General features: G+C 65.7%; 57 protein-coding genes and 1 pseudogene (2 of these 58 running past the window's edge). 19 read left to right on the top strand and 39 right to left on the bottom strand.

Going from position 1 to position 55,230, the window contains the following annotated elements; genetic code table 11:
* On the bottom strand, window positions 1–689 hold the 5' portion of the coding sequence (locus M1E01_RS00530) for a hypothetical protein (RefSeq protein WP_457973185.1). Its footprint begins 277 nt before the window's first position; the window shows 689 of its 966 coding nt (coding positions 1–689); it begins with the start codon at window positions 687–689; the stop codon falls past the left edge of the window.
* 215 nt (window positions 690–904) lie between these two features.
* Here M1E01_RS00530 and M1E01_RS00525 point away from each other — a divergent pair.
* The 6 genes and pseudogenes from M1E01_RS00525 to M1E01_RS00500 form a co-directional block, all read left to right on the top strand.
* Window positions 905–1,726, top strand: a pseudogene (locus M1E01_RS00525) (amino acid-binding protein); the annotation flags it as partial.
* Between the two features lie 534 nt (window positions 1,727–2,260).
* Window positions 2,261–3,619: an MFS transporter gene (locus M1E01_RS00520; RefSeq protein WP_457973184.1), complete on the top strand. Its 1,359-nt coding sequence runs from the start codon at window positions 2,261–2,263 to the stop codon at window positions 3,617–3,619.
* 67 nt (window positions 3,620–3,686) lie between these two features.
* Window positions 3,687–4,370, top strand: a complete 684-nt coding sequence (locus M1E01_RS00515) for a GntR family transcriptional regulator (protein ID WP_457973183.1) — start codon at window positions 3,687–3,689, stop codon at window positions 4,368–4,370.
* Window positions 4,367–5,206 carry an aspartate/glutamate racemase family protein gene (locus M1E01_RS00510; protein WP_457973182.1) on the top strand — a complete coding sequence of 280 codons (840 nt, stop codon included), beginning with the start codon at window positions 4,367–4,369 and terminating at the stop codon, window positions 5,204–5,206. The genes M1E01_RS00515 and M1E01_RS00510 overlap by 4 nt, the downstream gene beginning before the upstream one ends.
* Before the next feature lie 58 nt (window positions 5,207–5,264).
* Window positions 5,265–6,707, top strand: coding sequence for an amidohydrolase family protein (locus tag M1E01_RS00505; RefSeq protein WP_457973181.1), 1,443 nt, complete (start codon window positions 5,265–5,267; stop codon window positions 6,705–6,707).
* A gap of 8 nt (window positions 6,708–6,715) precedes the next feature.
* The gene (locus M1E01_RS00500; protein ID WP_457973180.1) at window positions 6,716–7,444 is read left to right on the top strand and encodes a maleate cis-trans isomerase family protein; all 729 of its coding nucleotides are present in this window, start codon (window positions 6,716–6,718) and stop codon (window positions 7,442–7,444) included.
* A 61-nt stretch (window positions 7,445–7,505) separates the two neighbouring features.
* Here M1E01_RS00500 and M1E01_RS00495 read toward each other — a convergent pair whose 3' ends face one another.
* From M1E01_RS00495 to M1E01_RS00420, 16 genes are all read right to left on the bottom strand, one after another.
* On the bottom strand, window positions 7,506–8,423 hold the full coding sequence (locus M1E01_RS00495; protein ID WP_457973179.1) for a diacylglycerol/lipid kinase family protein: 918 nt from the start codon (window positions 8,421–8,423) through the stop codon (window positions 7,506–7,508).
* Between the two features lie 82 nt (window positions 8,424–8,505).
* Complete coding sequence (locus M1E01_RS00490; protein ID WP_457973178.1) at window positions 8,506–9,879, bottom strand: NAD(P)(+) transhydrogenase (Re/Si-specific) subunit beta; 1,374 nt, start codon at window positions 9,877–9,879, stop codon at window positions 8,506–8,508.
* Window positions 9,876–10,250, bottom strand: a complete 375-nt coding sequence (locus M1E01_RS00485; RefSeq protein WP_457973177.1) for an NAD(P) transhydrogenase subunit alpha — start codon at window positions 10,248–10,250, stop codon at window positions 9,876–9,878. The genes M1E01_RS00490 and M1E01_RS00485 overlap by 4 nt, the downstream gene beginning before the upstream one ends.
* On the bottom strand, window positions 10,250–11,491 hold the full coding sequence (locus M1E01_RS00480) for a Re/Si-specific NAD(P)(+) transhydrogenase subunit alpha (RefSeq protein WP_457973176.1): 1,242 nt from the start codon (window positions 11,489–11,491) through the stop codon (window positions 10,250–10,252). Before M1E01_RS00480 ends, M1E01_RS00485 begins: the two co-directional genes overlap by 1 nt.
* 214 nt (window positions 11,492–11,705) lie before the next feature.
* The gene (locus M1E01_RS00475; protein ID WP_457973175.1) at window positions 11,706–12,545 is read right to left on the bottom strand and encodes an IclR family transcriptional regulator domain-containing protein; all 840 of its coding nucleotides are present in this window, start codon (window positions 12,543–12,545) and stop codon (window positions 11,706–11,708) included.
* A gap of 136 nt (window positions 12,546–12,681) precedes the next feature.
* Window positions 12,682–13,365 (bottom strand): 3-oxoacid CoA-transferase subunit B, encoded by a 684-nt coding sequence (locus M1E01_RS00470; RefSeq protein WP_457973174.1) that lies wholly within the window; start codon window positions 13,363–13,365, stop codon window positions 12,682–12,684.
* A gap of 1 nt (window position 13,366) precedes the next feature.
* A complete protein-coding gene (locus M1E01_RS00465) occupies window positions 13,367–14,065 on the bottom strand; it encodes a 3-oxoacid CoA-transferase subunit A (RefSeq protein WP_457973173.1) in 699 nt (232 codons plus the stop codon).
* Between the two features lie 3 nt (window positions 14,066–14,068).
* Window positions 14,069–15,301, bottom strand: a complete 1,233-nt coding sequence (locus tag M1E01_RS00460; protein ID WP_457973172.1) for a thiolase family protein — start codon at window positions 15,299–15,301, stop codon at window positions 14,069–14,071.
* A 44-nt stretch (window positions 15,302–15,345) separates the two neighbouring features.
* Window positions 15,346–15,822 carry a 4-carboxymuconolactone decarboxylase gene (pcaC, locus tag M1E01_RS00455; protein ID WP_457973171.1) on the bottom strand — a complete coding sequence of 159 codons (477 nt, stop codon included), beginning with the start codon at window positions 15,820–15,822 and terminating at the stop codon, window positions 15,346–15,348.
* On the bottom strand, window positions 15,819–16,637 hold the full coding sequence (locus M1E01_RS00450; protein ID WP_457973170.1) for an alpha/beta fold hydrolase: 819 nt from the start codon (window positions 16,635–16,637) through the stop codon (window positions 15,819–15,821). Before M1E01_RS00450 ends, pcaC begins: the two co-directional genes overlap by 4 nt.
* Window positions 16,630–18,117, bottom strand: coding sequence for a lyase family protein (locus M1E01_RS00445; protein WP_457973169.1), 1,488 nt, complete (start codon window positions 18,115–18,117; stop codon window positions 16,630–16,632). The genes M1E01_RS00450 and M1E01_RS00445 overlap by 8 nt, the downstream gene beginning before the upstream one ends.
* Window positions 18,114–18,704 carry a protocatechuate 3,4-dioxygenase subunit alpha gene (pcaG, locus tag M1E01_RS00440; RefSeq protein ID WP_457973168.1) on the bottom strand — a complete coding sequence of 197 codons (591 nt, stop codon included), beginning with the start codon at window positions 18,702–18,704 and terminating at the stop codon, window positions 18,114–18,116. Before pcaG ends, M1E01_RS00445 begins: the two co-directional genes overlap by 4 nt.
* Window positions 18,697–19,536 carry a protocatechuate 3,4-dioxygenase subunit beta gene (gene pcaH / locus M1E01_RS00435; RefSeq protein ID WP_457975023.1) on the bottom strand — a complete coding sequence of 280 codons (840 nt, stop codon included), beginning with the start codon at window positions 19,534–19,536 and terminating at the stop codon, window positions 18,697–18,699. The genes pcaG and pcaH overlap by 8 nt, the downstream gene beginning before the upstream one ends.
* 101 nt (window positions 19,537–19,637) lie before the next feature.
* Entirely contained in the window at window positions 19,638–21,551 is a 1,914-nt protein-coding gene (locus M1E01_RS00430) for a TIM barrel protein (RefSeq protein WP_457973167.1), read from the bottom strand.
* Window positions 21,551–22,432, bottom strand: a complete 882-nt coding sequence (locus M1E01_RS00425) for a shikimate dehydrogenase (RefSeq protein ID WP_457973166.1) — start codon at window positions 22,430–22,432, stop codon at window positions 21,551–21,553. Before M1E01_RS00425 ends, M1E01_RS00430 begins: the two co-directional genes overlap by 1 nt.
* 149 nt (window positions 22,433–22,581) lie before the next feature.
* Window positions 22,582–23,376 (bottom strand): IclR family transcriptional regulator, encoded by a 795-nt coding sequence (locus M1E01_RS00420; protein ID WP_457973165.1) that lies wholly within the window; start codon window positions 23,374–23,376, stop codon window positions 22,582–22,584.
* Between the two features lie 232 nt (window positions 23,377–23,608).
* Between M1E01_RS00420 and M1E01_RS00415 the strand changes: the two genes are divergently transcribed.
* On the top strand, window positions 23,609–24,928 hold the full coding sequence (locus M1E01_RS00415; RefSeq protein WP_457973164.1) for an MFS transporter: 1,320 nt from the start codon (window positions 23,609–23,611) through the stop codon (window positions 24,926–24,928).
* A 186-nt stretch (window positions 24,929–25,114) separates the two neighbouring features.
* On the opposite strand, the gene M1E01_RS00410 is transcribed toward M1E01_RS00415, so the two are convergent.
* Window positions 25,115–26,182, bottom strand: coding sequence for an ATP-dependent DNA ligase (locus tag M1E01_RS00410; protein WP_457973163.1), 1,068 nt, complete (start codon window positions 26,180–26,182; stop codon window positions 25,115–25,117).
* Window positions 26,183–26,315: 133 nt separating this feature from the next.
* Here M1E01_RS00410 and M1E01_RS00405 point away from each other — a divergent pair, with 133 nt between their 5' ends.
* Both M1E01_RS00405 and M1E01_RS00400 read left to right on the top strand, forming a co-directional pair.
* Entirely contained in the window at window positions 26,316–27,287 is a 972-nt protein-coding gene (locus tag M1E01_RS00405) for a TIGR03885 family FMN-dependent LLM class oxidoreductase (protein ID WP_457973162.1), read from the top strand.
* Window positions 27,284–28,978 (top strand): alpha-amylase family protein, encoded by a 1,695-nt coding sequence (locus M1E01_RS00400; RefSeq protein WP_457973161.1) that lies wholly within the window; start codon window positions 27,284–27,286, stop codon window positions 28,976–28,978. The genes M1E01_RS00405 and M1E01_RS00400 overlap by 4 nt, the downstream gene beginning before the upstream one ends.
* Window positions 28,979–28,984: 6 nt before the next feature.
* Here the strand turns inward: M1E01_RS00400 and M1E01_RS00395 are convergent, their stop codons facing one another.
* A complete protein-coding gene (locus tag M1E01_RS00395; RefSeq protein WP_457973160.1) occupies window positions 28,985–30,730 on the bottom strand; it encodes a glycoside hydrolase family 13 protein in 1,746 nt (581 codons plus the stop codon).
* A 223-nt stretch (window positions 30,731–30,953) separates the two neighbouring features.
* Between M1E01_RS00395 and M1E01_RS00390 the strand changes: the two genes are divergently transcribed.
* Entirely contained in the window at window positions 30,954–31,190 is a 237-nt protein-coding gene (locus tag M1E01_RS00390) for a hypothetical protein (RefSeq protein WP_457973159.1), read from the top strand.
* Window positions 31,191–31,195: 5 nt separating this feature from the next.
* Here M1E01_RS00390 and M1E01_RS00385 read toward each other — a convergent pair whose 3' ends face one another.
* The 4 genes from M1E01_RS00385 to M1E01_RS00370 form a co-directional block, all read right to left on the bottom strand.
* Window positions 31,196–31,483, bottom strand: coding sequence for a MoaD/ThiS family protein (locus M1E01_RS00385; RefSeq protein WP_457973158.1), 288 nt, complete (start codon window positions 31,481–31,483; stop codon window positions 31,196–31,198).
* 9 nt (window positions 31,484–31,492) lie between these two features.
* A complete protein-coding gene (locus M1E01_RS00380; protein WP_457973157.1) occupies window positions 31,493–32,623 on the bottom strand; it encodes a WD40/YVTN/BNR-like repeat-containing protein in 1,131 nt (376 codons plus the stop codon).
* An 88-nt stretch (window positions 32,624–32,711) separates the two neighbouring features.
* Window positions 32,712–33,020 (bottom strand): hypothetical protein, encoded by a 309-nt coding sequence (locus M1E01_RS00375; RefSeq protein WP_457973156.1) that lies wholly within the window; start codon window positions 33,018–33,020, stop codon window positions 32,712–32,714.
* Between the two features lie 239 nt (window positions 33,021–33,259).
* On the bottom strand, window positions 33,260–33,460 hold the full coding sequence (locus M1E01_RS00370) for a hypothetical protein (protein ID WP_400478421.1): 201 nt from the start codon (window positions 33,458–33,460) through the stop codon (window positions 33,260–33,262).
* A 163-nt stretch (window positions 33,461–33,623) separates the two neighbouring features.
* On the opposite strand from M1E01_RS00370, the gene M1E01_RS00365 reads away from it, so the two are divergent.
* From M1E01_RS00365 to M1E01_RS00350, 4 genes are all read left to right on the top strand, one after another.
* Complete coding sequence (locus M1E01_RS00365; protein WP_457973155.1) at window positions 33,624–34,133, top strand: universal stress protein; 510 nt, start codon at window positions 33,624–33,626, stop codon at window positions 34,131–34,133.
* 257 nt (window positions 34,134–34,390) lie between these two features.
* The gene (locus M1E01_RS00360; RefSeq protein ID WP_457973154.1) at window positions 34,391–34,735 is read left to right on the top strand and encodes a metal-sensitive transcriptional regulator; all 345 of its coding nucleotides are present in this window, start codon (window positions 34,391–34,393) and stop codon (window positions 34,733–34,735) included.
* 52 nt (window positions 34,736–34,787) lie between these two features.
* On the top strand, window positions 34,788–35,018 hold the full coding sequence (locus M1E01_RS00355; protein ID WP_457973153.1) for a heavy-metal-associated domain-containing protein: 231 nt from the start codon (window positions 34,788–34,790) through the stop codon (window positions 35,016–35,018).
* A 24-nt stretch (window positions 35,019–35,042) separates the two neighbouring features.
* Complete coding sequence (locus tag M1E01_RS00350; protein ID WP_457973152.1) at window positions 35,043–37,340, top strand: heavy metal translocating P-type ATPase; 2,298 nt, start codon at window positions 35,043–35,045, stop codon at window positions 37,338–37,340.
* A gap of 25 nt (window positions 37,341–37,365) precedes the next feature.
* Here M1E01_RS00350 and M1E01_RS00345 read toward each other — a convergent pair whose 3' ends face one another.
* Together M1E01_RS00345 and M1E01_RS00340 are read right to left on the bottom strand one after the other, a co-directional pair.
* Entirely contained in the window at window positions 37,366–37,638 is a 273-nt protein-coding gene (locus M1E01_RS00345; protein WP_457973151.1) for a DUF2277 domain-containing protein, read from the bottom strand.
* A 131-nt stretch (window positions 37,639–37,769) separates the two neighbouring features.
* The gene (locus M1E01_RS00340) at window positions 37,770–38,807 is read right to left on the bottom strand and encodes an EamA family transporter (protein ID WP_457975022.1); all 1,038 of its coding nucleotides are present in this window, start codon (window positions 38,805–38,807) and stop codon (window positions 37,770–37,772) included.
* Window positions 38,808–38,905: 98 nt separating this feature from the next.
* Here M1E01_RS00340 and M1E01_RS00335 point away from each other — a divergent pair, with 98 nt between their 5' ends.
* On the top strand, window positions 38,906–39,460 hold the full coding sequence (locus M1E01_RS00335; protein WP_457973150.1) for a CGNR zinc finger domain-containing protein: 555 nt from the start codon (window positions 38,906–38,908) through the stop codon (window positions 39,458–39,460).
* A gap of 23 nt (window positions 39,461–39,483) precedes the next feature.
* On the opposite strand, the gene M1E01_RS00330 is transcribed toward M1E01_RS00335, so the two are convergent.
* From M1E01_RS00330 to M1E01_RS00320, 3 genes are all read right to left on the bottom strand, one after another.
* Window positions 39,484–39,852, bottom strand: coding sequence for a hypothetical protein (locus M1E01_RS00330; RefSeq protein ID WP_457973149.1), 369 nt, complete (start codon window positions 39,850–39,852; stop codon window positions 39,484–39,486).
* A gap of 83 nt (window positions 39,853–39,935) precedes the next feature.
* Entirely contained in the window at window positions 39,936–40,532 is a 597-nt protein-coding gene (locus M1E01_RS00325; RefSeq protein ID WP_457973148.1) for a hypothetical protein, read from the bottom strand.
* Between the two features lie 46 nt (window positions 40,533–40,578).
* Complete coding sequence (locus M1E01_RS00320; protein ID WP_457973147.1) at window positions 40,579–41,931, bottom strand: MATE family efflux transporter; 1,353 nt, start codon at window positions 41,929–41,931, stop codon at window positions 40,579–40,581.
* A 220-nt stretch (window positions 41,932–42,151) separates the two neighbouring features.
* Here M1E01_RS00320 and M1E01_RS00315 point away from each other — a divergent pair, with 220 nt between their 5' ends.
* Both M1E01_RS00315 and M1E01_RS00310 read left to right on the top strand, forming a co-directional pair.
* Window positions 42,152–42,586, top strand: coding sequence for a DoxX family protein (locus M1E01_RS00315; protein ID WP_457973146.1), 435 nt, complete (start codon window positions 42,152–42,154; stop codon window positions 42,584–42,586).
* Between the two features lie 173 nt (window positions 42,587–42,759).
* Window positions 42,760–43,731, top strand: a complete 972-nt coding sequence (locus M1E01_RS00310; RefSeq protein WP_457973145.1) for an acyl-CoA thioesterase — start codon at window positions 42,760–42,762, stop codon at window positions 43,729–43,731.
* 4 nt (window positions 43,732–43,735) lie between these two features.
* On the opposite strand, the gene dnaB is transcribed toward M1E01_RS00310, so the two are convergent.
* A complete protein-coding gene (dnaB, locus tag M1E01_RS00305) occupies window positions 43,736–45,118 on the bottom strand; it encodes a replicative DNA helicase (RefSeq protein WP_457973144.1) in 1,383 nt (460 codons plus the stop codon).
* Window positions 45,119–45,843: 725 nt separating this feature from the next.
* On the opposite strand from dnaB, the gene M1E01_RS00300 reads away from it, so the two are divergent.
* Window positions 45,844–46,413, top strand: a complete 570-nt coding sequence (locus M1E01_RS00300) for a hypothetical protein (RefSeq protein WP_457973143.1) — start codon at window positions 45,844–45,846, stop codon at window positions 46,411–46,413.
* An 86-nt stretch (window positions 46,414–46,499) separates the two neighbouring features.
* Here the strand turns inward: M1E01_RS00300 and M1E01_RS00295 are convergent, their stop codons facing one another.
* The 6 genes from M1E01_RS00295 to rpsF all read right to left on the bottom strand — a co-directional run bounded on the left by M1E01_RS00295 (window position 46,500) and on the right by rpsF (window position 49,782).
* Window positions 46,500–46,850: a TFIIB-type zinc ribbon-containing protein gene (locus tag M1E01_RS00295; RefSeq protein ID WP_457973142.1), complete on the bottom strand. Its 351-nt coding sequence runs from the start codon at window positions 46,848–46,850 to the stop codon at window positions 46,500–46,502.
* A gap of 97 nt (window positions 46,851–46,947) precedes the next feature.
* On the bottom strand, window positions 46,948–47,574 hold the full coding sequence (locus tag M1E01_RS00290; protein WP_457973141.1) for an FMN reductase: 627 nt from the start codon (window positions 47,572–47,574) through the stop codon (window positions 46,948–46,950).
* 425 nt (window positions 47,575–47,999) lie between these two features.
* The gene (gene rplI, locus M1E01_RS00285; protein WP_457973140.1) at window positions 48,000–48,452 is read right to left on the bottom strand and encodes a 50S ribosomal protein L9; all 453 of its coding nucleotides are present in this window, start codon (window positions 48,450–48,452) and stop codon (window positions 48,000–48,002) included.
* Window positions 48,453–48,469: 17 nt separating this feature from the next.
* Window positions 48,470–48,709, bottom strand: a complete 240-nt coding sequence (gene rpsR / locus M1E01_RS00280; RefSeq protein WP_003800144.1) for a 30S ribosomal protein S18 — start codon at window positions 48,707–48,709, stop codon at window positions 48,470–48,472.
* Window positions 48,710–48,832: 123 nt separating this feature from the next.
* Entirely contained in the window at window positions 48,833–49,423 is a 591-nt protein-coding gene (locus M1E01_RS00275; protein WP_457973139.1) for a single-stranded DNA-binding protein, read from the bottom strand.
* A gap of 53 nt (window positions 49,424–49,476) precedes the next feature.
* A complete protein-coding gene (gene rpsF, locus M1E01_RS00270; protein WP_400478403.1) occupies window positions 49,477–49,782 on the bottom strand; it encodes a 30S ribosomal protein S6 in 306 nt (101 codons plus the stop codon).
* Window positions 49,783–50,025: 243 nt separating this feature from the next.
* Here rpsF and M1E01_RS00265 point away from each other — a divergent pair, with 243 nt between their 5' ends.
* A complete protein-coding gene (locus tag M1E01_RS00265) occupies window positions 50,026–50,361 on the top strand; it encodes a YnfA family protein (RefSeq protein WP_457973138.1) in 336 nt (111 codons plus the stop codon).
* A 201-nt stretch (window positions 50,362–50,562) separates the two neighbouring features.
* Here M1E01_RS00265 and M1E01_RS00260 read toward each other — a convergent pair whose 3' ends face one another.
* The 4 genes from M1E01_RS00260 to M1E01_RS00245 form a co-directional block, all read right to left on the bottom strand.
* Window positions 50,563–51,984, bottom strand: coding sequence for an amino acid permease (locus tag M1E01_RS00260; protein ID WP_457973137.1), 1,422 nt, complete (start codon window positions 51,982–51,984; stop codon window positions 50,563–50,565).
* A gap of 243 nt (window positions 51,985–52,227) precedes the next feature.
* Entirely contained in the window at window positions 52,228–53,553 is a 1,326-nt protein-coding gene (locus M1E01_RS00255) for a M18 family aminopeptidase (RefSeq protein ID WP_457973136.1), read from the bottom strand.
* Window positions 53,554–53,574: 21 nt separating this feature from the next.
* Window positions 53,575–54,519, bottom strand: a complete 945-nt coding sequence (locus tag M1E01_RS00250) for a dioxygenase family protein (RefSeq protein ID WP_457973135.1) — start codon at window positions 54,517–54,519, stop codon at window positions 53,575–53,577.
* Window positions 54,520–54,615: 96 nt separating this feature from the next.
* On the bottom strand, window positions 54,616–55,230 hold the 3' portion of the coding sequence (locus M1E01_RS00245; protein WP_457973134.1) for an ABC transporter permease. The gene runs 267 nt beyond the window's last position; 615 of the gene's 882 nt are visible here — the last part of the coding sequence; its start codon lies off the right edge, out of view; the stop codon is at window positions 54,616–54,618.

Raw genomic sequence — 55,230 nt, 5'->3', positions numbered from 1 at the left:
GCACTGTCGCCGGTCCTGGGGTTGACGGTGTAGAGGGCCTGGTTGCCGGAATGCGCCACCACGAGGGTGCGGTGGTTCCGGGCGCTGGCGATCCCGTTCAGGTTGAACTGATCCCCTGCGTCAGCTGCGGGGCCCTTCAGCTGCAGGGTGCGGACCTTGCCTAGGTCACCGTCCTCGTCCACGGGTACGAAGTAGAGCTCAGCCTGCCGCGAATTGGTGAACCAGGCGCCGCGGTCGGTGAGGGCGACGTCGTTGATGAACGATGCCTTGGTGGTCAGTTGGATGGTTTTGATGGTCTTGCGGTCGTCGGTGTCGTAGACATAAGCCTTGCCTGCAGGACCCCCGGCCACGAAGAGGAGATCATTGCGGTTGTCGGCCTTCATGCCCACGGCCATCCTGCCGGCAGGCGCGTCGATGAACTTCTTGGCTGATCCCTTGCGGATGTCACCGCGGAAGATGTCCCCTGTTGCCAGGTCGCCCGCGAAGAAGGTGCTGCCTTCACCGGCGGCGATGCCTTCCGCGCCCTTGGCGCCCGGAAGGACAATGACCGCGTGCCTGTCCCTTGCGTGGTCCTCACCGGCTGACGCCGGCAGTGCCGGCAGTGCCGGGACAAGGAGCGCCGCGACGGCGACCAGTCCGGCGGCGGCACGACGGCGTGCGGAACCTGGATTTTTTGTACTGAGGCGCATGGTGCTCTCCGGAGTTAGCTGATTTTCCGTGCGAGCGTGCCGTGTACGGGAGCTCCGCACGATGGTCTTTTCAGTGTAGGTTCGGCCTATGCGGCCCGCCAGACACGCCTGGTAAACGGGGCGCCATCGCGCGACCGCAAGGACTTCCCGTGATCGGAACGCAGCCGGAACGCAGACGCAACCCATCCGTAACAGCACCCGGGCAGGATGTGACCATGAAGCCTAAAGCGCCCCTCCCTGCCGTGGCTGACTTGAGCTGCGAAGTCTGCGGCCAGATGCCCGAACCTCCCAAGAGCCGCCTCACCGCAGCCAACGTGGCCGTCATGCTTCCCATCGAACTGCTCGTGCACGCACTCGTGGTGCAGACGGATTTACCCTACGTGGCCAAGGTCCTGGTCCTGACACTGACCGCCACCGTACTGGTGATCTGGGTGGCAGAACCGTCAGCGGCGCGCATCCTGCGGCGCTGGATCCATGCGCCGGCACTCCGGCACCGGCGCCGGCTCGGCAACGCGCCCGCCCTCTGGAGGGCACGGACCATTCTGCGGGATCAGCCCGGCTCCCTGAAGAGAATCACCCGATCGCTGTCCTTGCTGGACACCAACATCCTCAGCATCCACGTCCATCCGATCCGCGGCGGCGTCCTGGATGAGTTCGTGCTGGCCGCACCGGGCGAACTCAGCGAGCGCCAGCTCCTGGAGGCGCTGAGGGACGGAGGCGGCAGGCAGCCGCAGGTATGGCCCACCACTGCCCTTGCGATGGCCGACGGCCAGACCAGGGCGCTTAGCCTCGCCGCCCGCATCGCCGCGGCTCCGGAGGAACTGCCGCTGGCTGTTGCTGAGCTGCTGTCCGCCCGGATCCTCGACCCGGCCTCCGAAACGGCCCGGATTCCCGGTGAGACGAACGACGCCGGGACGCTCCTTAAGATTCCCAGCGCATGGCACGGACCCATCACCTTCTACCGCCCCGGGGAGCCGTTCACGCCGGCAGAGTCCGCGAGAGCGCACAGGCTCGCGGAACTCGCGGAGATCACCGCCATCAGCATGGCTGCCGGCCGCGGGCTCCAGGACGGGCTCACGCCGCGGGCGGACGCGCAGGCTAATGGGCCGGAGGCTAATGGGCCGGAGGCTAATGGGCCGGAGGCTAATGGGCCGGAGGCTGATGCGTCGCGGGCTGCCTCGCAGCATCGGGCAAGGCCCGCACGCCGGTAGATGACTGACGAAGCCGGTGGGCGCAGATAGCCGCCCACCGGCCTTTTTTGTGTCCCCACCCTGCGCGTACCGGCCAAGCTCCTGCGCTCCCCGGCCCAGCTTCCGCACCTCCTGAACCCGCCCGGCTGCAGTCACAATCGGTCAGCAGGCGATATCGGCGCCCGAGTTCGAGGAAGACCTTGACAGTGCCCCACGTCACTTCTAGCTTTGTTTTTGGGATCCCAAATTGGGATCCCAAAGCCAAGGCGCTTCCGGAACTGCCGCTACCGGCTCCTCACAGAATTTTCGCCGCAAACCTGCGGCGCCCTGAATCATCAAGCCCACATCCCTGTCCGTAAACTTCCCCGTGAAGGAGAAGCTGTGTCCATCCCCAATACCAATGCAGTGACCGCAGAGGCTGAAGACGCTGAAGTCCCAGGCGGCAAAACCGGCAAGGACGGCGTGCAACGGCGCACCAACGTCCGGTGGAAGCTCTTTCTGCTGCTGCTCGTCCTGGTCGCCGTCAACTACATCGACCGCGGCTCCATATCTGTCGCACTGCCCATCATCCAAAAGGAGTTCAACCTGGCCCCCGAGCTCGTGGGCCTCCTGCTCTCCGCCTTCTTTTGGACCTACGCCCTCATGCAGATTCCCGTGGGCTGGCTGATCGACAGGTTCGGTCCGCGCAAGGTCATGACAGCTTCCTGCGTCGGCTGGGGCGCCGCCACTGCAGCCTCGGGCCTGGCCGGCGGATTCCTCAGCATGTTCATCGCCCGCCTGGGCATCGGGGTGACGGAAGCAGGCGTCATGCCCGCCGGCGGCAAGCTGAATGCCATCTGGATGCACAAGTCCGAACGCGGCCGCGGCGCCACCATTCTGGACGCCGGGGCTCCCCTTGGCGCCGGTCTTGGCGGCATCATCATCGCCGGCCTTATCGCCTCCACGGGCAGCTGGCGCTTGGCCTTCATCATCGCCGGTGCCGCCACCGTGCTCATGGGCCTGGCCGTCTGGTGGTACGTCCGCGACAACCCCCGCCAGCACCCCGGCGTCAATGCTGCGGAAGCCGAATACGTCGAAGCCTCCCATGCAGCCGAGGATGCCGAGGCCGAACTGGACGGCAGCAAGGGCAAGCGCGCGCTGCTTCCCTACCTGAAGTTCCGTTCCTTCTGGGCCATGTGCTTCGGCTGGCTGGGTTTCAACGGAGTCTTTTACGGACTGCTGACCTGGGGCCCGTTGTACCTCGCCCAGGACAAAGGCTTTGACCTGAAGACCATCGGCTGGTCCACCTTCGTGATCTTTGGCGCAGGCTTCGTCGGGGAAATCCTGGGCGGAACCATCGCCGACAAGTGGCGGGCTGCCGGAGCGTCAGCGAACCGCGTCATGCGCACGCTGCTGGGCATTTCCAGCGTCGTGGTGGTTGGCGGCCTCATAGGGGTGACCGTCATTGCCGACCCGATCACCGCCGTCGTACTTCTCTCCGTGGTGATGTTCTTCCTCCGGTGGGTAGGGCTCTTCTGGAGCATCCCCTCCATCCTTGGCGGCCGCACCAACGCGGGTGTCCTCGGCGGGGCCATGAACTTCAGCGGCAACATCTCCGGATTTGTCACGCCGATCGCCGTCGGCCTGATCGTCGGCGCCACGGGCTCCTACACCTGGGCCCTGCTCTACTTCGTGGGCTCCGCGATCATCATGGGCGCCTCCGTACTGACCTTGAACTACAACAAGCGGCTGCCTGTCTAAGCTAGCCACGCAGCACCTGCTCCCGGCCGGGAGCGCTATGCCATACAAGAATCCGAAATGGAGCACCATGCTTGCCGCAGAAGAGACCCAGGACAAGGAACGCCCCCTCCGCGAGGCGGTCCGGGACACGCTCCGAAGCCGGATTTTTGAAGGGCATTACGCTCCCGGCACCCGGCTGGTGGAACGCGATCTGGCAGCGGAGTTCAACGTTTCGCGGCTCCCGGTCCGTGAGGCGCTGCGCATGCTGCGGCAGGAAGGCCTGATCAGCGACCGCGGCGCGCGCGGGGCCGAAGTCAGCACGCTCAGCCCCAAGGACGTTGAGGACCTGTTCGACGTCCGGCAGTCGCTCGAGGTGCTGGCCTGCAGGCTGGCCGCCGTCCGGGCGACCCCGGAGGACCTCGCCCACCTCAAAGGCCTGCTCGATGAGGCGGAGCATTGCCTCGCCAAGGGCGCCGTGATGGAAGCACACCGCGCCAACAGCGAATTCCACGATGCCATCACCGGCATCGCCGACAACAACTTCCTCAAATCCGCCCTTGAACCCCTGCAGGGACGCATGCACTGGCTGTTCCGCCACGTCAGCGACCTGCCGGAACTGATCCAGGAACACCGCGACCTCTACGACGCGATCGCCAGCGGCGACCCCGACCGTGCCGCCGCCCAGTCGGCCTCGCACATCGGCAAGTACCGCGAACAGTTCCCCGAAGACTTCCAGAAAACCGAACCAACGCTGCATCGGAAGAAAAAATGAAACTGCTCGTCATCAACCCCAACATCAGCGGCGACGTCACCGCCCTCATCGAGTCCGAGGCGCGCCGCTCCGCCGCCGAAAACACAGAACTGATGATGCGCACCGCCGGCTCCGGCGTGGAGTACATCGAGACCCGCTTCGAGTCGCTGATTGCCGCCGGCGCCGTCGCCGAAATCATCGCCGAATACTCCGCGGGAGCGGGCGCTGCCGACGGTCCTGCTCCCGACGGTCCTGCCGCAGAGGACACCACTATCGACGGCATCGTGGTCGCTGCCTTCGGGGACCCCGGCATGCCGGCCCTGAAGGAACTCGCCGACCTGCCGGTCATCGGCATCACCGAAGCGGCCCTCTGCGCGGCGGCCCTGCAGGGGCACCGTTTTTCCATCGTCGCCATCTCGGACCGCATCCGGCCCTGGTACCTGGACTGCGTGGAGCGCTTCGGCCTCACCGGCCGGCTGGCGTCCATTCGTTCCATCAACGAAGCGCTCAGCGCGATCAGTTCCATCCAGCAGGACTTCAGAGAAACACTGTTGACCCTCAGCCGGCAGGCCGTAACAGAGGACGGGGCCGACGTCGTCATCCTGGCAGGCGCGCCCCTCGCCGGGCTTGCCCGGGAACTTCGCGGCCAGATCCCGGTCCCGGTGGTGGACGGCATCTCGGCGGGCATCCGTATGGCCGAGGCCGTGGTGGGGATGCAGCCAGGAGCACAACGTGCCGGCGCCTTCAGCGCGCCGCCCGTCAAAGCCCGCAAGGGGCTCTCCGAAAACCTCGACGCCGCCCTCACCGCCGCGCAAACGGCGGCGCTTGCCGCCGCTCCCGCGGCTCCCGCCGGCTAGCTCAGCTTTCCGGCAAGATCTTCCCCCGACAAATCTTCCCCCAACAAGGAGGACAACGATGTCCCACATCCCAGAACTCGTCATCGCCAACGGCACCGTGGTGAACAGCTTCGGCCGACGGCAAGCCCACATCGTCATTCGGGACGGCAGGATCAGCCGGCTGGTTGATGCCTCCGGGCAGGTTCCCGACGCCGGGCGGACAGTGGACGCGGCAGGTCACCTCGTGATCCCGGGTGGCGTGGACGGCCACTGCCATGTGGCCCAGGTGACCGGACGCTTCCGGACCCTCGATGACTACCGCACCACCTCCACAGCGGCGCTCTGGGGCGGCACCACCACCATCATCGACTTCGGCATCCCCCGCGACTCTTCGGAAACGCCGCTCGCTGCCGTCCTGAACAAAAAGGAGCTGGCCCGGGAGTCACGCTGCGATGTCGCACTGCACGGCTCGGTGATCCGCTGGGACGAGACGGTGCCGTGGCAGCTGGAACAGCTCGCCGCCGAGGGGGTGCGGTCGGTCAAGATGTACACCACCAACCGTGGGACCACCATGGCCGACGGCGACACCATGCTGAAGGTGATGCGCGAGATGGTGCGTCTCGACGGCCTGACCTATATCCACGCCGAGCACGACCCCATCATCGTGGACTGCACGGAACAGCACTCCGACGACGGCAGGATCGGCATTGAACACCTGCACCGGACGCGCCCGGAACTCGCTGAGGAGGTTTCAGTCAAGGAAACCCTGGCCATGGCCCAGTACACGGGTGCGCCGGTCTACTTCGTGCACCAGTCAACGCCCGGCGCCGTGGACCTCGTGACTGACGCCCGAGCCCGCGGCCACGAGGCGTACTCCGAGACCTGCCCGCACTACCTCACCCTTGATGATTCGGTCTACGGCTCGGGCTTCCCCGAGTGGTACGCCTGCTGCCCGCCGATGCGGAGCGCTGAAACGGTCGCCGCGCTGAAGGAACGCCTGAGCGACGGCGCCATACACACGGTCTCCTCGGACCACTCCTGCTACGACCTCTCGCAGAAGCGCGAGCGGACCGACGACATCCGGGCCATGCCGCACGGCCTGCCGGGCGTGGAAACGCGGATGCCGGTGACCTTCACAGCCATGGCTGCATCCGGCAGCCGCGTTGAGGACTTCGTGGAGGTCTTCGCCGCCGGTCCCGCCAGGATCAACGCCGTCCCGGGCAAGGGGACCATCGCAGAAGGCTTCGACGCGGACCTCGTGATTTTCGATCCCCTGGAAGAGCGCACGGTGGACGGCGCCGGCCTGCACATGGGGACGGACTTCTCACCGTTCGACGGCAGAAAGCTCACGGGCTGGCCCGCCGTCGTGGTTTCTGCCGGGCGCGTCGTGCTGGACGCAGGAGGCTTCCACGATCCCGGGCCTGCTGGGCGTTACATTGCACGCAACGGCTTCCGCGAACACGCCGCAGCAGCTGCCGCTCCCGCCGTCGCCCCACCCGCCCCCACCCCCGCTACGTTTTAGGAGCATCCATGGCTTCCGCAGCACGCAAGACCCGCATCGGCATGATCGTGCCGTCCTCCAACACCTGCCTGGAACCGCAGAGCTACCGCATCCTGGGTGACCGGGACGACGTCACCATCCACTTCACCCGGATCCCGGTGGTCCGGATCGCCCTCGATGATTCCTCGGACAAACAGTTCGACCCCGCCGTAATGCGCGAGGCGGCCCGGCTGCTCGCGACGGCGGACGTGGACGTCATCGCCTGGAACGGCACCTCGGGATCATGGCTCGGGGCCGGGCACGACCGCGAACTCGTACGCGAAATTGTAGACGCCACCGGCATTCCCGCCACCACGTCCACCCTGGCCTACCTGGAGGCGTTCCGGGCGTTCGGCATCGAGCGGATCGGACTGTTCACCCCGTACACGGAGGACGTCAACCGCGCCGTGATCGCAGCCTACGAGCGGGATGGCATCAAGACACTGGACCACCGCTTCCTGGGCTTGAGCGACAATGAATCCTTCGGCCGGGTGACCGACGACGAAATGCGCCCCGGCTCCCTGGAACTGGCGGCAGCCGCCCCGGACGCCCTGGTCTACCTCTGCACCAACCTGTACGGGGCCAACATCGCCGCTGAAATCGAAGCCGGAGCTGGCGTCCCCGTATTGGATTCGGTGGCCGTGACACTGTGGCACTCCCTCAAACTCGCCGGTGCCCCCTTGCTCGCGCCGAAGTGGGGGAGGTTGCTGGCGGGCTGAGGCCCTGCGGCGCGTGAAGCGCCGGGGGCCGCTCCAGGCCGGGAGCGCCCCGCCCGGAAGGCTACGCGCGGACCTTGAGCGCCCCGGGGTCCAGGCGGATGGAGAGGTGTTTCCCCGTCCCGACGTGATCACCGTCTAGCTGGAATTCCTCGTCAACCTCCAAGGTCACTTCGGCGGTTTTGCCTTTGAAATACTCGGCGGATTCGCGCTTGTTCTTCTTACGGCCAAAGATGCCGGCAATCACGCCAAGCCAGCCGAAGCGGCCGCGGGGTGCGAGGACAAGAAGGTCCATCACGCCGTCGTCGATCTTCGCCTCCGGAAAAATCTCGATGCCGCCCATGATCCGGCCGCAGTTGCCGATCATGACGCTGCGGATGCGGCGCCTCACCGGATGCCTATCATCGACTTTGACCGTGGCCCGGACCGGTTTGCCGGGCAGCTTGCGGATTCCCGCTTCAACGTAGGCGAGCCAGCCCATGCGGTCCTTGAGCACGTCGACGGTGTCGGCCATGATCGCCGCGTCATAGCCCACCCCTGCCATCACCAGGAACACGTTCTCCTCCTCGGAGCGGTTCAGTCGGCACCTGATCACGTCCACCGTGCGTTCCGTGCCGTTCAGGACGTCGTAGGCTGCGGAGACGGGATCGTTGATGTCTATGCCCATGTTGCGCGCGAGCAGGTTGCCGGTCCCAAGGGGCACAAGGCCCAGGGGTGTGTCCGTTCCTGCGAGCACCTCGGCAACGCAGCGCACAGTGCCGTCACCGCCTGCCGCGATGACGACGTCGACCCCAGCCTCGAGCGCCTGGCGCGCCTGTCCCACGCCGGGGTCCTCGATAGTGGTTTCAAGCCACAGCGGTTCGGCCCAGCCCTGCGTGTCGCACAGCCTGATGAGTGAAGCACGGAGTTCAGGACCCACGGACTTGGACGGGTTGATGACCACGGCTGCCCGCCGCGGGGAGGATGCGTTCTCGGCTGACATGTCGTCCTTCGGCTGCAGTTATGCGGTTATCACCACGGACTCAAATCGTAGCCGGGTATCACGTATTTCCGCAGCTATCGGCCTACAGCGCCTTCACAGACCCCAGCACCTTGGTCAGGGACTCCTTCGCATCACCGAACAGCAGGGTGGTCTGCGGTTCGAACATGAGGTCATTTTCGATCCCGGCGAAGCCCGGGCGCATGGAGCGCTTAAGAAAGACGACCTGCCGGGCATCCGCCACCTCGAGGATCGGCATTCCGTAGATCGGCGAGCCGGCAGTGGTCTTGGCGGCCGGATTGACAACGTCGTTCGCGCCCACCACCAGGGCCACGTCCGCGGTGCGGAATTCGGAGTTGATCTCGCTCATTTCCTTCAGTGACTCGTAAGGCACATTGGCCTCGGCGAGCAGCACGTTCATGTGCCCCGGCATGCGGCCGGCCACTGGGTGGATAGCGAAGTCCACCCTGACACCGCGGGCTTCGAGCGCCTGCGCCAGTTCCGCCGCCGTGTGCTGGCCCTGCGCCACCGCGAGGCCATACCCCGGAACGATGATCACCCGCTGCGCGTAGCCCAGCAGCACTGCGACATCCTCCGGGCTGGAGGAGCGCACTGGGCGGTCGCTCACCGCGGTGGATCCCGCCGTCGAACCTCCCCTAAACGCGCCGAACAGGATGCCAGCAACACTGCGTCCCATCGCGGCCGCCATGGCGCGGGTGAGGATGGTGCCGGACGCGCCGACAAGGGTACCGGCCACCACCAGGAGCACGTTGCCCAGCACCAGCCCCGATGCGGCCACGGCCAGCCCGGTAAAGGCGTTCAGCAGGGAGATGACGATCGGAACGTCCGCGCCGCCCACCGGCAGGACCAGCAGCACTCCGGCGACCAGCCCCAGCAGCAAAAGCACCAGCGCGAGAGCGAGCCACCCGCCCAGCACGACGGCGGCAGCCGCACCCACCGCCGCGAGCAGCACGGCGCCCATCAGGGCCGGCAGCCCCGGAAACACCACGGGACGCGTGGTCATCAACTCTTGCAGTTTCGCGAAAGTCACGGCGGATCCTGCGAAGGACAGGGCGCCGACGAGCAGGGTGAAGACGACGGCGACGCGCACCCACGTGTCCTCCGCGTGGGGCAGCTCGAGCAGCGCCACGAGAGCCGCCGCCCCGCCGCCCACACCGTTAAATAGGGCCACGAGCTGCGGCATCTGGGTCATCTTCACCCGCCGGGCGACTGGCGCAGCCACCCCTGCTCCCACCGCGATGGCGCCCAGGATCCACGGGATGTTGTCCAACCTTGTCGAGAAAAAGACCGTCACGACGGCGACCAGCGCACCGAAGGCGCCGATAAGGTTACCCCGACGGGCAGTACGGGGCGAGTTGAGGCCTTTCAGCGCCAGAATAAAAAAGACGGCGGCGGCCAGGTAGAGAAGCGCGACGATCGTGGGGTCGAGCAGGCTCACTGGACGCTCCCCTTGCTTCCGCGCGCGTGGATTTCCCGTGTCCGGGTTCCACTTGAAGTTTCCCCGGCGGGCAGTTCCGCCCGCTGTTTCTTGGCCTTGTTTCCGCGAAACATTTCCAGCATCCGGTCCGTCACCACGAAGCCGCCCACGAGGTTCGCCGTCGCAAGCACCACGGCCAGCAGGGCCACGGCGAGCTCCCACGGGTGCGCGGCCTGGCCGGCCACGATGATGGCGCCGACCAGGATGATGCCGTGGATCGCATTGGCCCCCGACATCAGCGGCGTGTGCAGCGTGCTCGAGACTTTGGAAACCACCTCGAAACCCACGAAGACCGCGAGTACCGTAATGGTCAACAAGCTGATGCCATCCATCAGGCCACCCCCTCGTTCTCGGACGCCCGCTGCGTTTGGGACGCGTGCTGTACGCCGGCCTCGGCGTTCCCGGCACCGTTGTCCGGCGCGTTCTCAGCAGTGAGTGCCGCCAATGCCTCCGCCGTCGGCGCATGCCGCACCACGCCGTCATGCGTCAGGCACGCACCAGCGATGACGTCGTCTTCAAAGTCCGGCACCACTATCCCGTCCCTTGTCATGAGCGTCAGCAGGTTCGACACGTTCTTCGCGTACAGGCGGGAAGCGTCCGTGGGCATCGCGGACGGCGCATCCTTCAGCCCCACCAGGGTCACGGTCCCCTTGCCGTCGGCCGTGGTCACGTGGATGTCGCGGCCGGGAACCGACCCCTCCACGTTGCCGCCGGACTCTGCGGCGAGGTCGACGACGACCGATCCGGGGCGCATCGCCTCCACCATGTCCCGGGTCACCAGGAGCGGCGCGCGCCGTCCAGGGACGGCCGCCGTCGTGATTAACACGTCCGCTTCGGCGACGTGCGGTGCCAGGAGCCGGCGCTGCAGGGCACCGCGGTCGGCGCTGAGCTCGCGGGCGTAGCCTCCGGATGCCTCCGCAGTTTCTAGGTCCAGCTTGATGAAGGTGCCACCCATCGAGGTGACTTCCTCCGCCGAGGAAGGCCGGATGTCGTTTGCCGAAACCCGGGCGCCGAGTCTCTTTGCCGTGCCAATGGCCTGGAGTCCCGCCACACCGACGCCGAGCACCAGCACCCGGGCGGGCGGAACGGTTCCCGCGGCGGTCATGTAAAGCGGAAAGAACCGCGGGAGGCGGATCGCAGCTTCGAGCACGCAGCGGTAACCGGCAACGAGGGCCTGCGAGGAGAGGGCGTCCATCGATTGGGCACGGGAGATACGCGGCACAAGTTCCAGGGCGAAGGACGTGATGCCGCGCTGCGCGAGCTCCATGACGACGGCGAGTTCAGACGACGGCGAGGCCAGGCCCACGGTGATGGCGCCCCGGCGCAACGCTGTTGCCGTCTGGTGCTCCAACGGGCGGACGTGACCGTAGACGTCGAGGGTCCCGACGTCGAGATCCTGCACCACCAGGGCGCCGGCCTGCTGGTAATCCTCGTCACCGTGGCCTGCGAACACCCCGGCCCTGGATTCCACGAGCACTTCCAGGCCCAGTCCCCGCAGCTGCTTCACGGTCTCTGGCGTCGCGGCGACCCGCCGCTCGCCCTCCCGGCGTTCCCGCGCTATGCCCAGCCTCACCCGCCACTCCCCTCGAACGGGTGCAGCGGCGCCGTCGTCGCGGGTTCTTCCCCTGCTCGGGGGAACTAGCGGAGCGGCGCTGCTGCACGTAGTTGGCTAGAGTCTATGACCCAGCGGGGCTGTGCGGCAGTAGCGCGGGCGATCGACTAAAAATGTCAGACCCCCTCAAACCGCCGCGAGTGCCCGTACTTACGCCAACTGCTGCAAATTGCGGTTACCGTCCGGCGGAGAAGTCTGCGGAGATCTTTTCAGCCGTCGCCACGATCTCCTTGCGCACCGAGTCCAAGTAAGCCTCGCGATCGGGTTTGGCAGCCACGGACTGGGCCTGCAGGGAGACGTTGACGGCTGCCACCACCTTCTTCCCGTGGTAGACCGGAGCGGCCACGGACATCAGGCCGAGCTCCAGCTCCTGGTCCAGCAGGCACCAGCCTTGGGTACGGACGGTATCCAGAACTGCGAGGAGCTCCTTAACACTGCCAATCGCCCGCGGAGTGAGAGGTTTGATCTCGGCGGCAGCCAGGTACTCCTTCAGTTTCTCCGGCGGAAGGGCAGCGAGGAGCACCCTGCCCATAGACGTCGCGTAGGCGGGGAACCGCGTGCCGACAGTGATGCCGATGGTCATGATTCGGCGCGTGGTGACGCGGGCGATGTAGGCGATGTCGGTGCCGTCCAGCACGGCCGCGGAGGTGGACTCCCCCAGCTTGAGGGACAGCTCCTCGAGGTGCGGCTGGGCGAGCTGCGGAAGTGACAGGCCCGAAAGATAGGCGTATCCGAGCTGCAGCACCTGGGCAGTGAGCGCGAAGGTTTTGCCGTCAGTCCGGACGTAGCCCAGCTCCACAAGCGTGTGCAGGAAGCGCCGCGCCGTGGCCCGGGTAAGGCCGGTCCGGGCAGCCACTTCGGTAAGGGTCATGTCGGCGTGATCAGTGTCGAAGGCCCGGATGACCGCCAGCCCGCGCGCCAGCGACTGCACATACTGGTCGCTGGCTGCAGGGGCTGCGTCAGTTTTCGGCGTGCGGCCTGCCCTCGGTGCGGTCCCTGCTGCTGCGTCGGTCATGATTACCAATCCTATGGGGCGCGAACGGACACTTAAGCCCCACCCCGAAGCGCGAACGGACACTTAAGGCCCTGAATTTGCGGGTTCACGGGGCCTCAAGTGTCCGTTCGGGCTGTGCGGGGGTAGGAGGATGTGGTCAGTGTTCGACGGCGGGGGCTGCTGCGAGGGGGACAGGGACCAGTTCCTGGAGTTCCTCGAGGGTGCAGCCGAAGGTTTCCCGGACGCGGACGCCGCCGGGGCCGGTGAGGAACACTGCCTTGTCGGTGTACACGCGGGTCACGCAGCCCACCCCGGTCAGCGGGTAGGTGCAGGCCTCAACGATCTTCGAGGCACCTTCCCTGGTCAGGAGTGTCATCATCACGAACACGTCCTTCGCGCCGGTGGCCAGGTCCATCGCGCCGCCGACGGCAGGGATGGCGTCCGGAGCTCCGGTGTGCCAGTTGGCAAGGTCGCCGGTGGCGGAAACCTGGAACGCGCCCAGGACGCAGATATCCAGGTGCCCGCCGCGCATAATCGCGAACGAGTCCGCGTGGTGGAAATAGGACGCCCCGGGCAGCTCGGTCACGGGGATCTTGCCGGCGTTGATGAGGTCCTCGTCGATCTGGTCCCCTGTGGCCACCGGTCCCATGCCCAGCATGCCGTTTTCGGTGTGGAGCGTGATGTTCTGCTCCGGCACCAGATAGTTCGACACCAGGGTGGGCTGGCCGATCCCGAGGTTCACGAAGGAACCCGGTGCAATGTCGCGGGCCACGAGGCGGGCGAGGTCGTCCCGGCCCAGCGGGGTCTCGGACGTCTGGATGCTTGTTTCAACAAGGCTCATCTCAGGCCACCTTTTCTGCTGCGCCGGCGGCAGCGCCGCTGGAATCGATACGGACGATGCTGTTGACGTAAATGCCGGGGGTCACGACGTTTTCCGGGTCCAGCGCGCCGGTGGGCACGATTTCGGAGACCTGGACGATGGTGTGCCTGGCGGCGGCGGCCATGATCGGGCCGAAGTTCCGGGCGGTCTTGCGGTACACCAGGTTTCCCACACCGTCCGCCTTCAGCGCCTTGATCAGGGCTACATCGGCGTGGATGGGTGTTTCGAAGACCTGCCCGCGGCCGTCGATGATGCGGGTTTCCTTGCCCTCGGCGAGCATGGTGCCGTAGCCGGTCGGGGTGAAGAAGCCCCCGATACCCGCGCCGGCGGCCCGGATGCGCTCGGCCAGGTTGCCCTGCGGAACGAGCTCCAGCTCGATCTCCCCGGCCTTGTACTTGGCGTCGAAGTGCCAGGAGTCGGACTGCCGCGGGAAGGAGCAGATCATCTTGCGGACCCGGCCTTCCTTGATCAGCAGCGCCAGACCCTGGTCACCCTGGCCTGCGTTGTTGTTCACCACGGTCAGGTCCGTGGCGCCGCCGTCCAGCAGCGCGTCGATCAGTTCGAACGGTTGGCCGGCGTTCCCGAACCCGCCGATCATCACCGTGGAGCCATCCTTGACGGCCGCGACGGCCTCGCCAACCGTGTCAATGAAATTCAGCATGGCCTATGCCTTTCCTGTGGTGGTGCCGGAGGAAGCGGTGACGTTTTCGAGCACCACGGCCAGGCCCTGCCCGACGCCGATGCAGATCGCCGCCACGCCCCAGCGTTCGCCGGAGGCCTGCAGACTGCGCGCCAGGGTGCCGAGGATGCGCGTTCCGGAGGCACCCAGCGGATGGCCCATGGCAATCGCGCCGCCGTGCCGGTTAACGATCGTAGAGTCGATGCCCCAGGCGTTGATGCAGGCCAGGGACTGCGCGGCGAACGCTTCGTTAAGTTCGACGGCGCCCACCTGGTCCCAGCCGATGCCCGCCTTTTGGAGGGCCTTGTTCGCCGCCTCCACCGGGGCGAAGCCGAAGTACTGGGGGTCGTTGGCGTGGGCGCCGCGGCCGGCGATGCGGGCCAGCGGTTCCAGTCCCAGGATGGAAGAAGCGCCCTCGGATCCGATCCAGGCTGCGGAGGCGCCATCGGACAGTGGCGAGGCGTTGCCCGCGGTGACAGTGCCGCCGACCTCGGCGCCTTCGGGCTCAGACCGGAACACGGTCTTCAGCGAGGCGAGCTTCTCCGCGGTGGAACCGGGCCGGATGCCCTCGTCCCGCACCAGGTCAGTGCCGGGAACCGGAGCCACCAGGTTGTCGTAAAACCCCTCGTCCCAAGCCGCGGCCGACAGGTTGTGGGAGTTAGCCGCGAACTCGTCCTGCGCCTGGCGGGTCACCTTGTACTTCTCACGCAGCCGCTCGGTGGCCTCACCCAGGGAAATGGTCCATTCCTTCGGCATGGCCTTGTTCACCAGGCGCCAGCCGAGCGTGGTGGAGGCGAGGGTCAGATCGCCGGCCGGGTAGGGCTTCTCCGTCTTGGGCAGCACCCACGGCGCCCGCGACATGGACTCGGCGCCGCCCACCAGGACCAGATCGGCGTCACCGGCATTAATCTGCCGCGAGGCGATGATGGCCGCATCCAAGGAAGACCCGCACAGCCGATTGACGGTTGTGCCGGGGATCGATACCGGCAGGCCCGCGAGCAGGGTCCCCATGCGGGCGATGTTGCGGTTCTCCTCGCCGGCGCCGTTGGCGTTGCCGAACACCACCTCATCGATCCGCTCAGGATCCAAACCGGGAACACGCTTCACCGATTCCTTAATCACGTGCGCGGCGAGGTCATCCGGACGGACGGCGGCAAGGCCGGAGCCGAACTTCCCGAAGGGAGTGCGCACGGCGTCGTACACAAAAGCCTGATTCATATGTTCCTCTAATTCTCTATATCCAACTGACTGGCAGTCGTGATCTAGTTGGGCGGGGTGGGGGCTTCGTCGAGCCCTGGCTTGTCCATTGCAGCGTTGTCCATCTGCTGAAAGACCTGCTGGGCAGTTTTAAAGGCGGTGTTGGCGGAGGGGACCCCGCAGTAGATGGCGGTCTGCAGCAGGATTTCCTTGATTTCGTCCCTGCTCAGGCCGTTGCGGACGGCGGCGCGAATGTGCATCGCCAGCTCTTCCCAGTGCCCGTGAGCCACCATCGCCGTAATGGTGACGGCGGAGCGCATCTTCCGGGACAGGCCCGGCCTGGTCCAGATGCCGCCCCACGCAATGCGGGTGATCATGTCCTGGAAGTCCTCGGTGAACGGGTCCTTGTTCGCGTTGGCCCGGTCCACGTGCGCGTCGCCCAGCACTTCGCGCCGGACCGCCATGCCGCCGTCGTAAATTTCCTGGCTCGTGGCGTCCGGCTGCACGACACCGTGGCGCTCGGCGCCTTCCAGTGCGCTCATTTCGTGGCTCCGCGGGCTTCGCTCCAGACAATCAGGCTCCGCAGGAGTTCGGCAACGTGGCCCGGCGCTTCGGCGGGCGCGAGGTGCGCCACGCCTTCCAGCGTCGCGGCCGAGGCGGTGCCCCCGCCGGCGGTGATCCCGGTTGCCACCTCTTCGGCGAACGACGGCGGCGCAACGGTGTCCAGCGCTCCGGCCACTGCCTGCGTGGGAACGCTGATGCTGCCGAGCTGGTCCCGGACGTCAAAACCGGCGAGGGCTTCGCAGCAGAAGGCGTAGCTGAAGCGGTCGGCGTCGCGCAGGGCGTGCAGGAGGCTGCTGCTGACTTCGGGCTCGCGGTCCATGAAGCCCGGGGCAAACCAGCGCTCGGCGGACCCCTGGATCATCACGGGAGTGCCCTGGGCGCGGACAGTTTCGGCGCGCTCCAGCCAGGCCTCGGGCGTGCCGAGTTTGGCACCGGTGCACTGCACCGACAGGCTCCTGAGCCGGTCGCCGTGCTTGATGCCGAGCTGCAGGCCGGTGGCCCCGCCCAGGGACACCCCGGCGTAGTGGAACGCTTCGCCGGGGGCAATCGAGTCGACAAGCTCGACGACGGCGTCCGCCAGATCCGCGACGGTGAACGTCTCCGCAGCTGCGGGCGAGACACCGTGGCCGGGAAGGTCCCAGGCCACCACATCGAAATCGTGGCCGAGCACGGAACCGGTCTGGGCCCACAGCACGGAGGAGGTGCCGAGCGACGGCCCGACGACAAGGAGTGGCCTGCTGCCCAAGTCGCGCTGGGGCGAAAGCAGCACGGCCTTCACTGTTGGTCTAGCCACGGGGATCTCCGTTTCGTTCAGGTTCGGTTGAAGGACCAGGTTCGGTTGAAGGACGCACATAGTCCGGGAAGGCTGCGACAATCCGGCGCGAAATCTCTGCGGCCTGGCCGAGGTAGCTCGCCGGGTCGAGCAGGCGCTCCAGCTCCTCGCCGGACAGCTTGTCCGCCGGAACCGCCTGACGGAGCAGCCGGCGATAGGTGGCGGCCTGTTCGGCGGCAGGGGCCTGCATCGTCCGATCGACGACGGCCTGCAGCTGCTGCTTGCCGTCGGCACCGGCTTCGTCGACGGAAAGCAGCGGCGCCACGGCGGCGCTCACGCCCTCACTGAGGAGGAGCGGACCGGACAGGTCGAGGTTGCGGTGCATGGCATCCGGGAAGACCTGCAGCCCTTCGGCCAATTCGCGCACGTGGCCTGCTGCCCCCAGGGCCAGTGCGAGCAGCTGGCGCAGGGCCGGCCACTCGGTGTGCCAGGCGCCGTCCGGGCGCTCGTCGTTGAAGGTGGCGGCAGCCAGGTGCAGCTGGGCGGCGAGCGCCGGGGCCTGCAGGGCGGCGCTGCGGACCAGAACGGAGAGCACCGGGTTCTGTTTCTGGGGCATTGCCGAGGAAACGCCGCGGCCGGGTGCGCGGGGCTCCGCCACCTCCGCCACCTCCGGGCGGCTCAGGAACAGGACGTCCGCGGCGATCTTGCCCAGCGCATCGACTACTCCCGCCAGCGCGTCGCCGAGCGACGTGATTGCCAGCCGGTTGGTGTGCCACGGTGCCGGGGCCGCGGCGAGTCCGAGCTGGGCGGCTAGGTCATCCGCAAGCCCGAAGGGGTTCGTGGACGTACCCGCGGTCAGCACCGTGCCCGCCGCCAGCGTTCCGGCGGCCCCGCCGGCTTGCACCGGCAGCTCAAGGGCGTCGAGCCGGCAGGCCGCGCCGGCCAGCCCCGAGAACCACTGCGCTGTCCGGAGCCCGAACGTGAACGGGAGCGAATGCTGGGTCAGGCTCCTGCCCACGCACAGGGTCTCCGCATGCTGTTGCGCCAGGCGGGCAAGCGCCGCCGTCGTGCCTTTCACGTCCGCCAGCAGCGCCCCGACGGTGTTCCGGGCGAGCAGCATCAGGGCGGTGTCCAGCACGTCCTGGCTGGTCAGCGAGGTGTGCACCGCACGCAGCGCACCGATTCCCGCCGGGTCCAGGGCCTTAACCTGGGCACGGAGGTCCACCAGCAGCGGGATGACCGGGTTGCCGCCGCCCTGCCCGCGCCGGGCGATGTCTGCGGCGTCGTAGCGGGAGGCGTCGGCAGCGTGGGCAACCACTGCGGCGGACCCGGCGGGAGCCAGGTCGTGCTTTTCCAGCACAGCCGCCCAGCCGGCCTCGACGGCGAGGATTGCCGCCAGGACCGCGCGGTCTCCGGTCAGGGCCGCCACGAGGGGCGACGCCGAAACGGGGCTCAGCAGTCCGACGTCGCCGTAGCCGGCGGCTGGCTGGGTGGCGGTCACTGTGCGGGGCCCCCGGTTTCGGTTCCCTCGAAGTCGAGGAAGACGGTCTCATCTTCACCTTGGAGGCGGATGTCGAAGGTGAGTCCGCCGTCCGCGTCGCGCCGGGCGATAAGGGTCTCGCGGCGTTCCGGATCCACGGATGACAGCAGCGGATCCTTTGCCAGCGCTTCCCCATTCTCGGGCAGGTAGATGCGCGTGAAGAGGCGGTTCATGAGGCCGCGGGCAAAGACGGCGACCGAGATGAACGCGGCGGCGCCCGGCTTGGTGGGGCCGGGGTTCACGGTGGTGAAGGTGTAGACGCCGGAGTTGCCCACCGCGCTGCGGCCCCAGCCGGTGAAGGTGTAGCCGTCGCGGACCAGCGAGCCTGTTTTGCTGACGATCTTGCCTTCGGGGTCCGGCTGCCAGATCTCAAGGATGGCGTCGGGGACCGGATGCCCGGCGCCGTCGTACACGGTTCCCTGGAGGCGGATGGAACCCGGGGATCCGGGAGCCAGCAGCTCGCGGTCCTTATCGTAGGGCAGGGCATAGCCGTAGAAGGGGCCCACGGTCTGGGCCGGGGTGGGAACTGGTTTGGTGGAGTTACTCATGGTCGTCGCCTTCCGCGCCCAGCGCCTCGTTTTCGGTCCAGGTCCGCTTGGAGCCCGTCAGGACGATGTCCCAGTTGTAGCCCAGCGCCCATTCAGGTTCAGTGAGGTCGTGGTCATAGGTGGCCACAAGCCGGTCGCGCGCGTCCTGGTCCACGATCGACTGATAGATCGGATCCAGCGGGAAAAGCTGATCGCCGGGGAAGTACATCTGGGTGATGATGCGCTGGGTGAAATCCGTGCCGAACAGCGAGAAGTGGATATGCGCGGGACGCCAGGCGTTGAGGTGGTTCTTCCACGGATAGGCGCCAGGCTTGATGGTGACGAAGCGGTAGGAGCCGTCGGGTCCGGTGATGCAGCGGCCCACGCCGGTGAAATTGGGGTCCAGTGGCGCGGGGTGCTGGTCGCGCTTGTGGATGTAGCGGCCGGAGGAGTTGGCCTGCCAGATCTCCACGAGCTGGCCTGCTACGGGACGGCCGTCACCGTCCAGCACGCGGCCAGCGACGATGATGCGTTCGCCCTGCGGTTCGCCGTTGTGCTGGATGGTCAGGTCGGACTCCAGTGCGTGCACATCCTGGTGCCCGAACGCCGGGGAGTGCAGCTCAATGGTCTCCGGGTCAGCGTGGTGCAGGCTCTTGGTGGGGTGGCGCAGGATGCTGCTGCGGTAGGGAGCAAAGTCCAGCCGCGGCTGGGTCTCCTTCGGAGCACCGTTCTTCAGGGCCTCCGCATAGGCTTCCCCGATCGCCTTGATCTCCGCGCTGAGATCCTGCTGGGTCTCGACGCGGGGCGCCGGCGCGGGCGCAGCCTCGGGAGCCGGCGTGTGCAGATCGGTCACTGCGTCGGCGAGGTCCTCCGTGAGCGCGTCAGCGTTGTACGTCTCAAGGTTCACGTCTTCAGGCACAGCAGCCTCCTTTCAATGGGTGTTGGTGTGGATGGTCACTTGGTCAGTTCGTGCAGGTGGTCGTACTGGACGGCGTGGCGCACCGGTGCATTAGGGGCACCGTAGCCGTCGTAGTTGCCGCGGCGTTCCACCATTTCAAAAAAGACGCTGCCCACGGTGTCCGTGTAGAAGTGCAGGAACTCGCCGTCGGCATCGCGGTCATAGAGCAAATTAAGGTCCCGGAGCGTGTCCAGGAAGCCGGGTTCGAGGTCAAAGCGGGCGTCCAGGTCCTCGTAGTAGTTCTCAGGGATCTGCAGGAACGCCAGCCCCCGGTCCCGTGCGGCGCGGGCGGCGGCCACCAGGTTATCCACCGCGAAGGCGATGTGCTCCTGGTAGGTCTGCGCGCCGTCCTGCTGGATCAGCGGCGCCAGGTTCAGCACCAGGCGGACCGCGCGGTCGGAGGTCTGCATGACCTGGGAGCGGACCAGTCCGCTGGGGCTTGCCACCTCGGCATACGGCTGCGGCTCCAGCGCCAGGGCGCTGGTGTAGAAGAGGACGGCCTCATCGAAGTGCTGCCACGGCTGGGCAAGGTTGACGTGGTCAATTACGGCGTTTCCGCCGCCGGCGCGTGTCTCAGATCCCTCGCCGAACTCAGGAGCCTCGCCGAATTCGCCAGTCCAGGCGGCGGTGCCGTCCGGATTGCCCTGGCACAGGAAGATCTCGGTGGAGTCCGGGGCGGCGAAGCCCTGAAACACCTCCTCGTTGGCCTGGCTCTTGCGTGGCACCACGGGGGCCTTGAGCTGCTGGGCGCGGGCCGAGGCGATGACCGGCGAATCGACGTCAAAGCCAATGGCAGCAATACCGGCGGCGATGGCCGGCGCAGCGGCGCCGTCCGGAGCCTGTTCGTTGATGATGACCCGCGCCTGGCCCATGGTCCACAGCTGCACGTCCTTGGTGCGGTGCCGGCCGTTGAATGCGAAGCCGAGCTGGCCCAGGACGGACTCCAGGGCGGCGGTATCGGCTGCCTTGACCTCGGCGAAGTTGAAGCCTGCCGGTTCCGCGACCTGCGGCAGCGTTGCCAGTTCCATGGGGTAACGACGGCGGCCTGCGGCTTTGCTGCCGCCGCCCCCTGCCGTGCCTCCGGCTCCTGCCTCCAGCCACTTCGCGCTCTGCTCCTCGAGCCAGATCAGCGAGCGCATCGCGTCCACCGCGGTGCGTTCGACATCTGACTGGCGGAAGACGTCATTGAATACCTCCAGGGACACCGGCCCGGTGTAACCGGCCCGGACCACGTGGCCCATGAATTTGGCGAGCTCGAACTGGCCCTCCCCGGGGAAGACGCGGTAGTGCCGGCTCCAGGAAAGCACGTCCATAGAGAGCCTGGGGGCGTCGGCCACCTGGACGAAGAAAATCTTGTCCGGGTTGATGGAGGCGATCGGAGCGGTGTCCCAGTCGCGGGACAGGATATGGAAGGAGTCCAGGCAGGTGCCGAGGTTGGGGTGGTCCACCATCTGCACGAGGCGGTGCGCGTGCTCGTAGTCGTTCACGTACTTGCCCCAGGCGAGCGCCTCATACGCGACCTTGATGCCGTGTTCGCCAGCCAGGCGGGCCAGGGCGGCGAGCTGTTCGGCGCGGAGGCCGTCGTCGTCGATGGTGGCGGTGGCAACGTTGGTGCAGACAAGGATGGTGTCCATCCCCAGCCGGGACATAAGCCGGAACTTGGCCTCCGCCCTGCGCAGGTTGGCGGCGAGCAGGTCCTGCCCCACACTGTCTAAGTCACGGAACGGCTGGTAGAGGTCCAGGGTGAGGCCAAGATCGGCGGCCATTTTCCGGACGTCCTCCGGGCTCAACGGGGAGGTGACGAGGTCCTGCTCGAAGATTTCGATGCCGTCGAAGCCCGCGATGGCGCAGGCCTGCATCTTTTCCTTCAGCGTACCGGCGAGGCACACGGTCGCGATCCCGGTGCGCATCAGACGGCCACCTCTTCGGCGGCGATGAGCTCCAGGAAGTGGGCGCGCATGCGGTCGGCGTCGGCATCGAGGCCGGTAAAGATGCGGAAGGCGTCGGCTGCCTGACCGACGGCCATGCGTCCGCCGTCGAGCACGTCGCAGCCCTTGGCGCGCGCCTCGCGGACGAGCTCCGTTTCGATGGGCCGGTAGACGATGTCAGCCACCCAGTGCCGGGACTCCACGAGTTCGATGTCCAGCGGCAGGCCGGGGTGCGCCGCCATGCCCACCGGCGTGCAGTGCACCAGACCGTCAGCGAGGGGCATCAGCTGCGGCAGCTCCGCCGTCGTACGGGCCGTGATGGTGTGGTCCGGGAAGAAGCCGGCCAGTTCGTCAGCGCGTTCTGCGCTGCGCGCCGGGTCCATGTCCACCAGGTCCAGCGTCTGCACCCCTGCGGTGAGCAGGGCGTATGCGACGGCGGATCCGGCGCCGCCCGCTCCCAGCTGCACGACGCGGCTGAGCCTGGCGTGGGGAAGTCCGGCTGCGAGCGCTGCGGCAAAGCCGGAGAAGTCGGTGTTGTGGCCTATGAAGCGTCCGTCCTGGATCACCACAGTGTTGACGGCACCAAGCTTTGCCGCGTCCGGAGTGATCTCGTCCAGGTGCTGCAGGACCAGCTGCTTGCACGGGTGGGTGATGTTGAGCCCATTGAAGCCCAGGCGGGAGGCGCTCTGCAGCAGGTCACCGATGGCGGCGGCAGGCAGGTCGAGTTCCTGCAGGTCGATGGGGCGGTACAGGTACCGCAGGCCCTGCAGGTCGCCTTCACGTTCATGCATATGGGGTGAGAGGGACGGCATCACGCCATCGCCGACAAGCCCAATGAGGTAGGACTCGGTTCGGTTGCTCATGCGTGCGGCTCCTTCGACATCGACACACGGCCCGCGGAGGCGCCATGGGCGGCGCCGCTAAACCAAGTGATAGGGATTACGGTACAGGAAGTGTTCATATCTTGCACTCTTGTTCTAGATACGAACAAGAGCTTCTCGCGCTGCGTCTTCTAGCGCTGCGGAAGGCGCGCGGCAAGCTCGGCCGCGGCCTCCTGAAGCAGTGGCACCAGGGCAATGAGGGTCTCCATGTCGAGGCGGAACACGGGAACCGCGGTAGCGAGGGAGGCGAAGGCCACCCCGTGGGCGTTGAAGACCGGGACGGCCACGGCGCGCATGCCGAGCTCATTCTCCTCATCCATGACCGCGTAGCCCTGGCGGCGCACCTGTTCGATTTCAGCGCGGAAGGCGTCGCGGTCGGTAATGGAGAGGCTGGTCAAAGGTTCCAGCGGGAGTTCCTCGAGCAGCCGCTCGCGCTCTTCGTCCTCAGCGAAGGCAACAAGCGCCTTGCCCACGGAGGTGGTGTGCAGCGCACCGAGGTGGCCCGGGTCGCTGGTCACCCGGAAGGTCTGCGGCCCGTCCACCTTGTTCACGGTGAGGTGGTGGATGCCGTCGCGGACGGACAGGATGGTGGCTTCCTTCGTCTGCTCCGTGACGCGCCTCAGGATGGGCAGCGCCGTGCCGGCAAAGCCGTGATGGTTGGAAACCCGCTGGCCGAGCTGGAAGATCCGCAGCCCGAGGTGGTAGCGGCGGCCGTCCGGTTCGTAGTCCACAAAGCCGTCCCGCGTCAGGGAACCGAGCAGACGGTAGGTGGTGCTGAACGGCAGTTCTGCCCGGCGGGAAAGCTCCGAGGCGCTTGCGCCGCGCGGCTCGTCGCCCAGCAGGACCAGCAGCCCCAGGGCCTTGCCCACCATGTCGGTCCGGGAGTCTTCCTTCGCGGTGTTTACTGTGGCTTCTTTCACACTCATGACTCCATGTTGCCACAATGTGAGAGCTACTTCTAGATGGTGAATAGTTTTCTTGACAGGTGACTGTCCTCACAGCCATAGTTGCTGTATCGCACCAGTAGCTCCCATCATGCGGCTACTAGTCCGGGCCTTTTACGCCGAGTTCTTACAAGGACTCATCTCCTCCCAGCAGGGCCGGCGACTGCAGCCCTCCCGATACACCGCGACACTGTCGTCACACTGAAGGAACACCATGAGCCAGACACTTCCGTCCGCCGCGCCGGACACTGTTGCCCCGGCCGGGACACCGAAGAAGGCAGCCCTTGCCAGCTTCCTCGGCAGCGCCGTCGAGTACTACGACTTCTTTATCTTCGGCTCGGCAGCCGCACTGATCTTCCCGCATGTGTTTTTCCCGAGCGCTGATGCCAATGCCGCCATCATGTCCTTCGCCACCTTCGGTTTCGCCTATGTGGCACGTCCCGTCGGCGCAGTCGTGCTGGGCCACTTCGGTGACCGCGTTGGCCGGCAGAAGGTCCTGATGTTCACCCTGCTGCTCATGGGTGCCTCCACCTTCCTGATCGGCTGCCTGCCTGACTTCAACACTGTTGGCTGGTGGGCACCGGCCCTGCTGGTGCTTGCCCGCCTCTGCCAGGGTCTGTCAGCCGCCGGCGAGCAGGCCGGCGCTTCCTCCATGACGCTCGAGCACGCGCCGGACAACCGCCGCTCCTTCTTCACCTCGTGGACCCTCACCGGCACCCAGGGCGGCCAGATCCTCGCCGCGCTCGTCTTCATCCCCGTTCTTGCCCTGCCTGACGAGATCAAGTACGGCATCGGCTGGCGCGTTCCGTTCTGGCTCAGCGCCGTGGTCGTTGTCGTGGCCTTCTTCATCCGCCGCACGCTGCACGAGCCGCCGGCATTCGCTGAGGCCAAGAAGAGCGCCGAGATCTCCAAGCTGCCTGTGGCCGACCTGCTCAAAACGCACTGGCGCGACGTCCTTCGCGTCATCTGCTGCGCGTTCATCGCGGCCGTCTCCACTGTGTTCGGCACCCTCGCCATCAGCTATGCCAAGACCGTCGCGGGCGTGGACGGCACCACCACCCTTTGGCTGGTGGTGGGCGCCAACCTGGTGGCCCTGGGCACCCAGCCGCTGTTCGGCATGCTCTCGGACAGAATCGGACGCAAGCCCGTCTTCATCTACGGTGCCGTGTCCAGTGCAATCCTCACCCCCGTCTTCCTGCTGAGCCTCGAATCCGGCAGCGTCCCGCTGATGTTCCTGGCAGCCATCGGGTTCTTCTCCTGCGGCTACGCGGCGTCCAATGCCGTCTGGCCGTCCTTCTACGCCGAGATGTTCAGCACCAAAGTCCGCTTCTCCGGCCTCGCCATCGGTACCCAGCTTGGCTTCCTGATGGCCGGTTTTGCGCCCGCCATCGTGGCAGCCATGGGCGGCATCAAACCAGGCGGCTGGGTCCAGATCAGCATCTTCAGCGCGATCATCTGCGGCGTTGCAGCTGTCTCTGCCCTCACTGCCAAGGAATCCTTCAAGATCCCCACCCGCGAGCTGGGCCTCAAGTAGGCCCGCACGCCCTGGGCGAAGACGCCCTGCCTCCAGCAGTACGGCCCGACGGCGGCTCTCCCCTTCCCGGGGCGGGCCGCCGTCGTCGTCCAGCAGCCGCTGCCATCACGCCCGAACCCAGAGCGACCGGACACTTAAGCCCCCCGCCCTGTCGGTTCAGCCGAATCAGCGCTGCGCGGATTAGCGTCAGGTGGCCAGCACCTCGGCGAGGTCGAACTTTACCGGCTCCTCAAGCTGCTCGTACGTGCAGGATTCCGGGTCGCGGTCGGGGCGCCAGCGAACGAATTGGGCAGTGTGGCGGAACCGCTCGCCCTCCATGTGGTCGTACTTCACCTCGAGCACCCGCTCCGGACGCAGCGGTGTGAAGGACAGGTCCTTGCCGGCGCTCCAGCGGCTGCCCTCGGCGTTGCGCGGCGTACGCGCGCCTTCCTCCTGCTTGCCCCAGGCCCACGGATGGCTGTCAAAGTCTGTGACCAGCGGCTGCAGCTCCTCGAAGAGCTCCCTGCGTCGCTGCATCGGAAAGGCCCCCACCACACCAATGCTGGCGAGCCCGCCGTCGGGCCTGTACAGGCCCAGCAGGAGCGACCCGATGGCACGTGAGCTACTTTTGTGCACGCGGTATCCCGCGACGACGCAGTCGGCCGTGCGCTCATGCTTGACCTTGAACATGACGCGCTTGTCCGGCTGGTAGGGCCCGTCGAGGGGTTTGGCGATGATCCCGTCCAGGCCTGCCCCCTCAAACTGGTGGAACCACTTCCCGGCCAGCTCCCGGTCCTGCGTGGCTGCGGTCAGGTGGACCGGCGCTTTCACGGAGGCGAAGACCTTCTCCAGGGCAGCACGGCGCTCGGCAAAGGGCCGGCCGCTGAAGTCCTCGTCACCCAAAGCCAGCAGATCGAACGCCACGAACTTCACGGGCGTCTGCTGGGACAACAGTTTCACGCGGCTGGCGGCGGGGTGGATCCGCTGCTGCAGCGCATCGAAGTCGAGCCGGTCGCCGGAGGCACCCACCAGGACAATCTCGCCGTCGAGCACGCATCTCGGCGGCAGGTTCTCCTTCACTGCCTCCACGAGTTCAGGAAAGTACCGGGTCATGGGTTTTTCGTTGCGGCTGCCGATCTCCACGTCGTCGCCGTCCCGGAAGATGATGGACCTGAACCCGTCCCACTTCGGCTCGTAGCTCAACGCCCCGTCCGGGATCGCGGCCACTGACTTGGCGAGCATGGGGGCAAGGGGAGGCATGACGGGCAGCTGCATAGGCCCCATTCTTGCCCGCGGCCCGCTGCTACGCCACCCCTCCAGGCGCAGGCTCCCGGGGGCGGCGACCGGGTGCCCCCTCGATCGGGTGCGCCCCCTCGACAGGGGTGCCGGGCCCCGGTAGACATTAACGATGGCAGCCATCGGATTTCACGCGTCGCATGAACAAATCAGCCCCGGACAGCTCCTGAAGGATGTGCAGCACGCCGAGGAGGCGGGCTTCGACGCCGCCATGTGCTCGGACCACATCGAGCCCTGGTCTGCCCGGCAAGGACATTCGGGATTTGCTTGGTCCTGGCTGGGCGCCGCGCTGGCGACCACTTCGCTGCCGTTCGGCGTGGTCAACGCCCCTGGCCAGAGGTATCACCCCGCCGTCGTCGCCCATGCCTCGGCCACGCTGGCCTCGATGTTTCCCGGCCGGTTCTGGGTGGCGCTGGGAAGCGGGGAGAACATGAATGAGCACATCACCGGCGATCCGTGGCCGCAAAAGGAAACCCGCCAAAGACGGCTGGAGGAATGCGTGAGTGTCATCCGGCGCCTGCATGCCGGCGAGGAGGTCACGCACCACGGCCTGGTCACGGTGGAGCAGGCAAGGATCTGGGACGTCCCTCAGCCTGCGCCGCCGCTCATCGCCCCGGCCATCAGTGTGGAAACGGCGCGCCGCTCTGCCGCCTGGGCCGAGGGGCTGGTCACGGTGAACCAGCCGCCGGCCAAGCTCCGGGAGATGCTCAGCGCGTACCGTGACAATGGCGGCCGCGGCAAGGCGGTGCTGCAGATCCACCTGTCCTGGGCGCCCGGCGAGAAGGAAGCCGAGGACATTGCCGTGGACCAGTGGCGGTCCAACGTCTTCGCCCCGCCCATCCCGTGGGACCTCCCCACGGCGGCCCACTTCGACGGGGTCAGCGCCGACGTGGGAGTTGAACAGGTCCGCAAAGCGGTCAACGTCTCGTCCAGCCTGGACCAGCACGCCGAGTGGCTCGGGGAATACCTCGGCCTCGGCTTCGACGAGCTGTACCTGCACTTCGTCGGACAGGAGCAGGCACCGTTCATCGACGCCTTCGCGGACAAGGTGCTGCCCCAGCTCCGGGATGTGCGGGCGGCATGAAAATCGCGGAGACCTCAGACCTTTGGTGGAAGAACGCGGTGGTCTACTGCCTCGACGTCGAGACTTTTTTCGACCACGACGGCGACGGCACCGGCGATTTCGTTGGGCTCACCCAGCGAGTGGACTATCTGGCCGCCCTCGGGGTGAGCTGCATCTGGCTCATGCCGTTCTACCCCTCGCCTGACCGCGACGACGGGTACGACGTCACAGATTTCTTCAGCGTGGACAGCCGCCTGGGCACGATGGGTGACCTCGTGGAGTTCATCCGCACCGCCAAGGACCGCGGCATCAGGGTCATCGCGGACTTCGTGGTCAACCACACCTCAGTCCAGCATCCCTGGTTCCAGGAAGCCAGGAAGTCCGTGGACAACCCCTACCGCGAGTACTACGTGTGGCGCAAGGACACCCCGCCGGACACCTCCTCCGAGGTGGTTTTTCCGGGGGAGCAAACGTCCATCTGGACGCAGGATGACGCCACCGGCGAGTGGTACCTGCATATGTTCAACGAGCACCAGCCGGACCTCAACGTGACCAACCCCAAGGTCCGGAATGAGATCGCCAAGGCCATGGGGCTCTGGCTGGAACTGGGGCTGGAGGGGTTCCGGCTCGATGCCGTGCCGTTTTTCCTGGAGACGCGGGGGCAGCCGAAGGACGAAGCCGCGAACATCGACCCGCATGACTACCTGTCCGCACTGCGCAGTTTCCTGAACCGGCGCAACGGCAGCGCGGTGCTGCTGGGCGAGGTGAACCTGCCGTACAAGGAACAGCTGGAGTATTTCGGCGGCGCTGAGGGCAACGAGCTGAACATGCAGTTCGACTTCATGACCATGCAGCACCTTTACCTGTCACTGGCCCGCCAGGACGCCCGCCCGCTGGCAGAGACCCTGAAGAGCAGGCCGCCGCTGCACCCCGACAACCAGTGGGCCATGTTCGTACGCAACCACGACGAGCTCACGCTGGACAAGCTCAGTGACGGCGAACGCGAGGAGGTTTTCGCCGCGTTCGGCCCGGAAAAGACCATGCAGGTGTACGGCCGGGGCCTCCGGCGCCGGCTGCCGCCGATGCTGGCGGGCGACGCCGGCCGCATCCGGATGGTGTATTCGCTGATGTTCTCCTTGCCTGGCACTCCGGTGTTGTACTACGGCGAAGAGATCGGCATGGGCGAGGACCTGCGGCAGAAGAGCCGGGCTGCCGTCCGTACCCCCATGCAGTGGACCGACCAGGAGAACGGCGGCTTCTCCGACGCCAAAGCATCCGATCTGGTGGCGCCGCTGGTCCGCGGGGAATTTGGCCCGGAAAAGGTCAACGCTGCTGCGGCGAAGCGGGATCCCGAGTCGCTCTGGAACTTCATGGCGACCCTCATGCAGCGCTACCGCGAATCGCCGGAGCTGGGCTGGGGCGAGTTTGCCGTTATTGACCAGCCCGAGCCTGCCGTCTTCGCGCACACCTGCAGCTCCGCCGGGGCCACCCTGGTGCTGCTGCACAACTTCAGTGAGGAGACGGTGAAGGTCAGCGGCAACGTCGGGCCGGACGACGGCGCGACGGACGCCTTCAAGGGCGCGCTGCTGCTGGACCTGTTCGACGGCGGGCACGAGGAACTGGAACCCGACGGCGGCTTCACGGTTGAGCTGGGACGCTACGGTTACCGCTGGTTCCGGGTCCACAAACCCGGGGACCGGCTGGCGCCATAGCGCCAGCTACAGGCTGCGGCGCAGCACCTTCACCTCCCAGGGGCGCAACACCAGCCCCGGTGCGGGTGGGTAGTTTCCCAACACCAGCTCCGCGCCCGCCCAGGAGCCGTCGAGGTCCACCGGCTGCCCGCTGCCTGAAAAGTTTCCGAGGACCAGCATCTCGGTGTCCGGAAGGCAGCGCCGGAACGCGTAGACGTGTTCGTCGTCGGGAAGCAGCATGGTGAAGTCGCCGTAGGCGACCACCGGATCCGTGTGCCGGAGGGCGATCACCTGCCGGTAGAAGCTGAAGACGGACTCGGGATCGTCCACCTGGGCCGCTGCATTGATAGTGTTGGCGTTCGGATTGACCGCGATCCACGGCGCCCCTGTCGTGAAGCCGCCGTGGCGGCTGGCGTCCCATTGCACGGGGGTCCGTGCGTTGTCACGGTTCAACGGGGCCAGGGCTGCGAGGACTTCGGCATCGGTGTGGCCGAGATGCGTGGTGGCTTCCCGGTGGTGGTTCAGGACCTCAATGTCGCGGTAGTCGCTGATCGCGCCGAAGGACATGTTGGTCATGCCCAGCTCTTCGCCCTGGTAGACGTAGGGCGTGCCGCGGTGCAGGTGGAGGACGGCAGCGAGCATCTTGGCCGACTGCTCGCGGTACTCACCGTCGTCGCCGAAGCGGGAGACAGCGCGGGCCTGGTCATGGTTGCCCCAGTAGAGGCTGTTCCAGCCGCGCTCCCCCAGGGCTTCCTGCCAGCGCCCCAGCGACTGTTTCAGGTCGGTGAGCCGGAGTTTCCTGGGGCGCCATTTGTTGCCGTTCTCTTGGTCCAGGGCCACGTGCTCGAACTGGAACACCATGTCCACCTCGCGGCGGCCCGGGTCGGTGAACAGCACCGCATCATCCACCGTCACCCCGGGCATCTCGCCGACAGTGAGCAGTTCCTTGTCCCGTCCGGCGAACACCTCCCGGTGCATCTCCTGCAGGAATTCATGGATGCGGGGGCCGCAGATGAAGTACGGGCTGCCGTCACCGTAGAGCTTGCCCTCGGCGATGGGGCCGTCCGGCAGTGATGGCTCCTTGGAGATGAAGTTGATGACGTCCATGCGGAAGCCGTCCACGCCGCGGTCCAGCCACCAGTTCATCATGTCGTAGACGGCCGCACGCACCTCCGGGTTCTCCCAGTTGAGGTCCGGCTGCTTTTTCGAGAACAGGTGGAGGTAGTACTCCCCCGTCGCGGCGTCGTACTCCCAGGCCGGGCCGGAAAAAGCAGAGCCCCAATTGTTCGGTTCCGCCCCTGCCGTTCCGGGCTCGGCTCTTGTTGTCCCGGCTCCCGCGCGCGGCGGGCGCCACCAGTACCAGTCCCGCTTTGGGTTGTCCTTGCTGGAGCGGGACTCCACGAACCAGGGGTGCTCATCGGAGGTGTGGTTGACCACGAGGTCCATCACCAGCTTCATGCCCCGTGCGTGCAGGCCTTCCAGAAGCTCATCGAGGGTTTCCAGGTCCCCGAAGACGGGGTCGATGTCCCGGTAATCACTGATGTCATAGCCGTTGTCATCCTGCGGCGAGCGGTACACCGGGGACAGCCAGACGACGTCGGCACCCAGCTTGTGCAGGTAGTCCAGCTTGCCGATGATTCCGCGAAGGTCGCCGATGCCGTCGCCGTCGGAATCGGCAAAACTGCGCGGATAGATCTGGTAGACCACGGCGCTCTTGAACCACTCCCGCCCGGCCCGATAGTCCGTTTCTGCTTCGGTTTCCTCAATGGTCATGGCTGGTTCCTCCCGGTCGGCGTGACGGGCTGCAGGCCCACAGGAAAGTCTTGTTGGAGAAGATTGCCGGGTCAATGGCGGAAAGCTGCAGGCTCCGCGAAACCGCTCCGGAGCGCAAAACTAACGGGCTGCTAACGGGCAGGAAATGAAGGCGCAACAATGCCCGGCCACACTGGAAGTGCCGGCAATAGCCGGCACCAGCTCCAGCTCAGGAGGCCAAGCCATGTTGAAGGAAGCCAAATCCCACATAACGCGCGTCCGCGCTTTGGACCAGCTCCACCGCGGGGACGAGATTGAAGCACGTCTGTCGGTCGGCCCCAACTACGACGACGTCATCATCCGCCGCGGCAGCGTCCAGGAGACAGCGCCCGGGATCGGCGTGGTCTGGATCATGGATCATCACAGCGGCATGCGCAAGGCCATCAATGCCGACGAGTGCAGCGTCTGGCGGGTCGCCTGAGCCAGCTATCCTCCGGCCACGGACTGGATGACCAGCACTTCCTCGCCGGCAGAAACCTCCGTATCCAGGCCTTGCAGGCGCCGGACCTCGTCACCGTTCACGTAAATATTCACGTAGCGGCGGAGGGCACCCGTTTCGTCGCGCAGGCGCCTGGCAAGCACCGGGTAATCCCCGGTCACGGCACCAAGCAACCACCCCACAGTCACCGTCCCGTCGGCGGGCGCAGTCAGGAAGGACTGCCCGCCGGCGAGCGGCTGAAGGACGCTGGGAAGCACCACGCTGATCTCAGCCACAGCGGACCCTCAGGGGGACGCCGTCGCCGGCACCCGGGAATCCGCCACGGCGGCGGCCCGGACACACAGCACGTCCGGCAGGTGCGAGGCGACCTCTGTGAAGGTTTCACCCTCATCGCCGCTGGCGTACACGGCACCGCCGCGCGTTCCGAAGTACACCCCGGCGGGTTCAGCAGAATCCACGGCGGCCGCGTCACGGAGCACTGCGTTGTATTCGGACTGCGGCAACCCCGAGTCCAGCCGCTTCCAGCTTCCGCCGGCGTCGTCTGTGCGGTGCACGGCGAGCTTTCCATCGGGCGGGATCCGCTCGCCGTCGGCCTTTAAGGGAATCACCCAGGCCGTTCCTGCCCGGCGCGGATGGGTCAGCATGACGAACCCAAAGTCGGCCGGCAGCCCCTCGGCTATGGACTGCCAGCTCTCGCCATTGTCATCACTGCGGTACACGCCGTGGTGGTTCTGCGCATACAGGCGGCCATCGACGGCGGCATCCGCCGCAATTTTGTGCACGCACTGGCCGAATTCCGGGTTGGGATCCGGCATGAAGTACGCAGAAATTCCCCGGTTCCGGGGCTCCCAGGAGGTGCCGCCATCGAGCGATCGGTAGACGCCGCCGGTGCTCATGGCGACGTGCACGTTTTCTCCGGAGGAGCCGACGACGATCGAGTGCGCGGCGGCGCCGCCGTAGCCGGCGCCCCATGCGCTGCGGTGCGGGTGGTCCCACAGTCCGCGGTTCAGCTCGAAGTGCTCGCCGCCGTCCATGGACTTCCATACAGAAATCGGCTCGGCCCCGGCCCAGACCACGCCCGGCCGGGCGTCGGCATCCGGGTGGATCTGCCAGATGCGCTCGACGGCGGCATCCGTCCCGTCGGGGAATTTGATGGCACCCTGTTCGGGTTCAGTCCAGCTCGCGCCGAGATCATCGGAATGGGCAACGGTCGGGCCCCAATGCTCGGAGCGCACCCCCACCATGATCCTGGTCCGGCCGTCCCTCGTGTCGATTCCGATACTCGGTATCTCGCTCATCAGGAAATGGGGGCCGGAGAAGGACCACTCCCGGCGGTCCTGGCTGGTCGCCAGCCACAGTCCCTTTTTGGTTCCGATCGCTAAAAGGTACGTCTCTGGGGTAGCCATGCACCCCATCGAACCACTCCGCTTCGATGCCTGCAATGGTTTTGGCAGGCCGACGGCACGGGGTACCTCATCCGACGGCGTAACACACCGTTGAGGTTCACCCCTTCGAGGCGGGACTCCGCCTCGAAGCAAAACGGGTCCGCGCCGCTGTCCGCAGCTCACTTCGCCGGCGACTGCGCCACCAGCGGCGGGCGAGGTCAACGGCGGCAAGCAGGCCGGCCAGGGGCGACAGAACCGCAACAGCGTAGACAAACAGCAGCCACGTCAGCGTTGCGAGGGGCGGCTGGCTCCTGCTCAGCAGCGAGAGGCCGCCGAAGAGACCAGCCGTCCAGAACAGCACCACCAGCACCAGCACGGCAGCCGCGGGAAAGTACTCATTCCGCACGACTTTCATCACAGTTCTCATGCCTGCGCCCCTTTCCCCACGAACGGTCTGCTCGTTCCAGTATGCGGCGCACAGCCCGCACTTTCGGTTGCGCCACGAACAGATGTGGGCAAAGTGACAAGGTGGCATTTTTAAGTGTGGGCGCGAGTACTTCCAGTGACGGCAAAGAAACAACCGGCCGCCGTTGTACGTGCGGATACACGACACATTGGGACTGGCTGCCCGTGGCACGGGCAGCCCTACATCGCCTGTAGAGACCGTCAGTCCACGAATTCGGACTGGGTTTCGATGAAATCCCAGTCGGCTTCAGTCAACACTGCCTGCGGGCTCTCCGGATGCGGACCTCCCGCCTCTGCGATTCCCTGCAGCACAAAGAGCGGAAGCTCCTCGGCCCGGAGGTGTTCCCGGAGCCACTCCTTGCTCTTCAGGTCCAGATCAAGCCACCACATGAAAATTTGCATGTCCGCCGCCTCTCTACGACTCAACGCTATGCGCGCCGCACCTCCGGTTCAAGGGAAAGGCCTGCAATTCGCGGACGGGTTTAGGGGCCGATCGAAGGCTTCCGGGAGATAAACGCCCAGCTCAAAGGATGGTCAATGGCAACACCCGGGAACACAATGGAGTATGGCTCCAGAGCACTTCAGCGGTCCTCCTCCTCTGCTCGTCGGGGTCGTTCCCAACCAGCATCCCGAAGTCCTCCGGACAGCCGCCTCCCTTGCCCAGCGGCTGACGGCCCCGCTGCTGTGCGCCTACGTGGACGAGGCCAGCTACCTCGTGGAGTGGGACCCTGCCCGCTCGACGCACCGGCTTTCGCTGCATCCCGAGAAGGACGACGAGGACATCCGCTCCGTGACAGAGAACCTGAAGTCCGTCATTGGCGACGCGGTCCGCGCGGGCACTCCCGTTGAATGGACCCTCCGCACCCTCGCCGGGGACCCCGCAAGGGCACTCGGACGGCTGGCAGCTGAGGTCGATGCCCCGATGATCATTGTGGGCACCCCGGAGCGGGGTTTCGGGCACCGCATCACGGAACTGCTTAACGGCTCCGTCGCGGCTTGGCTCACCCACCACCAAAGCCGCCCGGTCCTGGTGGTGCCTTACCGGAAGCCGGCCCACGAAGACCGCGCCGACTGACTGACTCAGGCAAACCCGACCTTTCGACACGCCGGTCCCTCTTGTAAATAAAGCGAAAGTAGTTATTCGGGGTGGTGGCGGACGCCGTTACCGGAAAGTAAGCTAGGGACCGCAGGTTGATCCAGGGCCTGCCAAAAGACTGCTCCGGAGTGCGTATCCCCCAATAACGCACTCCGGAGCTTTTTTGTGCCCCGTTCAGGGCGCGGCCAGCTGGGCAGGCTGTTGACTGATACCCCTAGGGGGTATATGTTAGGTCTATGAAAACGCCTGAGGATTCCTTGCCGGCAGCGGCTGATGCACCCGAGCCCCAGCACGGCTACACGGCGGACAAGGAAGCCTACCTGCGCAGGCTCCGCCGTATCGAGGGCCAGGTGCGGGGCATCGCACGCATGGTCGAGGAAGACAAGTACTGCATCGACATCCTGACCCAGGTGTCTGCCGTCACGAAGGCCCTCCATGCGGTCAGTCTGGGGCTCGTGGAAGAACATATCGGCCATTGCGTGATCGGCGCGGCCTCCGAACCGGATCCCGAACTCCGCGCCGAGGCCATAGACATCAAAGTCAAGGAAGCTGCAGACGCCATCGGCCGTCTGCTCCGATAACCAAAACACCAACCCGCCGACCCGCCTGTCGGCCCTTCAAGAGGAGCCAGCCATGAGCACCATCTCCACCACTGTCCACGTCTCCGGCATGACCTGCGGGCATTGCGTATCAGCCGTTAGCGAAGAAATCGAAGCGCTCGACGGCGTCGAGGAGATCGACATCGACCTTAACTCCGGCGGCCTTTCCAGGGTCACCATCACCTCAACAAAGGAACTCTCCCCGTCCGAGATCGGCGAAGCCGTGGCTGAAGCCGGTTACCTCATGGTGGGCGACGAGGCGTAAGCCTCCACGGGATCGATGAACAACATGAGCACCGAACAGCTCCCGGGCCGCCCGGACACCAGGATTATCGAGCTCGACATCGAGGGCATGACCTGCGCGTCCTGCGTGAACCGGGTGGAAAAGAAGCTCGGCAAGCTCGAGGGTGTCCATGCCTCGGTCAATCTCCCCCTCGAGTCCGCCCAGGTCATGGTCCCGGCCGGAATCACGGACCGGCAGATCACAGACCAGGTGGAAGCCGCCGGGTACAAAGCCCGGATCAAGCGCCCGGTGCACATCACGCCGCCTGCGGAGCAGGGGACGCCCGGACAGGAAGCGACTCACCACACCGGCCTGAAGCCGAGGCTCATCGTTGCGGCCGTCCTGACGGTCCCGGTCTTCCTGATCTCCATGCTGCCGGGATTCCAGTTCCCGCACTGGGGCTGGGCCGCCGCAGCGCTGGCGCTGCCCGTGGTCAGTTGGGCCGCCTGGCCGTTCCACCGTGCCGCCGCCGTCAATGCCCGGCACCTGGCCTCCACCATGGACACCTTGGTTTCCCTGGGGGTCATCGCCGCCTACACCTTCTCCGTAGGGCAGCTGATCGCGGACCCGCGTCTTACCGAACACCCCGGCATGGAAGGAATGAGCGGCTCCGGCGGACTTTACTTCGAGGTTGCCGCCGTGGTCACTACCTTCCTGCTGCTGGGCCGTTACCTTGAGGCGAATGCCAAGGCGAAGGCGGGCGACGCTCTCAAAGCGCTGCTCAACCTCGGGGCCAAGGACGCCACGGTGCTGGTTGACGGCTCGGAAGTGAAGGTCCCGGCCGAGCAACTTGCCGTCGGCGACGTCATCGTGGTTCGCCCCGGTGAAAAAATAGCGACGGACGGCGTCGTGATTGAGGGTGCATCCGCCGTCGACGCCTCCCTGGTGACGGGGGAATCAGTACCGGTGGAAGTCGGCCCGGAAAGCCCGGTCATAGGTGCCACCATCAACACCTCCGGCCGCCTGCTGGTACAAGCCACCCGCGTCGGCGCTGAAACTACGCTCGCCCAGATGGGGCGGCTCGTTGCCCAGGCACAGACCGGCAAGGCCCCCATCGCACGGCTCGCGGACCGCATCAGCGCAGTCTTCGTCCCCATCGTGCTGGCTGTTGCCGTGCTCACCTTCGCCGGCTGGCTGCTGGCTGCAGCTCCCGGGATCACCGCGCCGGAACTCCGCTCCGCATTCACTGCCGCGGTGGCCGTGCTGGTGATTGCATGCCCCTGCGCCCTGGGTTTGGCCACACCCGTGGGACTCCTCACCGGTACCGGCCGCGGCGCACAGCTCGGCATTCTCATCAGGGGCCCGCAGGTCCTGGAGGACACGCGCACGGTAGACACGATCCTGCTGGACAAGACGGGCACGGTCACCAGCGGACAGCTGGCAGTCGATTCGACGGTTAACTTTGCGCCCTTCAGCGATACCGACGTCCTGCGGCTCGCCGGGGCGGTGGAAGCCGCCTCCGAGCACCCAATTGCGCACGCCATCGCTGCCGCCGCCCGGGCCGCGTTGCCCGCCCTGAGTGTAGGGACGGACGACGGCGGAAAGCTTCCTGGCGTTGTCGGGTTCCGGTCCGCCCCGGGCGGCGGAGTGGCCGGTACCGTGGAAGGGCGGTCGGTTGTTGCTGGCCGCACGGGGTGGCTGCAGGACAATGGCATTGCCCTGCGGCCGGACCAGCAGCAGGCCCTGCGGGACGCGGAGAACTCAGGCGCCACGGCCATCTGGGTCGCGGTGGACGGCGAGCCGGCGGGCATCATCTGCCTGCGCGACACCATCAAGCCCGGCTCGAAGGCGGCGGTCACCAGGCTCCGGCGGCTGGGCCTGCGGCCTGTCCTGCTGACCGGTGACAACGGCGCTGTGGCCGCCCAGGTGGCCGCCGCCGTCGGAATCCATCCGGACGACGTATTCGCGGGAGTTCTGCCCGACGGCAAAGTGGACGCAGTCCGCCGGCTTCAGGCCGACGGACTCACGGTGGCCATGGCGGGGGACGGCGTGAACGACGCCCCGGCCCTGGCGCAGGCCGATCTTGGGATCGCGATGGGATCCGGCACGGATGTGGCCATCGAGGCCGCGGACCTGACCGTCATGGGCAACGACCTGGGCCAGGTGGCAACTGCCATCGAGCTCTCCCGCCGCACCCTGGCCACGATCAAGACCAACCTGTTCTGGGCGTTCTTCTACAACGCCGTGGGCATCCCGGTGGCAGCTCTCGGACTGCTCAATCCGATGATCGCCGGCGTCGCCATGGCAGCCAGCTCCGTGCTGGTGGTGGCCAATTCACTCCGGCTGCGCCGCTTCGGAAAGTAGTCAGGGTGATCAGTAGTCCTGGTGGCTAGGCGGCGCCGAAGCGGACTGCTGCCCTGGCCTTGGCCTTCGCGGCCTCCTCGTCCCGGTCCTTGGCCGGTGCGTGGGCCACGAGGGATTCGAGCAGATGCTGCGTCGCATGCGCCACCTCATGCACGGCCCGCTCGAAAGCCTCCTCGTTGGCTTTGGACGGCTTGGTGCTGCCGCTGATCTTGCGCACGTACTGCAGCGCCGCTGCATGAATCTCCTCGGAGGTGGCGTGCGGTTTGAAGTTGTGGAGGGTTCGGATGTTCCGGCACATACCGCCATGCTAGGCGCTGCTCCGCCTGAAATCGACCTATCGACATGAGGCAACGCGGTTCCCGGAACACCCGCCCAGCCCTCCGCGGCCAGGGGCAGGACTGTACGGGATCTTCCCGCCGGCGGGAGAACTTAGGGAACGGGTTCGACGTCGTTCGGGTGGTCCAGCGGTGCGGACGCTACAGTCCCCGGTTGAGTTCCGGAACGGGTTCCCCGCAGCTCATCCAACCGGACAAGGACCACGCCGCCCACGATCAGGACACCGCCTGCCAGCTGGATGGCTGCCGGCAGTTCACCGAGCAGCAGCCAAGCCCAGATCACGGCGAACAGCACCTCGGTCAGGGAGACGAAGGACGCGACCTTGGAACCGAGGGCACGCGCGGCCATGATTCCCGAAACGTACGCCAGGACAGTGGCCAGGACGATCAGTCCTGCCAGCGGAAGCCACCAAGGCGTCGTCCAAGGCCCAAGCTTCGTATCAGTCATGGTGAACGCCATGGGGAGGAGGCCGCTGGCCCCGGCCAGCCACATCACCGCGGCACCGACCAGCAGACCGCCCGAAGCGAGGACGATCGGGGGGAGAGTGTCATTTTCCTTGGCGGTGATGAAAAAGTAGATGGCCAGGCAGACTGCTGCCGCCATGCCCCACAGCACGCCGACAACGTCGACCTTCACCGCGCCCGTGAGGTCCAGCACCAACACCAAACCTCCCAGGGACAGCAGTGTCCCCGCGACGGTCAGTGGCCGCGGCCGCTTCCTGCTGGCCGCCCAGAGCCACAGCACGATCAGCACCGGGGCGAGGTATTCCAGCAGCAGTGCCACTCCCACGGACAGCAGTGACACCGCGTTGAAGTAGAACAGCTGGCAGGCAGCCACGCCGATCAGGCCGAACAGAACGATGGTCAGCCAGTTCTCCCGCAACTGGTGCCAGCGTCCGCGGAGTGCAAACACGGCCGGTATCGCCAGGATGAGGGCTGCCCCGGTCAGCCGGGCTGTCACCGCCGCTCCCGGTGTCCAGCCAGTTTCCAGGAGGGCCTTTGCGAAGGACCCTGAAAGACCGAACACGGCCGAGGAGAACAACGCGACACCCAGCCCGGAGGCCAGGAAATTCGTTGCAGCCGTAAGTTCAGGAGCAGCCGTAGGGGATGCCTGCCCAACCTCGGCAGGCATCTTGGAGCGGTTGCTGGCGGCAGTCATGGCGGCATCCTGTCAGGAGTAAAGTAAGGTATTGGTCCTGACACTACGGTCAGGCAGTGTAAGGAGTCAAGATGGTTTTTGCCCCTGACGCAGAGGTGGCACTGCGGACCGCCGTGCATCTGATTAACAGCGCCGCAAATGGGCAAGAAAAGCTGGCTACACAAGCGGACCTCGACCGCTTCTTAGAGGCCGAGGGCTTCACCGGATCGCGGATCCGGGACGCCGCCGAACTGGCAAGCGTCCACGCCCTTCGGGCTGAGCTGGCAAGGCTTTGGACGGCGGACGAGGACACGGCGGTGGAAGGCGTCAACCGGCTCCTGCGCGAGGCACACGCCCTTCCCCAGCTCCTCAAACACGACGGGTGGGACTGGCATCTGCATGCCACTGCACGGGACGCCCCGCTGGCGGACCGAATGGGAACGGAGGCAGCCATGGCGCTGGTGGATGTGATCCGCAGCAAGGAGATGGACCGGATGCTGGTTTGCGCGGCAGACGACTGCGATGCCGTGGTGCTGGACCTGAGCCGCAACCGGTCAAAGCGGTACTGCGATACCGGAAACTGTGCCAACCGCGCACATGTCGCCGCGTATCGGGCCCGCCGGGCGACCGAAGAGAAAGCGGGCTGAGGACGGCCGGCGGGTGGCCGGCGCTAGGGGGTGTCGCCGTCGGGCTTTGACTCACCGGCTGCACCGGGAGCGCTTGGCGGAGCCTGGGTTCCCTGGCTGTACCCGCGCGGCGCCCGCTTGGCGGAGCTGAGGTTCACGCCGGAGCCTTTGCCCAAGTGCTCCGCGTTGTCTTTGTAGCTCATGGACAGCATGGCCGCGATAACCAGCGTGACGATGAAGGCGATGCCTGCGGCGGTAAAGGCAAGGTCGAACCGCGGAACGCGGGAGCTGCCGCCGGAGGCGAAAATCAGCACGGCGAAAAAGGCCACCACTGCCCAGAAGGCGGAGAACATGAGCGGTCCCTTAACCGAGGTCCGCAGATTGCGCGGTTCTCCTGGCTTTTGGTGTGCCACGGCGTGTCCTCTCGTGCGGGCGGTGGGCTTTGCGCCGGCCCGTGTGATGTGTATTTGTTCTACAGCGAGTAGAACCCTTGCCTCTAGTTTACGGCCTTTTCGGCGCCCTTCAGCGCATCATGCCTGAGCGAGAGGCCGGCCAGGATCCAGAGCACGCCCGAGATGATGGCCCCTCCGCCCGCCACACCCAGCAAGGCGTGCGGACCCAGCGAAACAAAGAAGGGCAAGGCAACCGCTGTACCCAGCCCGATGACGCCCGAGGCAAGCCAGTCGCGTGCGAGGACATGCCGCCCCCGGAACCGCAGGCCGAGGTAGAGCTCGGCCGCTGCGAGGAGGCCGAGGCCGAGGGCCGCGATGACGGCGAACAGCAGGCTCCCCGGCAGGATCATCAGCGTGAAGCCCGCGCCGGTCAGGACGGATGCGGCAGCGGACAGGATCTGGCCGGGCTGCGCGTCGCGCCGGAGGCCTGCCGGGGGAATGCCCCAGAACAGCACGGCGCCGGTGGCCAGGAGGTACAGTCCGCCGGCGATTCCCATGCCGGGCTCCGAGGGCGTGGACCAGAATATTGTCACGGCGCCAAAAACCAGCGCGGCAAGCGCCCGGAACAGCACCGGCTTCCACAACTCCAACGGGTGGGCCGTCACGGAGTCCGCTCCGGCAGGGTTCGGGGGAAAAGTCACCGCTCCAGTTTAGTGCGCAGAGGCAGCGCGCCTAACCAGCGCAGGCTCAGGAGCCGAGCACCATCCAGCGGTCGGTCCCGGCCCTCAGTCCCAAAGTCACAGCACGCGCCAGCATGTAGCCCAGCGAAAAGGCCGCCCACACCCATACCAGGGCCTCCCCTCCCGACATCCCTGCAAGCGGAACCGCGAAGAGTAGGGGCAGATACGCCGCCAGGTTCACCACGCCGGCAACCGCCAGATACTTGGCGTCCCCCGCACCGATCAGCACACCGTCGAGCACGAAAACGTAACCGGCCACCGGCTGTCCCGCCGCGAGGACCCAAAGCGTAACCGTGAGGACGGACTGCACGCCGGCGTCGGGGGTAAACAGGGCGCCGGCAACGGGAGCTGCCAGCGCGAGCAGCGCACCGGTAACGACACCGAAACCGGTGCCCCACCGGATCATGGTGCGCGTCAGCTGCCGGGCCTTCCCAGGATTGGAAGCGCCCAGCTCCTTGCCGATAAGGGCCTGCGCGGCAATCGCCAGGGCGTCCAGTGCGAAGGCAAGGAAGGTAAACACGGTCATGGCCAGCTGATGCGCCGCGAGGTTTACCGCACCCTGCCCGGTGACCACCAGCACGGTGGCCAGGATGGCAATCCGCAGGCTCAGCGTCCTGAGCATCAGCCAGGACCCGACTTTTGTCATCGCCCGGATTCCGTGCCAGTCGGGCATCAGGGAAACCCCGTGGCGCCGGGCGTTGCGCTGGACCATCGCCAGGTAAACAGCTGCCATGGCCCATTGGGCAATGCTGGTACCGACAGCCGAGCCGGTCACAGACCAGGCGAGCCCATAAACCAGGAACAGGTTCAGCAGGATATTCAGGGTGAAACCCGCGGTAGCGACCACCAGCGGGGTGCGGGTGTCCTGCAGTCCCCGGAGGACGCCCGTTCCCGCGAAGGTCAGGAGCATCGCCACCAGTCCCGGCATGGACCAGCGCAGGTAGTCCACGGCGAATGCATGGACCTCCCCGCCTGCACCCATCAGGGTCACCAGAGGCTCGGCGGCGAGGAAGCCTGCGGCCGCCAGCGCCGTGCCGAGGAGCAGGGCCAGCCATACGCCGTCGCGTCCGGCCGCAAGTGCCTTGGCAAGTTGCCCGTCGCCGACCGCCCGCGCCACGGCCGGCGTGGTGGAGTAGGCGAGGAACACCATGAGCCCAACGGCGGTGTGCAGCACTGCGGACGCGAGCCCGACACCGGCCAACTGCGCCACGCCCAGGTGGCCCACGATGGCTGAATCGGCAAGCAGGAACAGCGGCTCCGCGATCAGGGCACCGAACGCGGGCACGGCCAGCCGCAGAATCTCGCGGGCATGGCTGCCAGGCTTGACCACCGGGACGGCGGCGGCAGGGGAATCAGACACGGAAGTAGCCTAGCCGTGCTGCATCACTTAGCTGCCCGCCGGACCGTAATCACCTGCACCTTGGCGGACCCGCAGACAGAGTCCTTCCAGGGGCCGCAAGGTGCGACTTGTCACGATAGTTGACTCTTCAACTAATAATTGCGACAGTGGAATGGAACCTTCGCGGCGATCCCTCGCCGCAGATGACCAAACACAACCGATACGAACGGTGATATTTCCCATGAACCAGTCCTCCCTGACCACCGCCGCACTGACCATCCTGCGTATTGTTGCAGGATTCCTGTTTGCCGCTCACGGCTGGCAAAAGTTCAACGAGTTCACCATCGCCGGCACGCAGGCCGCCTTCTCGAAGATGGGTGTTCCCGCAGCCGAGGCCGTGGCTCCGGTCATCGCCACACTCGAGCTGGTGGGCGGCATCGCCCTGATTCTGGGCGTCCTGACCCGCGTTTTCTCCGCCCTCCTGGCTCTCAACATGCTGGGCGCCTTTTTCCTGGTGCACGCCCCGGCGGGCGTCTTCGCCGCCAACGGCGGCTTCGAACTGGTCCTCCTGCTGGCCGCCGCCGCCGCCGCTGTTGCCCTGGCCGGAGCCGGCCGCCTTTCCGTTGACCGCGCCCTCTTCGGCCGGACGAACTCCAAGCTGAGCGTTCTCGCCTAGTCCTTCCGTGACACTGCCTTTCGCCGGGCCTCCTCTCCTGCAGCGGGCGGCTTTGGCGACGGATGGCGGCTGCGCACCTCTGGGTGGGCAGCCGCCATTTTCGTTCTGTCGGCGTCTTCGTTGGGTCAGCTTCTTCGTTGGGTCAGTTCAGCACTGGGCCATAAACTCACACCATGAGCGAGACTGCCGCCAATTCCGTGACCCTCCGCTTCCTCGCGGCCCCCACCGACGTCGGTCACAGCGGCTCCGTGGATGCAGGCACTGTCCTGGAGTGGGTGGACAAGGCGGCGTATGCGGCCGCCGTCGGCTGGGCCAAGTCTTACTGCGTCACCGCCTACGTTGGCAACATCCACTTCGCGGACCCTGTCAACAGCGGGGACATGGTGGAGGTCACCGCCACGATCGTGTACACGGGCCGGTCCTCCATGCACATCCGCACCGTGGTGTCCTCCGGTGACGCCAAGGGCGGAGCCGCCACCATGCGGAGCCAGTGCATGGTGATCTTCGTGGCAGTTGGTGAAGACGGCAAGCCGATTCCGGTCCAGCAGTTTGAGCCTTCCACTGCCGAGGAAGTGGAACAGCGCGAGCATGCCCTGGCACGGATCAAGATCCGCGAACAGATCGTGGAAGCCATGAGTGCGCAGGAATATACCGACGCCGGCACGGCGGAACGCGTGGTGCTCCGGTTCATGGCAGCACCCACGGATGTCAACTGGGGCGGGAAGGTCCACGGCGGGACCGTCATGAAGTGGATCGACGAGGCAGCCTACGTCTGCGCATCACGCCATTGCGGCATGGATACGGTGGCGGTGTTCTCCGGGGGTGTCCGGTTCTACCGCCCGCTGCTGATAGGACACGTGGTGGAAGTGGAAGCGCGCCTCGTCTACACGGGCACCAAAGGCATGCACGTGGCGGTACACGTCCGGTCAGGAGACCCGAAAGGCCGGGAACTGAATCTGACTACCTACTGCCTCACGGTCATGGTCGCCCGGGACTCCGAGGGCAACTCGGTCCCGATTCCCCAGTGGGTGCCGGTCTCCGATGAGGACGAGCGCCTGCACGCCCACGCCCGGCACCTCTTGGAAATACGTGCGGCCGCCCCCGGAAACCGGCTGCCCAACCACCTGCTGCATTCCGGAGCGTAGCCGGCTAGAACCCGCCGCCTCCGGCGTCCGCCGCCATGTTGGCAAAGCGGGAGTAGTGCCCCTGGAAGGCCACCACGATGTCTTTTGTGGGGCCGTTACGGTGCTTGGCGACGAGGATGTCGGCTTCGCCGGCACGGGGCGATTCTTTGTCGTAGACGTCCTCACGGTGCAGCAGGATGACCATGTCAGCATCCTGCTCAATGGATCCGGATTCACGGAGGTCAGAGACCATCGGACGCTTGTCCTGCCGCTGCTCAGAGCCACGGTTCAGCTGTGAGAGGGCAATGACGGGGACCTGCAGCTCCTTGGCCAGCAGCTTAAGCGCACGCGAGAATTCCGAAACCTCCTGCTGGCGGGATTCCACCTTCTTGCCGGAGCTCATCAGCTGCAGGTAGTCGAGGATTACGAGCTTGAGGTCATGCTGCTGTTTCAGCCGACGGCACTTCGCCCGGATTTCCATCAGGGACATATTGGGGCTGTCATCGATAAACAACGGAGCATCATTCATTCGGCCCATGGTGGTCGCGATCTTCGACCACTGTTCGTCCTTAATGGTGCCCTTGCGCAGGTCCTGAAGACCAATGGTGGCCTCCGCTGAGAGGAGGCGCATGGCAATCTCGTTGCGACCCATTTCCAGTGAAAACATGACGGTAGCGAGGTTGTTTTTGATCGCGGCTGAGCGCGCGAAATCCAGAGCGAAGGTGGACTTACCCACGGCCGGACGCGCCGCGATGACGATCATCTGGCCGGGGTGGAGGCCATGCGTGAGTTCATCCAGCTCGTAAAAGCCGGTGGGAACACCCACCATTCCTTCTCCGCGGTGGCCGGACGCCTCAATCTCGTCCACAGTGGACTCCATGACGTCCTTCAGGACCACATAGTCCTCAGCTGTCCGGCGCTCGGCCACAGCATAAACCTCGGCCTGCGCCTGGTTGACGAGGTCTTCGACCTCGCCGTCCTGGCCGTAGCCGAGCTGGACAATCTTGGTGCCGGCATTGACCAGCCGCCTGAGGACGGCGCGTTCGGCCACGATCTCTGCGTAGTACCCGGCGTTGGCCGCTGTGGGCACTGTCTGGATGAGCTCGTGCAGGTAGGCAGGGCCGCCGATCCTGTTGATCTCTCCGCGCTTGGTCAGCTCATCCGAAACAGTCACCGCATCCGCTGGCTCCCCGCGGCCATAAAGGTCGATGACAGCCTCGTAGATGGTCTCGTGGGCGGGCCGGTAGAAGTCCTGTCCCCGGAGAATCTCCACGACGTCCGCAATGGCGTCCTTGGAAAGCATCATGCCCCCCAACACCGACTGCTCGGCGGCAATATCCTGCGGAGGTTTGCGGCTGCCCTCGGATCCGCGCGAGACCTCGATTGTATCCAAGTGCGTAACTGACAAAGCTGCCGTCCTCCATAGTCGCCGCACCCCGTGCAGGGGTGCAGCCTTGTGCCGTGTGCCGTCGGCGCGCACGTCAGCGGTGCTGTTGCGCCGCTGGGAAAACACGTACCAGCAGGCCCTGACAATTCCACGAAGTGCACGAGTAGCAGGCGACGCCGTCCACAGGTTATCCACAGGGCAGGGGCTATCAGCTGAAACTCGGAAAGAGAGATCCAGGGAGATTGGCCGTTCTGGCGCAGTGACTGGGGGTCAACGTCTCCGCTACGTTAGCGCCCGATGGGCAACGCACAAAGCGGCGAGTTTTGCACCTCTGTGGATAACCTGTGCACAATGCACTTCTCCTTGTGCACAGCCTGTGGGTGGAGATGTGGATACAAAGTTTTTTTGTCCCTCAATAGTCCTTTGACCTGCGAAAACACGCCTCCCCGCCTGTGGACGCAAGTATTTTTTTCCCCAAACCTCAATCCACAGCTTGTGTGGGTTCACTGGGGATACCGGGCAGTAAATGGTCGGTTCTGAGCCCGCATATGCCCACAGTGTGATGAACCTCGCGCGGACTGGTCGGGCATCGACGGTGCCTCGCTGTTGTGGACAGGGCGTTATCCCTGCAGGGATAGCGGCACCCGGCCCCCTGGCCTGATCTGCATATGCTGTGGATAACGGGCATCGGGCTTAAGCTCTATATATGCGTGGCGGCAAGCAATATGCAGATTGGCTTTAGAACCATGGAATCGCTCCTAATCCCCCTCTTGATCCTCGTGGCCGTCACGGTCGCCGTGGTCCTGGCTGCGCGCGCCTGGAGCCGCAGTCAGCAGAAATCGGGGGGGCCTGAGCAGGCACCCCCCGATTCGGCAGAACTGGCAAGGTCGGCTGCGGCGAGGCTGTCGGAGGACGAGCACCGCAGGCTGTACGCCCTTATCGCTCAGGGGCAGGCCATGGCCGCCATCAAGCTTTTCTACGAGGTGTCCGGCCTTGGCCTCCGCGCCTCGCGGGATGCTGTGGCTGCGCTGGCGGCCCATCCGCAGCCGTTCCGTTTGGCGCCTGAGAAACCCGGTGAGCCTGAGGCGGACGATGACGAGACCCCGCAGCGCTTCCCGTACCGATACCGGGCCATCGCCAGCAAAGGCGACGTCACCCGCGAAGTCAGCAGCAACATGCTGAACGACGAGATATATGGCCGGATCCGGACGCTGGCGAAAAGCGGCGACATCGAAGCCGCCGCCACCGCCCTTACCAAGCACTCGGATATCACCATGAAGCAGGCCCGCGAGTTCCTGGCCCTGCTAGATGACTAGCTCTGCTCCGTGATTAGCCGGCTTACGGACTCGCTCAGCAGGCAGTCCGTCTCCGGCTGACGCCCGTCAGGAGCCGCTGACGCCCGTTAGAAGTCGAAGAGGTCACCCAGCCAGCCTTCCTTCTTTTTCGGCTGACGGCGGTCGTAGTCGCGGTCGTAGCCTTTGCCGTGGCCGCGGTCGTCATACCGGGGCCGGTCGTAGCGGGCCGGTTCCCGCCGAAGGTCATGTTCAGAGTACAGAGGCGGCGGAACCATGCCCGGCGGCGGCGGAGAAGCCTGCGGAGACGCAGCCGCTCCCCCGAATGACTCGGCGCGGTCGATGATCTTGTCCAGCTCGCCGCGGTCCAGCCACACCCCCCGGCACTGGGGACAGTAGTCGATCTCCACGCCGCTACGTTCACTCATGATCAGGTCAGCAGAATCCACAGGACATTTCATGCCCGCACAACGAGCAGCCGGGCTGATTAGTTCGCCGGCCGGCTGCCCGTTGCCTAACTGCCCGCCGGTAAGCGGCCGGCAGGGCAACGCCAACTGGTCAGCCGCGCGCCGAGATCCCAGCAAGCAGTTCTTCAAACGGCCGGGTCGCCAGGGACTCTTCCTTCGGGCCGGGCTGCGCGCCTTCAAGCAGCCGGGCGAACTCGCCCGCCGCCCGCTTAACGCGCCCCGACAGGGGTGTGCCGCCGTCGTCCGCGTCTCCCCAGTCCTGGGGTCCGGCGAAGACAGCAGTGGCAGCAATCCGCGTACGCAGGTAACTGAAGAGCGGACGCATGGCATAGTCGAGCACCATCTGATGGCGGTCCGTTCCGCCGGTGGCGCCCAGCAGCACGGCTTTTCCGTCCAGGGACTTGGGATCCAGCACGTCGATGAAGGACTTGAAGAGCCCGCTGTAGGAGGCGCTGAAGACGGGCGTTACTGCGATGATGCCGTCCGACTCCTCGACCCCGGTGATGACCTTAGCCAGCCGCGGTGCTGCATACCCGGCGACAAAGTTGTTGGCAATGTCCACGGCAAGGTCGCGTAGCTCCACAACCTCAAGCCTTGCCTCGTAGCCTGCCGCCGCAAGCTGCTGTGTCACGGCACCGGCGAGCTGATCCGCCAACAGACGGCTCGACGAGGGCACCCCCAGGCCGGCGGACAGTACGGTTATGCGGCGGGTCTCCACGGTCTTCTCCTACAAGTCGGGCTGCCCTGTGGCAGTACATGCATTTGCATATACCCACTTAACCCGGCCTGTTGAGTATTTATTCCGACTGCGGTGGCGGGGAGAGGAGCCTGATACAGCCGGGTCGCCTTTCACAGGTCTGTGGCTGCCTGGATGCAGGTCACGACACCTCTGCCCACCCAGAGGCCGTCCCCTACGACGTCGATGTCGACGCGGCCCTTTCGCCCCACCACCGTTCCTTGGGACGCCACATAGGACGCCGGTGCGCGTCCCGTGCAGGCTATCAGTCGGCGATGGCAGGTTTAGAAGGACCATCAGCAGGGGGCTTAAAGCGAAAGCCCCCGCTGTCGGATTCACAAAGGAATCCGGCAGCGGGGGCCGTCAGCAGCTCAGGACTGCGCAGCGATCTGGCGTAAGCCGGAAGACTACTTGCCTGCGACTACGTCGAGTTCGATCACAGCGGCAACGTCGTCGTGCAGACGGACGTTGGCCTGGTAGGAACCGACCGACTTGATGTGCGCCGGCAGTTCAACCTTGCGCTTGTCAATCCGGCCGAGGCCGGCAGCCTCAACAGCGTCGGCCACGTCGGCCTGCTTGACCGTGCCGAACAGGCGGCCGCTTTCGCCGGCCTTGACGACCAGCTTGACCGGCTTGGCGGACAGAGCGGCGGCCTGCTTCTGAGCATCTTCCAGGGAAGCGTGCTCGCGGGCGGCGCGGGCAGCCTTGATGGACTCAACCTGCTTCTCGCCACCCTTGGACCAGGTCAGGGCGAAGCCGCGGGGCAGCAGGTAGTTACGTGCGTAACCGTCCTTGACCTCGATGATGTCGCCTGCAGCACCGAGACCGGTGACTTCGTGGGTCAGAATGAGCTTTGCCATGTTAGTTAATCCCTTCCTTAGCCGCGGCCAGCGCCGGAGTAAGGCAGCAGAGCAACTTCGCGGGCATTCTTGATTGCCTGGGCGATCTTGCGCTGTTCCTGCACCGTGACGCCAGTGACGCGACGGGCGCGGATCTTGCCGCGATCGGAGATGAACTTGCGCAGCAATGCTACGTCCTTGTAGTCGATGACGGTGATGTCAGCGGCCTTCAAGGGGTTGGACTTTGGTTTGGGCTTACGGAGTTCAGCCTTAGCCATCGTGGAGCTCCTATTCTTTGGAGCCCGTGAATATTGATCCACGGGATGGTGGTGGTCCGGCAGCGGCAGTCACCTGGTGCCTCGGCACCGGGCGGTCCCGCGACGGACCTTTAATGTGGTGTTTTAGAAGGGAGGTTCGGAATCCGGGCCATTGCCCCAGCCGCCGGCATTGCTGACCCCGGGCGTAGCCCAGGGGTCGTCCTGCGCCGCGGGCTGGTTGCCGCCCCAGTTTCCACCGGTGTTGCCGCCGCCAAAGTTTCCACCCTGGCCGCCACCGAACCCACCGCCGCCGCTGTTGCCGCCGCCGAAGCCGCCCTGCGCGCCGTTTCCGGCACCCCCACCGCCGGAGCGCTGGGTGCGGTTGACCTTGGCGTTGGCATAGCGCAGGCTCGGGCCGATTTCATCGACCTCGAGCTCGATAACGGTGCGCTTTTCGCCTTCTTTTGTTTCGTAGGAACGGCTCTTGAGCCTGCCGAAAACGATCACGCGCATGCCCTTTGTCAGGGACTCGGCGACGTTCTCGGCTGCTTCGCGCCACACCGATGCACGGAGGAACAGGGTCTCCCCGTCCTTCCACTCATTAGACTGGCGGTCGAACGTGCGGGGCGTAGAAGCGATGGTGAAGTTCGCTACTGCCGAACCTGACGGTGTGAACCTCAGTTCGGGGTCATTGGTGAGATTACCGATGACCGTAATAGTGGTTTCGCCTGCCATCTACTGCCTCCTTGTTCGTTCCTGCGGGGTAAAGAATGAAAGCGGGAAGCTGATTACTCAGCAACAACCTTCTGCTCTTCGGGGCGGATGATCTTGGTGCGCATGATGGTCTCGTTGAGACCCAGCTGGCGGTCAAGCTCCTTGGCGGTTTCCGGCTTGGCGGTGAAATTCACCACGGCGTAGATACCTTCGGACTTCTTCTTGATGTCGTAGGCGAGGCGACGGCGGCCCCAGATGTCAACCTTTTCGATGGTTCCACCATCGTTGGTGATGACATTCAGGAACTTCTGAAGCGACGGCTCTACGGTACGCTCTTCGACCTCGGGGTCGATGATTACCATCAATTCGTAAGGACGCATATGTGAACCCACCTCCTTTGGGCTAAGCGGTTACGGCATTTCCGTAACAGGAGGTTCATTTGCGGTGCCGTGCATGCCCCTTTCCGGAACGGAGACAGGGCGTAGCACAGACTTCAATATCTTAGTGCATTCGGGACGGTTTCCGCGATTCGGCCTCTGACTCGAGGCTAATGCCTGAACGCCGGCGACGCGACGAGGGGTTGCGCTTATGTGGAAAACCGCCGCCAGCGAAATACTGTAGCCATGACGATCCTGAAATCGGTGCTGCTGTTCGCGCTGGCCGCTGCCGCAGAGATCGGCGGCGCCTGGCTGATCTGGCAGGCGGTGCGGGAGGACAAGGCCTGGTGGTGGGCCGGGCTCGGCGTGCTGGCCCTGGGTCTCTACGGCTTTGTGGCAGCCTTCCAGCCCGACGCCCACTTCGGCCGGGTCCTGGCTGCCTACGGCGGGGTGTTCATCGTGGGGTCACTGGTCTGGGGCGTGGTCCTTGACGGCTTCAGGCCGGACCGCTGGGATCTCATCGGAGCTGCGGTGTGCTTGGCAGGCGTTGCGCTGATCATGTTCGCGCCCCGGCAGGGGTGACTCCCGCGCAGGTCCGCAGCGTTAGCGTGGGCCCGAAGCGGCGTCAGTTACACCAGAAACCGTCCGCCGGGGCGGGCCATTGCGGCTCGCCCCGGCGGACGGTTTAGCGTGAGCGTTACAGCAGTGTGAGCGTTACAGCAGTGTGAGCTTTACAGCATTGTGGGGTACTGCAGTGTGGGGTACAGCGGTCTCAGGAGGAAACTACGAAGCCGGCCCGGCGCCTGCTCCGGCGGGGACTGATTCCGGAGCGGTTCCGACGGGGGTCCCGGCGCCGGTTCCGCCCTTGCGGTAGCGCCATACTCCGATGCCCACCACAACAGCGGCCAGGGCAACGGACAGCAGCAGGGATTCGCGGGTTGATTCGAGGATCACCATGCCGATGATCAAGGCCACGATGCTGCCGATCGCGAGCCACGTTAGGTAGGGGAACAGCCACATCTTCAGGGACAGGTCCTTGGCCGCGGCACCCATCCGGCGGCGCAGGATGAGCTGGGATGCCGCGATCACGAGCCACACAAACAGCGCGATGGCGCCTGAGGTGTTCACCAGGAACAGGAACACGGTGTCCGGGGCGATGTAGTTTAGGCCGACCGTGATGAACCCGACCACGGTGGACGCCAGCACGGGCGCAACGGGAACTCCGCGCTTGGAGATCCTGGTCCAGGACTTCGGTGCATCTCCACGTTTGGAGAGCGAGAACAGCATGCGGCTCGCCGTGTACAGACCCGAGTTCAGGCAGGACAGTACGGAGGTGAGCACCACGATGTCCATGATGGTGCCCGCGCCGGGGATGCCGAACAACTCGATGACAGCCACGTACGGGCTCTTGGCAACACTGGCCGAGTTCCACGGCAGGAGGGTGACCACGATGGCGATGGAGCCGATGTAGAAGACCAGGATGCGCCACACTGTGGACTTAACGGCCTTCTTGACGGCGTCGACGGGGTTCTCGGACTCCCCGGCGGCGATCGTGGCGATTTCGGCGCCGAAGAAGGAGAACACGACCACCAGGATGCCGGCTAGCACTGCGCCGGGACCGTTGGGCAGGAAGCCGCCGTTCTCGAGCAGGTTGCTCAGGCCCGGCGCCGGCACGCCGGGAACGAGGCCCAGGATGGCCGCAGCGCCGAAGAGGAGAAACAGGACAATGGCAGTGACTTTGATGGAAGCAAACCAGAATTCGAACTCACCGTAGGACTTCACCGAGCCAAGGTTTGTCAGCGTCAACAGCACCATGAGCACGAGTGCCCAGATCCATTGGTCGATGCCGGGCACCCAGCGGTGCATGATCGCAGCCCCTGCGGTTGCCTCGATGCCGAGCACGATGATCCAGAACCAGGCATACAGCCAGCCGATGCTGAACCCTGCCCAGCTGCCCAGTGCTTTGTCGGCATAGGTCGAGAACGATCCCGTTTCGGGGTTGGCGGCAGCCATTTCACCCAGCATCCGCATCACCAGGATCACCACGATCCCCGCGGCCATGTAGGCCAAGAGGATGCCCGGGCCGGCCTGCTGGATCGCGGCACCGGACCCGACAAACAGACCTGCACCGATGACGCCGGCAATGGCAATCATCGACAGGTGGCGGGGTTTCAAAGATTTAGAGAGCTGTTGGTCAGCGTGCATGGATGCGCCGTCCTCTTGTTGATGTGGTGGAACTTGGGGGCCGGAACCAGCAGCGTCGGGTGTGCTGTGGCCCACATGATGCGTTTCACATTAGGGGAGCAGGCGCGGGCGAGGACTTATGCAACAGTACAGTTTGCGCACCGCCGAAAGGGGCAGAACACCAGCAGTGAGCACCAATACGCATCCGCTGTTGCTAAAGGGGCAATTCCGTAACCGTCCGGAAACTTCTGGCTGACGCTCGCACTACCCCCCGGCAACAAAAAACCGCTCTGTTACTTTGGCCAGCGAGTACGGGTCTTCCACACCGCACAACTCCCTGGCAGAGTGCATCGACAGCAGGGGCACGCCCACGTCAACGGTCCTGATGCCCAGCCGCGTGGCTGTCAGCGGCCCAATGGTGGAGCCGCACGGCATCACGTTGTTGGAAACGAATTCCTGATAGGGGACCCCCGCGTCCCGGCAAAGCCGCGCCCACAATGCCGCGCCGGCAGCATCCGTCGCATAGCGCTGGTTGGCGTTGATCTTCAATAGCGGTCCACCATTGAGGACCGGCCGGTTGACCGGATCGTGCCGCTCCGGATAGTTCGGGTGGACAGCGTGACCGGCGTCGGCGGAAACGCAAAACGACGCCGCAAAGGCCTGCCGCCGCTGACTCACCGAGGCGCCGAGGCCGTCGGAAATGCGGACAAGGACGTCCTCAAGCACCGGTCCGCATGCTCCGGAGCGGGATGCGGAGCCGATTTCCTCATGGTCGAATGCTGCCAGCACGGCGATGGGCGCTGATCCGTTGGCCCCCTCGGAGTGCCCACCAGTGCCTTCACTGTGCGCGATGAGGGCAGTCAGTCCTGCATGCGTCGCGGACAGGTTGTCGAGCCGCCCGGATGCAAAAAACTCGCTCTTGGCCCCGAAAGCCGCAGGGGCCTGCGTGTCCGCAACGACGACGTCGTACCCGCCGATCTGCTCCGGATCAACAGGACCGTTGCCGCCGGCGTGCTCGGCCAGCAGCCCCAGCAGGTCCTCGCCGGCGGGATCCCCGAGGCCGATTATCGGATTCATGTGCTGCTGTTTGTCCAAGGCAAGGCCCTCATTCACAGCACGGTCCAGATGGATTGCCAGCTGCGGAAAACGCAACAACGGCCCGGTGGCGGTGAGATGCTGGCTGCCGTCGAGCAGCACGAGCCGTCCGGCAAGCTGCAGTTCCCGGTCCAGCCAGGAGTTCAGGAGCGGGCCGCCATACACTTCCACGCCGGCCTGCAGCCAGCCGAATTTGCCCGTGGTCGGTTTGGGCTTGAGCTTGAAGGAAGGTGAATCGGTGTGGGTTCCCAGAATGCTGAAACCCGTGGTGGGATTTGCGCTCTCAGGTGTCACCCAGGCGATAAGCGCGCCGTCCCGGATGACATAAAAACTTCCCGCCGCTGGATCCCACGACACCTGTTCATTCAGGCCGGTGAACCCCGCCTCATCCAGCTTCCGCGCCGCTTCGTGCACGGCATGGAAGCTCGACGGCGAGGCGCTGACATAGTCGCCCAGGTCCCGGATGTGGTCTGTAGCAGTGGAATGCAGAGGCATGGCTCCGAGTCTAGCGCCGCCCTAGACCGTAACGTTGAGCCCCGCGGTGTAGCCGTTCGCCACCGAACCGGACATGGTGGCCAGCTGGTAGATGCCGCCGTCGTCGCCGAAGACGTTGTCCGACTGGAGCGTGGTGTTGGGGAAGTTCCGGGCGCTGGTTTCGTAGCCCGAGGAAGAGTAGACCTCCTTGCAGGCGGCGTCGGTCAGGGCGACCTGCGAGACTGCAAGGATCTGCCCGGCTGCCGTTGCATTGCTCATAGACTCGAAGACTTCGAAGTGGATGTGCGGCCAGCGTCCGTTGTAGGCGCCGGGAAAGGTCGTCTTGAAGGTGACATGGCCGTTGGCGTCAGCTTCCTGGACGCCCCTGAGGTAGTTCTCGTTTGAGAGCCCGGAATCGTACAGCGAGTATCGGCCCTCCCGGTCGCAGTGCCAGGCGTAAACAGCGGCGCCGGCAAGGGGCACGCAGCCGTTGGCGTTGTCCAAAAGGGTCAGCGTCAAAGTCAGGGGCACGCCTTCGGCCTTCGTGGCGGATGTCCCGAAGCTGGACGTGATGTCCTGCCGCACTACTCCGGAGGCCTCCAGGACGTTGGGACCATTGGTGCCGTCTCCGGGAAAGGGTCCTGCAGCTTCCGCAGGAATCTCAGCGCCGCATTCGGCGATGGCGCGGGTGACGGTAGGTGACGCGGGAGCGGAAGCCGCGGGGGCCGTCGTCGTACCCGCTGTGGACCCGGCAGCTGACGATGGCGTGGCGGCAGGCGGTGTTGCCCCGGGGGAGGAAGCTGCAGGGCCGGAGGTGCCAGGCGTGCAGGCGGCCATTGCGGCTGCAGCCGACCCCGCCCCGAGGAACATGCCCAGCGAGCGGCGGGACATGATCGTGGAGAGGTCGAATTCGAGGCCGCGGTCGTGGTTGGGATGGGGGAGGCGGGAGTCCTGCGGCCCATCCGGGGTGCGGGGTGAAGAGGTCATGGATCCATGTAACGCCACGCAGATATGGCCTGCCTAGGGCGGTTCTGTGCAGAAGCTGTGGGAATACGCGCCCAACAATCCCCGCAGGGAAGTGCCCTAGACGTCCCGCTTTTTCAGCAGGACCATAGCCAGGACCACCGGCACCACTGCCCAGGCGCCGAGCACAAGCGCGGCCTGCCACGCTTCGAGCGTATCCGGGACATGTTCCACGGCAGTCATCGGGTTGATGGTGTTGCTGGGCAGGTACTTGCGGGCTTCCTCGAAGAAGTCTCCGGGGATCAGCTGGAAGGCGATGGGAGCCACGAAGAACAGCCCGACCAAGCTCATGATGCCTCCAGCCGAGTTGCGGATAAGGGTTCCCAGCGCCATGCCGATCGTTGCTACTGCAGCAACATAGAGGCTGCTGACAAGCAACAGCTTCACCGACTGCGAACTGGCCGGGTCCAGCATGAGCCCGTAGTTGTCCAGAATCGGAACGGCCACCAGCCCGGCTATGTATGTCGAGGCGGCCGTCAAAAGGAATGTGCTGATCAGGATCACCACGAGCTTTGCCAGGAACGCGGGAGTCCTCTTGGGCACTGCGGCGAAGGTGGAGCGTGCCATTCCCGTGGTGAACTCCGAGCTCATGAGCAGCACGCCCAGGGAGCCGAGGATCAGCTGTGCGAACCCGATGCCCGACGTTGGGACAGTGACAGCCAGATCCCCGCCCTG

The sequence above is a fragment of the Arthrobacter sp. D1-17 genome, from assembly GCF_054130535.1.
The sequence above is the reverse complement of the archived record's forward strand: the minus strand, read 5'-3'. Positions and strand labels throughout refer to the sequence as shown.

Excerpts from the sequence above, each read along its gene's own strand:
- M1E01_RS00300 (WP_457973143.1), top strand. The coding sequence starts at position 45,844 with ATGGAATCGCTCCTAATCCCCCTCTTGATCCTCGTGGCCGTCACGGTC.
- M1E01_RS00470 (WP_457973174.1), bottom strand. The coding sequence starts at position 13,365 with ATGAGCCTTGTTGAAACAAGCATCCAGACGTCCGAGACCCCGCTGGGC.
- M1E01_RS00365 (WP_457973155.1), top strand. The coding sequence starts at position 33,624 with ATGGCTCCAGAGCACTTCAGCGGTCCTCCTCCTCTGCTCGTCGGGGTC.
- M1E01_RS00340 (WP_457975022.1), bottom strand. The coding sequence starts at position 38,807 with ATGCCTGCCGAGGTTGGGCAGGCATCCCCTACGGCTGCTCCTGAACTT.
- M1E01_RS00360 (WP_457973154.1), top strand. The coding sequence starts at position 34,391 with ATGAAAACGCCTGAGGATTCCTTGCCGGCAGCGGCTGATGCACCCGAG.
- M1E01_RS00260 (WP_457973137.1), bottom strand. The coding sequence starts at position 51,984 with ATGCACGCTGACCAACAGCTCTCTAAATCTTTGAAACCCCGCCACCTG.
- M1E01_RS00275 (WP_457973139.1), bottom strand. The coding sequence starts at position 49,423 with ATGGCAGGCGAAACCACTATTACGGTCATCGGTAATCTCACCAATGAC.
- M1E01_RS00500 (WP_457973180.1), top strand. The coding sequence starts at position 6,716 with ATGGCTTCCGCAGCACGCAAGACCCGCATCGGCATGATCGTGCCGTCC.
- M1E01_RS00295 (WP_457973142.1), bottom strand. The coding sequence starts at position 46,850 with ATGAAATGTCCTGTGGATTCTGCTGACCTGATCATGAGTGAACGTAGC.
- M1E01_RS00430 (WP_457973167.1), bottom strand. The coding sequence starts at position 21,551 with ATGCGCACCGGGATCGCGACCGTGTGCCTCGCCGGTACGCTGAAGGAA.
- M1E01_RS00355 (WP_457973153.1), top strand. The coding sequence starts at position 34,788 with ATGAGCACCATCTCCACCACTGTCCACGTCTCCGGCATGACCTGCGGG.
- rpsF (WP_400478403.1), bottom strand. The coding sequence starts at position 49,782 with ATGCGTCCTTACGAATTGATGGTAATCATCGACCCCGAGGTCGAAGAG.
- M1E01_RS00350 (WP_457973152.1), top strand. The coding sequence starts at position 35,043 with ATGAGCACCGAACAGCTCCCGGGCCGCCCGGACACCAGGATTATCGAG.
- M1E01_RS00345 (WP_457973151.1), bottom strand. The coding sequence starts at position 37,638 with ATGTGCCGGAACATCCGAACCCTCCACAACTTCAAACCGCACGCCACC.
- pcaC (WP_457973171.1), bottom strand. The coding sequence starts at position 15,822 with ATGAGCGCACTGGAAGGCGCCGAGCGCCACGGTGTCGTGCAGCCGGAC.
- M1E01_RS00505 (WP_457973181.1), top strand. The coding sequence starts at position 5,265 with ATGTCCCACATCCCAGAACTCGTCATCGCCAACGGCACCGTGGTGAAC.
- M1E01_RS00370 (WP_400478421.1), bottom strand. The coding sequence starts at position 33,460 with ATGCAAATTTTCATGTGGTGGCTTGATCTGGACCTGAAGAGCAAGGAG.
- M1E01_RS00310 (WP_457973145.1), top strand. The coding sequence starts at position 42,760 with ATGAGCGAGACTGCCGCCAATTCCGTGACCCTCCGCTTCCTCGCGGCC.
- pcaG (WP_457973168.1), bottom strand. The coding sequence starts at position 18,704 with ATGAGTAACTCCACCAAACCAGTTCCCACCCCGGCCCAGACCGTGGGC.
- M1E01_RS00390 (WP_457973159.1), top strand. The coding sequence starts at position 30,954 with ATGTTGAAGGAAGCCAAATCCCACATAACGCGCGTCCGCGCTTTGGAC.
- M1E01_RS00255 (WP_457973136.1), bottom strand. The coding sequence starts at position 53,553 with ATGCCTCTGCATTCCACTGCTACAGACCACATCCGGGACCTGGGCGAC.
- rplI (WP_457973140.1), bottom strand. The coding sequence starts at position 48,452 with ATGGCAAAGCTCATTCTGACCCACGAAGTCACCGGTCTCGGTGCTGCA.
- M1E01_RS00315 (WP_457973146.1), top strand. The coding sequence starts at position 42,152 with ATGAACCAGTCCTCCCTGACCACCGCCGCACTGACCATCCTGCGTATT.
- M1E01_RS00265 (WP_457973138.1), top strand. The coding sequence starts at position 50,026 with ATGACGATCCTGAAATCGGTGCTGCTGTTCGCGCTGGCCGCTGCCGCA.
- M1E01_RS00485 (WP_457973177.1), bottom strand. The coding sequence starts at position 10,250 with ATGGATGGCATCAGCTTGTTGACCATTACGGTACTCGCGGTCTTCGTG.
- M1E01_RS00510 (WP_457973182.1), top strand. The coding sequence starts at position 4,367 with ATGAAACTGCTCGTCATCAACCCCAACATCAGCGGCGACGTCACCGCC.
- M1E01_RS00335 (WP_457973150.1), top strand. The coding sequence starts at position 38,906 with ATGGTTTTTGCCCCTGACGCAGAGGTGGCACTGCGGACCGCCGTGCAT.
- rpsR (WP_003800144.1), bottom strand. The coding sequence starts at position 48,709 with ATGGCTAAGGCTGAACTCCGTAAGCCCAAACCAAAGTCCAACCCCTTG.
- M1E01_RS00380 (WP_457973157.1), bottom strand. The coding sequence starts at position 32,623 with ATGGGGTGCATGGCTACCCCAGAGACGTACCTTTTAGCGATCGGAACC.
- M1E01_RS00475 (WP_457973175.1), bottom strand. The coding sequence starts at position 12,545 with ATGACCGACGCAGCAGCAGGGACCGCACCGAGGGCAGGCCGCACGCCG.
- M1E01_RS00395 (WP_457973160.1), bottom strand. The coding sequence starts at position 30,730 with ATGACCATTGAGGAAACCGAAGCAGAAACGGACTATCGGGCCGGGCGG.
- M1E01_RS00515 (WP_457973183.1), top strand. The coding sequence starts at position 3,687 with ATGCTTGCCGCAGAAGAGACCCAGGACAAGGAACGCCCCCTCCGCGAG.
- M1E01_RS00250 (WP_457973135.1), bottom strand. The coding sequence starts at position 54,519 with ATGACCTCTTCACCCCGCACCCCGGATGGGCCGCAGGACTCCCGCCTC.
- M1E01_RS00405 (WP_457973162.1), top strand. The coding sequence starts at position 26,316 with ATGGCAGCCATCGGATTTCACGCGTCGCATGAACAAATCAGCCCCGGA.
- M1E01_RS00460 (WP_457973172.1), bottom strand. The coding sequence starts at position 15,301 with ATGAATCAGGCTTTTGTGTACGACGCCGTGCGCACTCCCTTCGGGAAG.
- M1E01_RS00495 (WP_457973179.1), bottom strand. The coding sequence starts at position 8,423 with ATGTCAGCCGAGAACGCATCCTCCCCGCGGCGGGCAGCCGTGGTCATC.
- M1E01_RS00465 (WP_457973173.1), bottom strand. The coding sequence starts at position 14,065 with ATGCTGAATTTCATTGACACGGTTGGCGAGGCCGTCGCGGCCGTCAAG.
- M1E01_RS00415 (WP_457973164.1), top strand. The coding sequence starts at position 23,609 with ATGAGCCAGACACTTCCGTCCGCCGCGCCGGACACTGTTGCCCCGGCC.
- M1E01_RS00410 (WP_457973163.1), bottom strand. The coding sequence starts at position 26,182 with ATGCAGCTGCCCGTCATGCCTCCCCTTGCCCCCATGCTCGCCAAGTCA.
- M1E01_RS00425 (WP_457973166.1), bottom strand. The coding sequence starts at position 22,432 with ATGAGCAACCGAACCGAGTCCTACCTCATTGGGCTTGTCGGCGATGGC.
- M1E01_RS00400 (WP_457973161.1), top strand. The coding sequence starts at position 27,284 with ATGAAAATCGCGGAGACCTCAGACCTTTGGTGGAAGAACGCGGTGGTC.
- M1E01_RS00420 (WP_457973165.1), bottom strand. The coding sequence starts at position 23,376 with ATGAGTGTGAAAGAAGCCACAGTAAACACCGCGAAGGAAGACTCCCGG.
- M1E01_RS00375 (WP_457973156.1), bottom strand. The coding sequence starts at position 33,020 with ATGAGAACTGTGATGAAAGTCGTGCGGAATGAGTACTTTCCCGCGGCT.